We start from the raw sequence: 57,671 nt of genomic DNA, 5'->3' as shown, positions 1-57,671 counted from the left end.
GGTTCATCTGGTTCATTAACGTGTTCATCTGGGTAAATTGTGCCAGATAGCGGTCGTAAGACATTTGGTACTTACGTTCAAGATTGACTTGCTTGTCGTCGAGACGAGACAGGTTTTGCTGCAGATTATCTTTACGGTTATTAAACTGGCCGTTAGTGAAGTTAAGGAAGGGATCGATAACATCATCAATAGATTCGAGCAGTTGGCCCGCGCCATTAAACATGGCTTCGAGACCGGCACTATCATTAAGCTGAGCACTTTCAAATCGCTCGGTATCGAGTTCCATCTTGCCTTCACGATTTACACTTACCCCGACTTCAAACAGACTTTTACCGTTATATTGCTGTCGTAGCAGTCCGTTAAGCTGGCTTTCAATTGAACGTATCGTTGGGTCGCCAGCCAGAATACCGCGCTGATTTTCATCTGACCCGGTTTTGGTGTGGTCAGCGATGGTAGAAACCAGCGAATTGTAGGCATCAATTAATGTGTTGAGCTGTTCTTTGGTGGCTTCGCTGTCGGCACCGATAGTCAGGTTGATTGGCTGCTCGGCAGCGGCTTGTGCTTTCGTCACCGTAAGGTCAACACCGGTGATCACATCAGAAAAGGTATTTGAACTGCTGGTGAGTGCCAGCCCTGTGCCTTGCGGGCCAAGCCAGATTTTGGCGTCTTGCGGGGTACTGATGTCGGTCAGGTTAGTAAAGGCATCTTCAAACCAGACTTGCCCTGTTCCTGACGCACTGACGTTGATGGTGTTGGCAACCCCCGTTTCGGTGCTGGAAAGCATGAAGTGGGTTTCGCCGTTAGAGCGTACTAACGTCGCATTGACGCCAGGATTAGTACTGTCGTTATTGATTGCGTTTGCTAATTCCGCAAGCGTATTTTTGCCGTCGCCATTACTGTCGACAGTCGATAAATCAAGCGACATGGTTTCACCATTAATGGTGAAATCCAGGGTGCCCGTAGCGGGTACTTCGGTATCGGCGGTAGTACCTCCGGGCATACCGGCAGAAACCTGATGCGCAGTCGCCACCTGCTCAACAAAAACCTGATAGCTGCCACTCAGGGCATTGGCATCGACGTTAGCCGTTAGATTGCCATCCTGCGAAAAAGTAGCGCTGTTTTTAATGATGCTGGCTGTCATGCTGTTCATTTTATCGACAACCGTTCTGAATTCACGCAGTGCCGCTTCAACTTTTCCCAGCGCGGTTAATTGACTTTGGTATTTATCGGCTTGTAGCTGGTATCGATGTTGAAAGGGCTGCACATCATAAGTGGCCAATTGAGTAGCCATCGTAATCGGGTCCATTGAACTCATTGCATAACTCCTTATTTATTTTCTTATATAGGCAAATTACGTGCCAGTTTGAAAGTGCTTGTTACTTATTAAAATTAATCGGTTCAGCATGCTTTACACCTGGGCTGCGGAAGGGTTACTTCCTCTTTTGCTTCCGTACGGTGCTTCCGCCATTCCTATGGGTCCGCGGCGGATACCGGATAGACAATGGAGACTAGTTACATAAGGCGACGGAAAACGGGGGAAATTAATAGCTGGCGGGATAATTGATAGTGGAGCGGAGAAATGAAAAAGCCTCCGTGAAGGAGGCTTTCTGGAGTGGAAGGCTGTACGTTGCTTAGCGAAGCAGTGACATCGCCATACCAGGTAGCTGGTTAGTTTGCGACAGTACCGTTGTACCGGCCTGCATCAGCATTTGGTTCTTGGTCATGTTTGAAGATTCAACCGCAAAATCAGCATCCATCATACGGCCCTTCGCCGCCGAGGTATTTTCTACCATGTTACCAAGGTTGGTGATGGTGTGGTCAAGACGGTTGATTGTTGCACCCAGGCCGGCACGTGCGGCACCAACTTCATTAATCGCTGTTTCTAGCCCGGTCATTGCAGCCGTTGCACCAGCAGCAGTGCCGATATTAAAGGCTGGAACTGTCGTTGATAGCGCAGTATGTGCCGCAATGACATCGGTATCAACGGTCGTCGCTAGGCTTAGAACTTCTGCAGCAGAAGCGCCGATTTGTAGATTCAGGCCACCTGTTTTAATACCAGCACCAGTGATCAGCGCATCGCCTGCATACTTAGTGTTGGTGACAATGTTATTAAGTTCTGCACCAAGTTCGCTAAATTCTTTTTGCATTGCGGTTTGGTCTGCAAGAGTGTTAGTGCCGTTTGCAGACTGAGTCGCCAGATCGTTCATACGGTAAAGGATGTTGGTTGCTTCATCGAATGCACCTTCAGCCGTTTGCAGCATTGAGATACCATCTTGCGAGTTACGCATCGCTACCGACATGCCGCGAGTTTGAGTTTCAAGGCGGTTTGCAATTTGAAGGCCGGCAGCATCGTCAGCAGCCGAATTAATACGGTAACCCGTACTCAGACGTTCCATTGCCGTATTAAGCAGGTTTGAGTTCTTGTTCAGACTATTTTGGGTGACCAGAGACGCGTAATTCGTGTGCATAGATAGAGCCATGGTAGTTCTCCTGATTTATCCATCGGTGTATTGTTAATCTGTGCACTGATTAAAGGCGGACGTAATTAGGAGAACATTAATTTAATTTTTAAAACTTTTATGTTTAATTTTATGTGTCTGAAATTAAATGGATTATTTTTTTGAATGTCGACGTTGGAATATCACTGATATAGCCAAAGTAATAGGTGGCACCCAGTAGTTTAAAATGCATCAACTCATTTTTACTCGCAATTCTTCCCGCTATAAATTGAATATTATGTTTTCGGATAAATTTAATAACAGGGAGCAAGCCGGATTTATTTTCTTTTTCCTGAAGTTTTTGAGAAATTTTAATGGCATCAGGTCGGCATTGTTCAAGAAATGGCAAATATTCAGTTGGGGTATGAATATCAATCCACAGGCTCGGGGCCTTCTTTTGCAATGAGGCTAGGTTGTTCGAGAGGATGCCCTGATCCAGGTTTGCCGTATGCAACTGCAGACAAGGAATGATATGCCGCATCGCTTTCTGGTGGTGGCGGTAAAGTTGCTCAATGAAGGTGTGACCTTGCGGCCAGTGTAAGGTTTCAGCTTGAATGGGCACCACCAGATCGTTAATGACGTCAGGGTGAAAGGTGTCGAGCTGAAAGGTAATGTGTTTGACCGCCAGGTAAAGGCTGTAGATATCGAGGCACAAGGCCATGTCTTCTGACAATGTAAAATTGTAAACGCTCTGCTCGCAGTTACCGCCGAACCGGAGTGTCAGGTGCTGGTACTCTACCTCATTGGTATGGATATTTCGAATTGCCTGACAAACATGGCGTATATCATTGAGTCGAAATGCCTCAATGATAATGCCATCGTCTTGGGTGTCCACCGCCGTGGGGATAAGCTCCGCCACATAATCATATAGCGCTTGATTGCTTGATAAATTAGCCAAGGTTTCCTACCACATTGATCTGTTTATTTTCAGGTACTTCATTATACGAGAGCACCGCTAAACCTTGCGCAAAAGTGCGTGCATAGCGAGACAGTAATGGCCTCAATTGCGGCATTACCAATAGGATAGGTGCCATGCTTTGCTCTTTCATCTGCTGTTTTACCAGCGGTAAATTTTGCTGGAACTGGCTCAGAATATTTGGCTCGATAGGGAAGCTATCGAGAACGATCTGCCCGCTGGCCTGTGCCTGCTGCAGTGACTTCATCAGCATCTGTTCCAGTTCATCAGAAAGGGTATAGACATTCAGGTCTTTACGATCGCCATTGATCAGATTAACCAGGGTGCGGCGCAGGCTGCATCTGATGTCAGCGGCAATCAAGATCGGATCTTTGGTGTTTTCAGCACTTTCCAGCATGGTATTGGCGATCGTTCGGATATCTTTCAGCGGAACCTGATCAACCAGTAATTGGCGGTAGACTTTTAATTGCTGGCTTGGATTTAACGATGTACTCAGGGCTTCTGCCAGTTTGGGAGCCTGCTGTGCCAGGCGGTTATTGATTAAGTCCACATCATCATGGGTGAATAACTCTGCCAGATGGTTTTTCATGATTTTACTGATATGGGTGGCAATAACCGTCGCATCATCCACGACTTGATAGCCCATATTAAGCGCCTTGGCTTTATCATCGTGGCTTATCCACACTGCGGGCAGTTGATAGGCTGGATCTTTACCCAGAATACCGTCAACTTGGCCATAAGTATCACCCACGGCAATGGCCATTAAACGCTCAGATTCAATTTCCCCGCGTTCAATCACTTCGCCTTGTACCGAGATGGTGTAATGGTTCGGCTTCAGGCTCAGATTGTCACGAATACTGACTTCAGGAAGGAGGTATCCCACTTGCTCAGACAGGTTTTTCCGTACCCCGCGGATCCGCTGGGGAAGTGGTGCCCCTTGCTCTTTGTTGACCAGGTGAACCAGGCGAAAACCGAGTGCCAGTGACAGGCTATGAACATGAGGAATGTCATCCCAGGTGAGGAGTTGGTCACTCTCGTGCTGCATGGCAGAGCTGATCGCCTGAATTTCATCGAGTTTATCAGCCTGGATGGGGGCTTTCAGCTGTCGCCAACCTGCAAAGGCGAGTACTGCGGCAAAAGAGAAGAAAGCCAGATGCGGCATGCCTGGTACCAGGCCAATGATCAGCATTACACCCGCGACAGTAAACAACGTTGCCGGAGACGCCAGCAGTTGGTTGTGCATGGTTTGTGCCATGTCGTGGTCGCTGTCATTGATACGCGTCACGATAATAGCCGCAGAGGTTGCCAGTAATAGCGATGGGATCTGAGCAACCAAGCCATCACCAATGGTGAGCAGGGCATAGGTTTTGAACGCCTCAGATATTGCTAAGCCATGTTCAAATACCCCGATGCTGATACCACCAATGATGTTAATAAACAGAATGAGCAAACCTGCAATCGCATCACCACGAACAAATTTCGAAGCACCGTCCATTGAGCCGTAGAAATCAGCTTCATTGGCGACATCTCTGCGGCGTTGTTTGGCTGTGTTCTGATCGATTAATCCGGCATTCAAGTCAGCATCAATGGCCATCTGTTTGCCTGGCATGGCATCAAGGGTAAAACGGGCGGCCACTTCTGAAATACGTTCGCCGCCTTTGGTGATAACCACAAAGTTGATGATCATCAGGATGACAAAGACCACCATGCCGACCACATAGTTACCGCCGATAACAACTTCACCGAAAGCCTGAATGACCTTACCGGCAGCATCGCCACCATTTTGACCTTCTAGTAACACAACGCGGGTGGAAGCCACGTTCAGGGTCAAACGCATTAAGGTGGCAACCAGCAGGATAGTCGGGAAGACAGAGAAGTCGAGCGGACGTTTTGCCGTTGTGCTCACTAACAACACCAGAATTGCCAGCACGATGTTAAAGGTGAATAAGGCATCAAGCAGAATAGGAGGCAGCGGCAGAATCACCATTGCCAGAATCATCAATAAGGCAGCGGAGATTCCCACATTACCGCGATTGAAATTTTTTATAGTGTGTAACCAGTTGAACATGCTTGGTCCTTATTGATACTGCTTTAGTGCTGTAAATGGCGTGGAATAGCAAATTTTGGCAGTGACTGAGGTTTGTCTCCCTGACCTTTGCGGAAGGTTTTCAGCTGTAAGACATAGGTCAGTATATGCGCAACGGCGATATACAATTGGTTTGGTACTGCTTGTTCCAATTGTGTCGTGTGGTAGATAGCACGGGTTAATGGCGGCGAGTTTAACACCTCAACCTGATTTTCACGGGCGATACGCTGAATATGCAAAGCCGTTTCATCGGTACCTTTAGCTACCACAAAAGGGGCATCCGATAGTGCGGGATCATATTTAATCGCGACGGCATAATGGGTCGGATTGGTGATCACGACATCGGCTAGGGGAACGGTTTTCTCAATTTTACGTCGGGCAAACTGTTGCTGGATCTGCCGGATACGCTGTTTAACCTCCGGGCGGCCTTCGTTGTTTTTGTATTCTTCTTTCATTTCATGTTTGGTCATTTTTAGCTGTTTCAGGTGTTCCCAACGTTGATAAGGAATATCCAGCAGGCCAAAAATAAGCAGAGCGATCCCCATGCGTAAGACGCCATCGAACAGGACGGTCAAGATCATGATCACACCTTGCTGCAGCGGCAGGCTCTGCATTGCCAGTAACTGGGCCAGGTTACTTTCAAGATAGTGGTAAAGCAGACTGAAAATCACCGCAACCTTGAGCGACGATTTCAGTAGCTCAACCAGCGAGCGGGTCGAGAATATCCGCTTGATACCGGAAAGCGGATTAATTTTAGACAGCTTTGGCAGAACGCTCGCGGGATGAAACAGCCACCCGCCAACAATCAGGCTACTACCGATTGTGGCGACCAAGATCACCACAAATAGTGGCAGTAACAGTTCGATGAGGATCCCAAGGCTATTTCCCAGGTGTTCAATCGCTTGCCACGGGTTATCTAAATCGGCTCGGGAAAGGCTCATATTAAAGCGAAACACGCCGGAAATGCTTTGCCAGATTGTCTGAAACTGAGTCTGGAAAAATAGGCAGACAATCAAGAATATGACCGCCGTCGTTAATTCTTTGCCGCGGGCGATTTGGCCTTCATTACGGGCTTTCTGAATTTTCTGTTGGGACGGCTTTTCTGTTTTGTCCTGGGCACTGTCGTCGCTCATGCTCCCCCCATCATGAAAAGGCGCAGTTGTTGCAGGCTGACATGAACCAGTTCAGTGTAGCGGGTCGGTACCCCACTGATTGACAGTAATATGCTAAATAGCCCTAGTAACATCGTCATCGGAAAGCCTAAAGCATAAACATTCAGGCTCGGGGCGGCGCGATTCATCACCCCGAAACTGATGTTAGCCAGCAGCATTGAAACAATGGCGGGCAGTGCCAACGCCAGTGCTGAGGCAAACATCCAGCCAAACATATTGATAACGAGCTCCAATGACGGCCCTGTCAAGCCGGAACCAACAGGCCAGACCCGAAAACTTTCGACCAGAATATCGATAATCAATAGGTGACCTTCTAAAGCCAGAAATAGCAACGTGCAAAAAATCAGGAACATGCGGCCAAGAATAGCGACAGACAGACCATTAACCGGATCATTCATCACTGCCATGCCAAGGCCCATTTGTAGTGAAATAATTTGGCCTAGCGTGGTCATGACTGAAAACAGTAAATGGACGATAAAACCGAAGAACAGCCCCCACACGGCTTGTTCAAATGCGAGAATAATGGCTTTCAGTGACAGGGGATCAATGGCTGGCATGGCAGGCATCAGCGGAGCAGTAATCACCACCAAAGACAGCACCAGCAACGCTCTGATCCAAACGGGAATGATAGCATCACCAAAAAATGGCATAGCCAGCAGGGCGGCGCCCATCCGAAAGAAGGGCCACCATAATTGACCTAACCAGGCGGTGATGTCGGCAAAGCTCAGTTGCAGCATTAGCCTATCATCCCGGGAATGTTGTGAAACAGGTAATCAAATAAATCGAGAATTTTACGCAACATCCAGTGACCTGCAAAAATTACCATCAGCAGAGTAACCAGCAGTCGCGGCAGAAAGCTTAAGGTCTGTTCATTGATTTGGGTTGCGGCCTGAAAGACGGCGATCAGTAGGCCGACACATAGACCTGGTACTATCAGCACCATTACTATCATGATGATCTGCCAGACAGCATTGGAGAACAGGGTAACGGCTAGCTCGGGCGTCATGAATCTCTCCTAGCCGAAGCTGGCTGACAAGGTGCCAACCGTCATTGCCCAGCCATCAGCGAGGACAAATACTATCAGCTTGAATGGCAGCGAAATAATCAGTGGTGATAACATCATCATCCCCATAGCCATCAAGACACTGGCAACGACCAGATCAATAATCAGAAAAGGGATAAACAACATAAACCCAATCTGGAATGCGGTTTTCAGCTCACTGATGACAAAGGCGGGCAATATCACGGCAAAGGAAATATCATCGACCTGCTGATCCAGCGGTTCATTGGCAATGCGCAGCATCTGCTCCAATGAGCTTTGCTGGGTTTGGTGCAACATAAACGCCCGCACGGGTTTTTCCGCGACAGAAAAGGCTTGCATCAGAGTGATATCGCCATTGTCATATGGGAGAAAAGCATTGTCGTAGACGTCGGTCCAGACCGGACGCATAATCAATATAGTCAGTGCCAGAGTGATCCCGACCAGTACCCGGTTAGGTGGACTTTGCTGCAACCCAAGCGCTTGGCGTAAAATGGCTAACACAATAATAATTCGTGTGAAACTGGTTGCCATTAGCAGAAAGGCCGGAAGAAAGCTGAGAGCAGTCATCAGCAGCAGGATCTGCAATTTAACACTGTATTCCTGCTCAGTTTGACCATCGGTAACGGTCAGGAATGCCAGGCCATTCGGCTCTGCTGCGAATGACTGGAAACTGACTAAACCCAGTAGCAGAATTAAAAGTGGAAGCCAACGCTTAGGCATAGATCAGCTATCCATCGAGCTAAGCGGTGAGTCAACAATATCGATCAACCGCAGGCCATACTTCTCATTAACGACAACAACTTCAGCATGGCCCATGAGTGAACCGTTAACTTTGACATCTAAGGGTTCGCCATTGAGCTTATCGAGTTCAATGATGCTGCCTTCACCGGCTTTCATTAAGTCGCCAAGCGGAATTTCTGTACTGGACACTTCAAGAGTGACCGTGACCGGAATTTTCTTAAAGAAACTGATATCGCGAGTGGGTATTGTTTTTGCCGGGGTGAAAATAAAGTCAGAGCTGTCTTCGGCATCAGAATCCAGCTGTTCCAGTTGCAGATCATCAAAGTTGAGATCGTCGGTATCGAATGTAGGTTGATCTTTCATGTTGTCCATTGAGTTAATCCTTTACATTGTTCAAAATCAGAACGAGTTGACCATTCTGTTCAGCGACTCGCGCACTAAACAGCTGTTCCTGACCAACACTGACCGGTACGTTACTAAGTAAATCAATGTCGATGATGTCATTAGGTTGCAGATTGAGAACCTGATCTAAGGGCATGGTTTTCTGGCAAAGTCTGGCATTCACTCTGACCGGTGTGTGTTCAAGAGCACGTTTAAAGGCTTTATCAATTGGTTTTGCAGGCTCCTGATCCAATTCATTAATCAGAGTCTGGACCAGGGTGGCATCAAAATAAGCCGTTAGTTCAGCACTTGAATCTTGGAAGGTGATATTAAAGCGAGCACTCAATCCAACCCCTTCACTGATAGCGGAGTCAACAGGCTCCCACATTTCTTCTGGCGCAACATGTTGAGCGATTATCTGCCCAATACGTTGCTGTAAACGCATGTCACTGCTTGTAATCTTTGATTTTTCGACATCAGAGTTACGCGCAATATCAGCACTATAAAAACTGTCTGCCATGGTCAGCAACAGCTGCTCAGAGAGATGGGAATTCAGCAAGCCACCAAGTTGATGTTGAAAGACAGCTGCTGGATGACTAAATGTTTCGCTATTAGCTCTATTCAGTTCAATATCAATCAAACTGACAGAGAGTGCGTTATTTTTAATCCATCGTTGTAACTCATGAGTAAGCGACGAAGATGCTTGTAAAAGGATCTGCTTCAGTTCTTCTCTTACGATATGAATCGGTCGTCCCAAAAGTTCAACATTTAAAGCTGGATATTGTTGGGTATTTTCAAGCTCAATTAATTTTATTTTTGGCATGAGATACATAATTCATATGAAATTGGTTTAAATATGATTTTGTTTTTAAATTATATTTAAACAATGGTTTGATACTTTATAAGACTCAGTTTAGCCTGATGTATTTGTTATACTTTAGCTTTTGTTTTCTATTTTGTGACTTTCGTCCATATGTTGTTTATAAGTTTGTGTTTATGGTTTTATTAGTTTTATTAATAACTGACACTATATAAGCTAGGCGTATGTCGGAGATACTTAGAACGGCGAGGTTTGTTTTTAAGTTGTTGTTTTTGTTTAAATTTATACTGATTGATTGTTTTTCGCTCTTTGCGTTTGATTTTAAACCTAAGCGTCAGGCAAATGTCATGTGAATGTCAAAAATAAGTCTTATCATGAATTTCGAACGATAATAAAATACGTTGAGTGCACTTTGTCCGATGCATGTTTAGGCCGTGTTCTGGTCATAAACAAGCTACCGTCAAGGTCCGGTTAATAAATTAAATTAATAACTTTCGAGATGATTCAGCGAGGGTATGCTCGTGCGTATTATGTTTGACAAAAAAATTGGACTGTTACTACTTTTGTTAAAAATTAGTGCGGTTAGTGCACAAAATATATCAATACCCATGGATTTAGTTAAATGGGAATATAAAGGCGACCAGTTTCAGTGTTTATTAAATCAAAATGTAAATAAATTTAGGCAATTAACGTTTATAGCTGAGCCGAATGACAAATTGACGTTGAAAGTTGAGAACAGCCAGATTCTGAAGCACATTGATAGTGCCAGTTTATATATCTCGGACGCGCCATGGGCTGTTGAAAATAAACCGGTTCTGATTGGTACCGGGCAGGTGGCGGCACCCCATGTATTAACGTTTGACCAGTCTGTTGGTGAGTTATTACGCGCCATGTCTAATGGGAAATGGGGTCAGTATGTTATCTCCTATCGTTCGCAGTCCGAGCCGGTATCGGTTGAGTTACCCAGTATCCGGATCACCGAACCACTGAATCAGTTTAATCGCTGCCGCTCTTCGTTACCCGCTATGTCTTACAAGCAAGCGAGAGATATGGTGTTAAGTTTTGAACTAGGGCAGCGAGTTGTCGATAAGCGGCAGAAACACTCACTAGTACAGCTGGCAGACTATGTCAAAGCGGATAAAAAAGTTCGTAACATCTTGATTGACGGGCATACCGACAATGTGGGTCCCTCTCTGGCTAACTTGCAGATTTCAAAAGTGCGCGCCGATGATGTCGCCAGCATACTGGAAGAGGCGGGTGTTAAACCTTCCCTGCTTGAAGTACGTTCTCATGGTTCGCGTTATCCGGTTGCGGGAAATACAACTGATGAAGGCAAGGCGTTGAATCGCAGAGTCACTGTGAGAGTTATCCGAAGTGCACCAAACGAAGAAAGTAAGGTCCACTGATGCGAAATAAAACCGTTCAGCTGATTGAGCCGAACCTTAAAGTCGCCGCTCAAATAACGAGTGTCTTAGAACAAGCTGGCTATCAGGTCAACCATACTCCTGACGGACGATTGGTACCGAATGCCCGGATTACATTGGTCAGCTCAACGCTGCCTGATATGAGCCTGACAGAGTGGATACGATTGAGTCAAGCTAAGACGGGGAATGGGCGACCGATAGCGATAGCAATTGTCGAGCAAAATGAAGGCTTGCTTGCTGCCGAGGCGATGAAAGCAGGAGCAACGGATTATTTACTCAAACCGTTTGAGGCAAACCAGCTTACAAGCTTGCTTCGGCGGGTTGAAGCGCTGGATAAGCCGATGGCGGATATTGTTGCCGAGTCGTGGCGCAGTAAGCAGATCCTGCAATTAGCGCACCGTGCCGCATGTACCAATGCCAGTGTGTTGATCACTGGTGAATCCGGTACCGGCAAAGAAGTGCTGGCGCGATACGTCCATAATCAGTCAGATCGTTGTGATAAGCCTTTTGTGGCGGTGAACTGTGCCGCGATCCCTGAATCAATGCTCGAGGCGGTCTTATTCGGTCATATGAAAGGTGCATTTACGGGGGCAACGCAAAACCAGACCGGTAAATTTGAAGAGGCCAATGGCGGTACTATCCTGCTGGATGAGATTGCAGAAATGTCACCAGCGCTGCAGGCCAAACTACTGCGTGTATTACAGGAACGCGAGGTTGAACGTGTTGGTAGCCATAAAACGATTAAGCTCGATATCCGAGTTATTGCTGCAACCAATAAAGATCTGCGTGTTGCGGTCAAAGAGGGGGTGTTCCGCGAAGATTTGTACTACCGCCTTGACGTTCTGCCACTTCACTGGCCGCCACTTCGCGAGCGTTCAGATGACATTTTACCGCTTGCTCAATTCTTCATAAACAAATACCAGGCCAACAGTGTTTGCTGTCTGTCTGATGATGCCAGCATGGCTCTTAGACATTACCACTGGCCCGGTAATATTCGTGAGCTGGAAAATGTGATTCAGCGTGCGCTGGTTATGCGTCACGGTGACTTTATTACCGATCACGATCTGATGTTACCGATTGAACAGAATACCGTTCATACGCTGAACAGAGCGCTTCCAAATAACGGCCATATTGAAGCGAAGAAAATGGCGGAATTTCAATATATTATCGACATACTAAAAGAATTTAGCGGTAATCGAACCCAATCAGCCAAAGCCCTTGGTGTAACGACTCGGGCTCTGCGTTATAAGTTAGCGGCAATGCGTGAACAAGGCATTGATCTTCAAGCTGAATTGGGCTCTGCCGCATAATAAGGAGATACAATGGCTACTAATATGATTCAGTTGGCAACATCCGAGCAATTAATGCTAGAAAAAATGCAGCAACTGCAGAGCCGGGCCCAGCCGGAGTTTGTGGTGTCTGCTAACCCGCAGGATCAACTGTTATCGCAAACTCAGCTATCGCCGCCGATTTCATTTGCTGGTGCCATGCATCAGGTGCTGGGGGTGGTGAATAATCATCAGGCGATTGCTAGTGCCAAAATGACGGCAGTAGAAACCGGTAAAAGTGATGATCTGGTTGGCGCAATGGTTGCCAGTCAGAAGGCCAGCCTGTCATTTTCTGCATTGATGCAGGTGCGAAATAAAGTTGTATCTTCTTTTGAAGATGTTATGAAAATGCCGGTGTAAGTTATGAACAATGTAATTTCTCAAACCATACCGCAAGTATCGTCAGGCAGTACGATGACCCAACATGTCGATCGGATAAAAAACTTTTGGCATAGCAGTCAGCGTAACTTAGTGTTATCAGCGGTACTTGCGGCAATAGTTGCAGCCATTATTGTGGTTGCGCTATGGAGTTCCAGCCAGAATTATCGCCCGCTTTATAGCCAGCAGGAACAATTCGATACCGGAGAAATCATTTCGGTATTGGAAACGGAAGGTATTCCGTATCGCTTACAAGAGAAAAACGGCCAGGTGTTGGTTGCTGAAGGGGAAGTGTCACGGATCCGTATGCTACTGGCGGCAAAAGGGATCAAAGCTAAATTACCGACGGGTCTTGATTCGCTGAAAGATGACTCCTCGCTCGGTACCAGCCAGTTCATGGAAACCGCCCGGTATCGTCACGGTCTGGAAGGTGAGTTGGTCCGTACTATTATTGCTTTGAATGCTATCTCAAATGCCCGCGTTCATCTGGCTATTCCTCGTAAGACACTCTTTGTGCGTCATAATAGCGAAGCGCCCTCAGCGTCAGTCATGGTGGAATTGAAACCAGGCGAAGACCTGAAAACCAGTCAGGTTGAAGCGATCATTAATCTGGTGACCGGCAGTGTGACCGGAATGAAACCGGAAAATGTGTCGGTCGTCGATCAGTTTGGTCGTCTACTGAGTGCTGACGTCGGATCTGTCGAAACGGGTAAAGTGAACGCGAAATATCTCGATTACCAGAAGAATTTTGAGAAACAGGTTATCTTGCGTGCGGCCGACATGCTGACACCGATTGTGGGTGCAAGTAATTTCCGGGTTCAGGTTGCTGCGGATCTTGACTTCAGCAGCACTGAAGAAACCAAGGAAATTATCGATACCAGTCCAGTGGTGCGTAACGAACACAGTATTCAGAATAGCTCTATTGATAAGATCGCTCTTGGTATACCGGGCTCACTAAGTAACAAGCCTCCAGTGGTTGAAGACCCATCGGCCGAAGACAGTAAAAATACCAATGAAAGAACGGAAATTAACCGTGAATATGCCGTTGGTAGCAGTGTGCGTCATACCAAATACCAACAAGGGCAGATCAATAAACTAACGGTTTCTGTATTGCTCAATTCGGCTGTTGCACCAAACGGTACCGCTTGGACAGACGAAGAGAAGAGGCAGATCAGCATGATGGTTTCTGATGCCGTCGGTATTTCTGCCCAGCGTGGTGACAATATCAGTCTGATGAGTTTCAACTTCACTCCGATTGAAATTCAGACCACGCCGGAAATCCCTTGGTGGCAAGATCCGACCATACAGCAGCCGATCCGTTATCTGATAGGCGGTATTCTTGGCTTGTCGATGATCTTCTTTGTACTTCGTCCTTTGATCACTCATTTAACTGGCATTGATAAGGTTAAAGATGAACTTGAATTTGCATCACCAGAAAGTGATAAGAACGATGAAGGGCTGGTGCAAACCCGTGCTGAAAGAGAACATGAGAACGCATTGAATCAACGGTTATCAGATCGGGGTATTGAAGCGACAAGTTCAGCGCTGGACGCTAATTATGACATGTTACCGCCACCAGGATCGCCGTTGGAAATTCAGCTGAAACATTTACAGCTGATTGCCAACGAGGAGCCGTCCCGCGTTGCTGAAGTATTAAAACAATGGGTGAATGTGAATGAACAAAGCACACACAATAAAGCCGTCTAAACCACATCAGTTAAATAATGTTGAGAAAACAGCATTAGTGCTGCTGGGGATGGGAGAAGATGCAGCGGCTCAGGTTCTGCGGCATTTTTCTCGCGATGAAGTGCAGCGTGTGACCCGTTCAATGGCAAAACTGAGCGGTATCAAAAGTGAAAACGCTAAGAAGATCATCCAGCACTTTTTTGATGATTTTAGAGAGCATAGCGGTATTCGTGGGGCATCTAAAGAGTACCTGTCGAATACTTTACGCAAAGCGTTAGGGAATGATCTGGCAAAAGGGCTGCTCAATACTATTTATGGTGATGAGTTGCGCAATAACATGCAGCGTCTGCAGTGGGTAGACGCTGAGCTTTTGGCGAAGTTCATCAGTCAGGAACACCCGCAGATGCAGGCTATTTTTCTGGCCTACTTACCGGCTGACAGTTCATCGAATGTGTTATCGAAGATGCCGAGTGACTATCATGATGAGATCATTTATCGGATTGCCCGCTTACAAGAAATTGACCATGAAGTGGCGCAGGACCTGAATGACCTAATAGAACGTTGTATCGAACAGATCTCTGTTAATCACAGTGCGCCTATTTCGGGTGCCAAGCAGGCTGCTGATATTATCAACCGTTTTGACGGCGATCGAAGCCAGTTGATGGAGTTGCTCAAACTTCATGATGAGCAGGTGGTTAGCGACATTGAAGAGAATATGTTTGATTTCGTTATTCTGGCCCGTCAGCGAGAAGCCACGATGGATCGTCTGGTACAGGAAGTAACGGTAGAGTTGTGGTCACTCGCACTTAAAGGTGCTGAAATTAAACTGCAGCAAGCGATTAAACGTTCGATGCCCCAACGAATGGTCAAAACACTGGAAGATGAAATGGCTGTGCGCGGGGCTGTAGCTATCAGCCAAGTAGAAAAGGCCCGCCAGGACATTATGCAACTAGTTCGGGAACTGGCTGCGAACGGTGAAATCGACTTGTTGCTATACCAAGAAGCGACGGTGGAGTAGGTCATGAAAACAGCAAAGGTTATGCGCTTAAACCCGGGCCAGTATCGTTTGCACCGTTTCCCGCCAGTGGCTGAACCAAGACGGGAACCCGATTCTAATAATTTCGACGGTGGCGAGGACAGCTGGCAGGATAACCAATTTGACTTACAGCAACGACTCGAAGAAGGCTTCCAGCAAGGGTTGCAGCAGGGGCATGATGAAGGCCTGCAACAAGGAATAAAACAAGGCCGGCAACAGGGCTTAGTTGATGGACAGAATGAAGGTTTTCAGCAAGGCTTTGTTAAAGGAGAGCAGCTAGGGCGTGAAGGCTTTACGGCTGCAATTCAGCCAGTCAATGAGTTGTACAACAAACTAGCGTTGTGGCATACAGACAAAGAGCGAGAACAGCGCCAACAGATTTGTGATCTGGTACAAAAGGTCGCTCAGCAAGTTATTCGGGCCGAGTTAACGTTAATGCCTCAGCAGATCTTAGCATTGGTAGATGAAACGCTGGAAGCTCTGCCGGGTAAAACGGATCGGGTGGTTGTTCATCTTAATCCGCAAGATCTTGAACGGATCAATAATATCAGTACTGAGCTGCCAAAATCATGGAATTTGGTGGCGAATAAAGATCTTACTATTGGCAGTTGTCAGTTGGTAACTGATCATGCGGAAGCTGATGCCAGTTGCGATGCCCGGCTAGAAACCTGCATGGAAAATGTACGCGAGCATTTGCTGGATGATGAAGTAATAAAATCGGTGATTTCACAGGAGGTCGCAAGTGAATAACGACGTGCTGGCTGATCGTCTGAGTGATGCGATAGCATCTTTGGAGTCGATACCGGTTGCTCGTGTTACCGGGCGGCTGGTCAGAGTCAGCGGTTTGATGCTGCAAGCTGTCGGGTGTCGTTTCAAGCTCGAGCAGCGGTGTCTGGTTGAAGCCGATGATGGCGAAATGATCGAAGCACAGGTTGTTGGTTTCGATCATACAATGACCTATCTGATGCCTGTGCGCCAGCTTGGCGGATTGTATGCGGGCGCGAAGGTTATCCCTCTTGATGGTGACAGCATGGTCAATATTGGTGCTCATTGGCTGGGCCGAGTCGTCAATGGCCTGGGTGATCCATTTGATGAGGGGGGGCCATTGAAAGGGGGGGAACGGGTATCTTTAGAGGCTCGTTCTATTAATCCGTTGAAACGTCGTCCGGTCGATACCCCGCTTGATGTTGGCATTCGTTCCATCAATGCGCTGCTGACCGTTGGTAAAGGACAACGTATCGGCTTAATGGCGGGTAGTGGAGTGGGTAAAAGTGTTCTGCTTGGCATGATCACTAAAAATACTACAGCAGACGTGGTGGTGGTCGGCCTGATTGGTGAGCGCGGCCGAGAAGTCCGTGAATTTATTGAACGCAACCTTGGCCCTGAAGGGTTAAAAAGGGCGATCATCATTGCCGCTCCAGCCGATGAGTCTCCCTTGATGCGACTTCGAGCCACCAAGCTTTGCCATCGGGTTGCTGAATACTTTCGTGATCAGGGCAAAGACGTCTTACTATTAATGGATTCACTGACACGTTATGCCATGGCGCAACGTGAAATTGCACTGTCATTGGGCGAGCCGCCAGTCTCCAGAGGCTATCCGCCCTCGGTCTTCAGCTTATTACCACAGCTGTTAGAGCGGGCGGGGAATAGTGAAAATCAAGATGGCAGCTTAACCGCTATTTATACCGTACTCGCCGAAGGTGATGATCAGCAAGATCCTGTCGTCGATTCAGCCCGGGCTATCTTAGATGGTCACGTGGTGCTGTCGCGTACGCTGGCAGAGCAGGGACATTATCCGGCGATTGATATTAATGCTTCAATCAGTCGCTGTATGAGCAATTGCACCGATAGCTCTCATGTTATGGTCAGCAATCGGTTTCGGCAGTTTAACGCCAATTATCAACAGGTGAAGGAGCTTTTGCCGCTTGGTGGTTATCTCCCCGGCCAGGATCCCGAACTGGATCAGGCGGTAATGATCCAGCCTAAGCTTAAAGCCTTTTTAGTCCAGCAAGTCGATGAAGTAACCGATTATCCAGCCAGTTTAGCCCAGTTAGCCCTGCTGTTTAGTGATCAGCCTGATCCGCAGGCGGCAATATGAATAACATGGTGAAAGCGGTGGGCAAACTGCAGCAATTAGCTGAGAAGGATAGGGAACGGCAGGGAAAGTCTTATAAACTGCATCAGCAGCAAATCGGCTACTTTCAACAACAACTTGATGAATTAAGCCTGCTCAAGTCTGGCAGTAGCGAAGGCTATACAAGCATAGCCAATGGTATAACTCTACAGAATAATACCCGTGTTCAGGTGATGTTGAGCAGAATGATTGATCACCAGCTGCATGAAATGGCAGTTATGGACGCTGAGTGCCAGCGGGCTAAATCCCAGTTGGAAGCAAGCCATGCCAGAGTGAAGGGGCTGGAAACCGTACTTGACCGTTGGAAAGCTAAACAGCAGTATGAGCAGGCTAAAAAAGAGCAGAAACAGATCGAAGATCTTATTAGTGCCCGTTATAAGCGAAAAAGAGTGTAGCTTCGTTCAAATCGGGCGGTTAGCTGTTGCGCTAATGAAGACCGCCCTATTGGTATTACAGCGATAAAAAGAACAACATCAGTACGGGAACCAGCAAGCTCAGGATAAAACCGCTGACTATTGCAATAGGAACACAGCGAATGCCGCCGCAGTTCTGAATGACCGGCAGGGTAAAGTCCATCGCAGTGGCACCGGCATAGCCGATAGCCGTATTGGGATAACGCTGTATAATGATTGGGATCAGGCTGAGGGCAATAAGCTCTCTGAGTAATTCATTTAAGAAGGCGGCACCACCATAAACTGGCCCCAGTCCGTCGCCCATTAATATGCCAGCCAACGAGTACCAGCCAAAACCCGACGCCATCGCTAAACCGTGGTTAAATGGAATATCCAGGATAAAAGCAGCAACCAGGCCACCGGTCAAGGAGGTGGCGATGATCACGAGGGCAATAATAATGCCTTTCTTATTCAATAAAATTTGGCGTAAAGTCATGCCGCTATTTCTAAGTTGAATGCCAATCAGAAAGAGCAAAATGAGCAGGATTGTTTCGCTGGCTTGGTCAACCCATGAAAGATCGAAACCCACGGTGATCCCCACCAACAGCCCACCGGCGACGACTAAAACCAAACGAACTGATTCCATGACCATTTTACGAAGGGGGAGTTGACGATGATCGTGACTGGTATCCGTTGGCCATAGCCGATCTAAGAAAGGCAGTGCCGCCAAATTACATAAGCTAATCGAGATAAAAAACGTCAGGGTATAGGTAAGAATTTGGTTCAGATTCTGCCCTAAATTATCCAATCCTGCCAGGCTTAACCCCATCAATGCAAGAATCACCAACACAAGGCGGCTGGTCTGGGTATTAATGAATTCTAATACCGAACTTTTGCTCACCGGTATTAAATAGCCAATTATCAATGGCAGGAAAATGTAGAGCATCCCTGAGAACATGAGCATCCTTACGTATTGTCTAAATATCAATATTTGATATGTATTTTAATAGCTTATCAATAGGGCTTAGCCATGGTCAATTGAAACAACGCGGTATATTGTACCGCATTGGGAAAGGAGGGGGTTACATACCGGAGTCTTTCATGATATTTCGTATTTGGCTTTCGAAATCGGCATCAGGCATGTTGGTGAGTTCATACATGACTTCGGCACCAGCTAAATCAAGTTCAACATGGTGTTCGTTGATGGCCTCATCATTACTTTTAAACATCAACAAGTGGTTGGCCATTCTCGCGATATCCAGATAACTGGTATTATTATACTGTTCCTGATAGGGCATCGCTTTATTTGAAGAGACTTCCAGATAATCATCATCAAATCCCCAGTGCTTGAGCACCATGGGCGTCGCTTTACCACAGCAGTGCTGGAAAACATAGATCGCGATGTCGAGATCCAGGTAATTACCATTATCCAAGTAAGACTGGTACTCATTAATTAAACCAAATACGCCGATATCGGCTAATAAACCCGTCAGTAAGGCTTTTTCGGGTTCAAGTCTCAATGGCTTATTACTATGCTTAGTTACCCCCTGACAGATTAATGCCATGGTACCGGCTAGCTGGCGAGAACGAAGAGCACTTTGCGACAATAATAAATTACATTCATGACTAAAATGATTTTTATTTTTCAGCTCTTCAATTGCTTGTGCTGTGACAATATCCCGGACTCTGAGAATACCTAAGCGTGATACTGCGGTTTGAATATCATGACAAATAATATTACGCCTATTGAACATAATAGTATTCGAAGTGCGAACAATCGATGCTGCCAAGCTGGGATCATCGAGCAAAAGGTCAGCAATATCACGAACCGTCGTATCGTCAGCGTTACAGAGCGTATGTAGCTGAGCTAACACCTCCGGTATCGGTGGAAGTGATAGACGATTTTTCCTGACTGCGTCCTTTACAAGAGAGCAAAATTCAGACTCCAGCCCTTTGATGATTTTTTCATTTTCGGGTTTTAGCCAAAAAAAAGATAAATGTGTCATTACTTATTGTAGTTAATGATAGATAAAAAGATTCTAACGCGAGCGGAGAGTGATGGACAGAGGCATGGAACAAAAAAGAGAAAGAAGTTAAAAGTTAAAAATTCAAATTACATCGCACTACTCTCGTCATTATATTCAGTATTTAGCAATCTCAGCAGAAATCGAATGGTTAACTTTGGACTTTCCTGGGTAATGAGCAATTGTTTATATCGAACCTCAAGAGGCAGGATCTCAATCCACCTCTGACAGATCCAACTAAGATCATGGTATTTTGGGGCGGGATATAATGCACCGATATCAGGCATGGTGGAGTAAAACAGTTTTAGCTTATCACTTAAACATTGCGTCTTACTCGTAATCGGCAGCGAATGCCACTGAACATAAGGCTTATATTCTCCGATCAGAAGCCCGTCATTTTCAATCTGAATATCGAGCAGACGGATTTTTTTCCTTCCCTCAACCGTCACTCCCAGCAGCCCCCCGTCAAGCGCGTTAAAATCGACAATGTTGACCAGAGTTGCAATCGCAGGAATTTTTTTTATCTCCTGGTTTTCATCGGCCTCATTGACCATGCACATAGTAAAGCCAGAATTTGATGCTAGCGCTTCTTTTACCATACGAATGTATCTTATCTCAGCAATTGTAATTTCGACTCTTCCGCCGGGTAAAACATGATCTGATGATGGAAGCAGTGCCGTACGTGCCATTTTATACCCTCAACTTATTACTATTAACCATAGACCTCAGTGATAAGAATAACGATAAGGCATAGGCATATTATTCGATGTTTCTGAGATATTACTCGACGAAAAATATGGTCACTTTTTGTCACTTTTCGCTTATTTCGCGATAAATAATATGCCTCAAATCTCAAAATCAAGTGTTCATTGTTTCATATGTGGCAATTATAATTCTCGTGTGTCATTGTCAATTTATTGGCGATTTTGTTGGCTGGAGGATATACAGTGACTTCGTTCAAGGAAGAGTTTTTTAACTATCTGAGCGGCTTCGGATGCCATGAGAAACGCTCAATGTTCGGCGGAACAGGTGTTTTCATCAATGGCGCAATGTATGCGATTTTAACGGATACTTCATTTTTTCTCCGTGGAGGAGGAGATCTCGATAAAAAACTTGTAGCATCAGGCTGTGTGAAATTTAAACATATCAAAAGAAGTACAACCGCTGTAGTTAATTATTATGATATTACTCAATTGTTTTTGCGAGATGCGAAAAAATGCAGCGCACTCGTCAATGAGTCTATCGACATATCGCGAAAAGAGAAGGCTTTTAAAACATCGGAGCAGAGTAAGCGATTGCGAGACTTACCGAATATGCGTTTGACCTTAGAGCGCATGGTTAAAAAGGCGGGCATTCCGGATGTCAGTAGTTTTGTTACATTAGGCGCTGCGGAAGTGTATCGCAAAGTAAGAAGTACACATGGCAATGATGTTGACGTGAAATTGCTCTGGATGTTTGCGGGGGCAATTGATGGTTGCCATTGGACGTTATTAAAAGAAGAGCAGAAACAAAGCTTACTAAGCGCTATTAAATAAAACTCTCTCTCCTTATCGTCTGGCCACCTCTTCTGGGTGGCTTTTTATTTGGTACAATGTGACCAAATAAATATGCCCCATTTGGGACTCTATGCAATTACCTAAACTTACGGGATCTGTGCTGTCTGGCCTGCACTGCTTTCTTATTGCCGCAGATCAGATGAGCTTTACTCGCGCGGCAGAAATTCTTTGCCTTACTCAAAGTGCAGTTAGCCATAAAATAAAGAACCTGGAAGGCAGCCTGGGAGTGCAGTTATTTATTCGACAGCCACGTAAGCTGTTATTGACGGAAGAAGGTAAGCGTCTAAAAGCCGTTGTTGCTCATAATTTTGGAGATATAGTCCATGAAATTAGGGATTTAAAAACATTAGAGCTGAGTGGAGATCTGAATGTTTCAGTACCGCCGACTTTCGCTCAAACCTGGCTGCTACCTCGTCTTAAAAACTTCATCGATAAATACCCGGCATTGCGTTTTCATCTTCGTACCCGCAATGATCTGGTTGACTTCCAGACTGAATCATTTGATTGCGCGATCTACTTTGGCCATGGGAAATATGCTGGTCTGCATTCAGAGAAGTTAATGGATGAAACGATGCTGCCTGTTTGTAGCCATGAATATGCCACGGCACATAATCTTTATGAGCAGCCTGAAAATCTGATTTCATGTATGTTGTTGCATGATGCAGCACCATGGGCCAGGGCTGGTCGTAACGATGAATGGCAATACTGGGCGCAGCGGCAAGGGGTTGCTTTACCGGAGAGTGGCTGCACCTTTGATCGAGCTGATTTGGCCTTACAAGCCGCTGAAAGAGGGCTGGGTGTTGCAATGGGGCGGACGTCATTTATCGCAGAGCAATTGTCGACCAATCGTTTAGTAACACCGATTAACCGGCCTGTTCGTTCCCCGCTCAGTTACTACGTGGTGTGTCGTCAGGAAGTCGTTTCCTCACCACGGATTAAGGCATTTCAGCAGTGGTTAACCAGTGAAATCTCTGACTGAACGCCAAGTTAGCCACGATAAAAAGCCCCTGGCGGGGCTTTATTCTTTAGTATTTGAAGCGAGTGGTCAGCATGATATGGTCGCTGTAAGTGTCGTTGAAACGACCTTCTGCACCAATAGAAAATAACTCCGTCGCATGGAATCGCGCGTATATTGCACCGATAGTGCTCTCGTCATCATCGATGCTGGTATGGCCAATCAGACCGCCAACTTCAAGTTGCGGGCCAAGCCACTGGCGAATACCAACGTTCACTTCCATGCCGAATTCTCCGCTCGAACTTGTGTGCTTATCACTTTTTTCGTTACGAAGCTTAAGCTGACCCGTGATATCGGCCCAGTTGTTAACCGGGGCGTGGAAACCAACCCCCAAGGCCAGATTCCAGTCGTCTTCGAACTCTGTATCAATATTACCGGTAATATGCGCATTCGGGTGTATGGATTTACTGAAACCTGCGCCGTACGTTAGCGGGCTAATACCAATACGCGCTTCAGCGTAATCGTAACTGAAGTTACTCATCGTTGTTGATGACTCAGCATGGACTGCTGAAACAGATGCTAGCACAAGGCCTGTAGCACAAAAAAATTTACGCATGATAATTAGTCCAAGGAGCAAAAATAATCCGCTCATTTTAATAGACAAATAAATTCAATAATAGATTTATGGTCTATTTAGTTGAGAAATTGATGTGTGTGTGGCTAAAAGTGCAGCAAAAATCACAGAAAAGCGTGATCTGGCACTCGGTTATCATTATGAGCTAATGAGATTAAGAGCATATAAGTGTTTAAAAAATAGGCATATAAAAGCCGATGTAACGAATAACCTAAATTTAGAGTGGATTCTCGCGGACTTAACCTTACAGGAAGCAATAAAATGTTCCCTGTAAGGGGGGTAATGTAGACCAGGCAGTGCAACGAATAGGCTTGGTATTACTGAATCAATTCATTGCCCGATGCCGTACCGGCTTCGAAATGGCGAATGTTATTTAATGTCGCATCCGCAATATTCCCCAGCGCCTCTTCTGTCAGAAAGGCCTGATGGCCGGTAAATAAGACGTTGTGGCACGAAGATAGGCGGCGGAAGACGTCATCCTGAATGACGTCATTTGATTTATCCTCGAAGAACAGATCTTTTTCATTCTCATAAACATCGATGCCCAGCGAGCCAATCTTACCGGTTTTAAGTGCTTCGATAGCATCTTTAGAATTTAGCAGCTCACCACGGCTGGTATTGATGATCATCACGCCGTCACGCATTTTGTTAAACGCGTCCGCATTCAGCATGTGGTAGTTTTCCTTTGTCATCGGGCAGTGCAATGTGATCACATCCGCTTGGTGGTAAATCTCATCAAGGGTGCTGTAGGTTACACCTAACTCAATGGCTGTCGGATTTTCGTAGGGATCATAGGCCAGAATATTCATGCCCAAGCCTTTCAAGATCTTGATCGTGGCGATGCCAATTTTGCCGGTACCAATAACACCGACAGTTCTACCGTGAAAGTTAAACCCGGTTAATCCCTCTAATGAAAAGTTCGCATCGCGGGTACGCTGGTAGGCGCGGTGAATTTTCCGGTTGAGGCTTAGCATTAGCCCTAAGGCATGCTCGGCGATAGCTTCCGGAGAATAGGCTGGAACACGAACAACCTGGATGTTTAATGCTTTTGCGGCGTTAAGATCGACCTTGTCGAAGCCGGCGCAGCGCATTGCAATCAGGCGGACACCATTGCTGGCCAGTTCTTGTAGAACGGGTTTGCTTAAATCATCGTTAACAAATGCACACACAGCGTCAAACCCGTGAGCCATACGGGCGGTTTGTCTGGTCAGACGGAAATCAAAGTAAACCAGTTCGTGCTGGTAGCTATCATTAACCAGCTCAAAAGAGGCCTGATCGTACTTTTTGGTGCTGAAGACTGCAATTTTCATATGTCACCTTTCCGGAGAACGATTATGTGATCAACATAACATTTATGGATTCTCGCGGGAAGGTTTGTATGATAATTATATATCTGACAGAGATAAGCGATTATCGCTAAGTGCTTGCATGATTCTGGCAGTATCCAGCACGCGTGCCCATGGCATTAAATCTTTTTCATTATCAATTATATAGGTGGTCAGTTGGTCAGTGGCAACATCTTTTAGCTGATCGCCGTTCCAAGGTTTTGCAATAAAATAGTCGAGACTGGCGTTATTGACGGCCTGGACGGTTTCCTCTAATCCGGCCTGGCCTGTCAGCAATACTTTTCGTGCCTTGGTGGTTTCTGACTGCTGCTTCAGTTCGATGAGAAAATCGATTCCGGTTTCTCCCGGCATGATGTGATCGCATAAAATCAATGCCAATGGGATATGATCCGCAATGGCTTCTGCCAGCACTTCCTTTGCTTCATCTACCGATTCCGCCGCCTCAATAATAAAGTGTTCTTCAAGTGTCTTGAGATCATGCAAAACGCTGTCCAGCACTTCTCTTTCGTCATCGACACATAAGATAAGGTATTTGTTCATACGGTCTCCTTCCGCTGCATTTACTTGACCGGCAGCGTGACTATCATTCGAGTAAATTGACCGGGTTCTGATTCCACCCGAATCTGTCCATGGTGTTGGTTGATGAGCTGCTGGCAAACCGATAACCCGATACCTAAACCGAAATCGCCTTCGCGTTTGGTCGTGTAATTCAATGCGAAGATTTTCTGCTGATCATCTTCGGGGATCCCCTTGCCATTGTCTTCAATAATAATATCAATTTGTTGCTGGTTACTCTCTGGAGTATAACGAGTTGTGATATGGATCTCTCCAGGCTCTTCAATGGCATCCAGCGCATTGGCAATAAGATTAGTCCAAACTTGCTGTAAGGCGATAGGCTGACAGGTGATCGGGGGAATGTCGGCATACTCTTTCGTGACGTGATGACGCTTTAAACGGTTTTCAAAGATGACTAAGGTGTCTTCCAGCCCTTCGTGTACATCAACCGTATGCAATGTTTCGTCATCCTGACGGGCATAACTTTTTAAACTTTTCACCAAATCGGCGATGCGATGGGCGCAGACGTTAATTGAACGTAGAAAATTACCCATCTGGTAATAGTTATCCCACTCTGCCATGACTTGCTTTAACTGGTTTTTCTGCGGTAATAACCAGGAAGTCAGATGGTCATGATCATCAATGCCCATTTGTACTGCTTTACGGGCTAGCTGGCGATCACCAAGCAGCCCTTCTAATTGCTTAGCCCGCTGACGGGTTTCTGAGGTTGATAATGGCCTCGATTGCATGGCCTGTTGCAGAATAGAGTTACCACGTGTTTGGTTGTCATGGCTAAGCTGAGACTCTGTGAGCTTACTGATCGTCTCTTTTAGGGTTTCACTGCCGCGTAAAATAGCAGAGACCGGGTTATTGAGTTCATGGGCAACCCCTGCAACCAACTGCCCCAGGATGGCCATTTTTTCTTTCTCAACCAGTTGGTGATAGGCCTCATCCAATGACTTCAATGTCTGCTGCAGTCGCAATTCAGTTTTAATGCTGCCTTGTAAACGGCGGTTGAAGTTACGTAGCAGTAAGTTAGTAAATAGCGGCAATAGCTCGTTGCGTGAGTTCATGACCTTGGTAAATAGCTGGCGGTCGAGCTTGATAACATCAGTTTTACTGAGGGTGATACCGGTTGAGAACGACGGTTCACCGGTAACAAATGACATCCCGCCCACTAAATGTCCGGGACCGACCCTGACCACTTCATGTTTGCAGCCGTCATTATCTTTCTTATAAAGCGCGACTTCCCCCTGAGTGATGAGCCAGAGCAAACTGTTGGGTTCCCCCTCGGTGGTGAGCAAATGGCCTTCACTGTAGGTACGGCAGGCCCGGCTTTCATCATTACCATCAAAAAATTCATGCAGTGCATCAGCGACTTGTTTTGCTAAGCTTTCATCATCCAGGCTGTTGGTATTTTGAATGAAACCGGAACGAAAACTCGACATCTGACGGTCGATATGTGCTTTTAGAATACGGCGATGATCAAGTGTCTGGCTGTATTTCAGCCAGTCTTCTTCCGGGTGTTTGAGGATGTAGGTGGTGAGCTCTTTAACCAAAACCCGATGGAGTTCGTCTTTATTCCAGGGCTTGGTCAGGCAGTAATTTAAGCGCCCTTCATTGACGGCTTGCATGATGGTGTCAAGCTGCGGCCGGTTATTGAGAAGAACGGTACGTGCTTGCTCGGTAGCAGGATACTGATCAAGCCGGATCAAAAAATCTACGCCCTGATCGGTCCCTAATTCGTTATCACAAATTACCATGGCAGCCCGTTGGCCATTTTGCTCAATAAAGTGAAGGGTTTCATTGGCTTCTTTAATGCTGTCGGCACCAACAATATCGAACAATTTTGCAAAAGGTGCTAAATCCCGGCTTAATCGTTCAACCACTTCATGGTCATTATCGAGGCATAAGATGACAAAACTGTTCACCCACATATCCTTATAAAAAGATCCTTGTCCAGAGTGTATGATAATTCACCAAAAAGGACTGAGACGCTGATTACAAACCTGTAAAGAAGAGTTTCATTAGTGATTGATCAATAGAGGAATATTCTAAGTTGTAATAGACTATACCCAAGCTTACTCAAGATGCTGAATCTTGCATCTTGTGGATATACATTCACTTGAATTTTTAAATCAGGATACGACATGCTGAAGAAAGTAGCTGCGGCTGGTGGTGCTGTTGTTATTGCACTCTGCTGGCCATTTGCGACAGGTCAGGTAGGAGAGCGGATATATCTCGATACTGTTGGAAAATATGATAGCCCTTACGTGAGCATTACCAATGCCAATTATGATCGTGGTTACTTATCTTCTGATGCTGTCTCTCGGATAGAGATAAAAGATGCCTTTAAGGCGATTTTTGAAGATGAGGGGTTGCCAACCGTCTGGTACCTTGAACATAAGGTAAAACATGGCCTGTTTGGGGTAAGCTCTGTCAGCTCTCTGGTGTTGGATGAAGCGTTTCAGCCGATTGCCAACGATCTATGGGGGGACGGCGTCTCCCCGATCACTTTTACCACATCGACGGCATTGACCCGCACAACAGACTTTAACATTACGATTAATCCGGTTTCTTACACGGAAGAAAGCGGAGCCAAAGCCGACATCAAGGCTTTTGTAATGGAAGGTACGGTTGATGCCAAAGGGGCAAGTGAATTCCGGTATCGTTTACCTGAAGCCAAGATTATCACCCTGGCAGATGAAGCGATGGTGATGAGAGAACTTGCTGGGGGAGGGAAAGGCGTATTAGCTGATCAGTTCTGGATTGGCAGTCAGAATGTCAGCCTTAACAGCGTGAGCTTTATTGATCAGAACAATGATAAGAGTGTCGAGGTTGAGGATGTAAAGCTGGCAATGAGCAATACCCTGACCCAGCCCGATCCGGCATCTGATACTGCAGAACAACAGCTTACCAATCTGAACACGGTGACAATTGCTAAAATAACATCGCTCGATGGCGAAGAGTTCAGCAATTTTAACTTTAAAATGGCATTCGCAGATCTGAACTATCGTGCCATTAGCCGCTTGGGTGACATGGCTGATGAGCTTGACGATCAAATGACAGCCGAGCAGGCTGAGGAAGCCTCGTTAGCCCTTGATCTGCTGGTGGCGAAAGGGCTGACGTTTAATCTTGAAGATTTAAGTGTAACGACCCCGCAAGGCCATGTGAAAAGTAATATCAATGTGGTGATTGCCCCGGGGATTGCCCGTGCGTCGGAAAATCTCGCGCAAATCACTGAGAAGTTATCCGGACAGATTAACCTGATCCTGCCACAGGCAATTGTCGATGAAGATCCTGTTTTGTCTGAAAAAGCGGCGATGATGGAGCAAGGCGGTGTGGTTGTGAAAGAAAATGGTCAGTACAAAATGCAATTGCAGATTGAGGGTGACCAGATCATTTTAGCATCGGGTGATCAGCTACCGCTGGCCATGTTGTTAATGCTGCTTATGTAGCATTGTTATCGTGGTTTATGTTTGGTGAGCTTTAATCAGTTATATCTATTGATAAAATTGGTTATTTCGATTTAGTAATTTTAAAGAAATAGACGACACTTAATTTAACGGGGCAGGTATCTTGACATCAAAAAAGCTCGTAGCCTGTTTATCCGGCATTAACAATAGGTTCTGGGGGATACATGGAATCGTTAAAAGTAAAAGATTATATGAAGCTGCAGCCAGTAACATTCGATCCGAAAATGTCGTTATCTGTCGCATTGGATAAGCTATTATCATCAAAACAAATCGGTGGTCCGGTTGTTGATGAGCAAAAGAAAGTCGTGGGTTTTTTGTCGGAACAAGACATGATCCACAAGTTACTGAAAGTGGGGTACTACTGTCAGGACACCGACAATGTGCGAGATTGTATGCGTTCTGATGTGCTGACCGTGTCTCCTGAAGACTCAATCATCGAGCTGGCAGAAATCATGTCGGCTCAGAAGCCCAAAATTTATCCGGTCGTCGATCCGAAGAATGGAAAATTGGTCGGTGTGATCACCCGACGTGATGTGTTAACGGCTATCAGTACTCAGATTGGGGCGTGCTTTAAACACCCGGTATAATTTTACATCAACGTATTAAAGAAAGGCGCATCGGCGCCTTTTTTTGTTGAATATAATTCATATTTAAATTTATTGTGAGTGAAGTCGCGATTTGACTTATTTGGTAATAACTATCTGTCTTATGGTCGTTTAAGAATGAGAGACCTAGATCAAAAGCCTTTCATATTTCACAAAATTATTGATCTGAGAGGGTGAAATCAAGCGGATTAAGAAGCAGAATGATTAACGCGAAAGGTTTATACCCAAACCACCCCGATATACGGTGTTAATACACCTTGAAGTGGTTTGGGTATATATCATTCGCACGCCGATGAACGTAGGTTCGCACGGGTGCAGAATCACTGCTGATTATTCTAAAGCATAAGCAAAAAAAGCAATGAACGCAGTGGTTATGAGTGATGTTTGTACATTTTGTTTTAAGGGAATAACACCATTATGCGTCAATACATCAGGTATATCGTACCTATTCTGATCCCGCTTTTGATTCTTTTGTTGCCGGCGACCGCATTTCCTGTCGAGGGGCTGACAATTGTCCAGCAACGGGTCATTGCAATCTTCTTGCTGGCGGCTTTGTGCTGGGTTCTTGAGCCTATTCCCATTTATGCGACTTCTGTGGTTATCATTGTTCTAGAGTTATTGTTGCTGTCAGATAAAGGACTTTATCTGTTCCGGCAAGCGGAAGGACAAGAACACTTTGGTGATTTGCTGGTTTACAGCGATATCATGGCTACGTTCGCCAGCCCAATCATCATGCTGTTCTTAGGTGGCTTTTTTCTGGCGATGGCAGCAACGAAATACCGTTTAGATGTTAACTTGGCCCGCGTACTGCTGAAGCCTTTCGGAACTCAGCCGAAGTATGTGATGTTTGGTTTAATGCTGATCACCGCAATTTTCTCAATGTTTATGTCGAACACGGCCACCACGGCGATGATGCTGTCTATTCTGGCGCCGGTTATTGCTCTGTTTGGCAGTAAAGATCCGGGCAAGATAGCGTTTGCTTTATGTGTACCCGTTGCCGCGAACATCGGTGGTATTGGTACACCGATCGGTACGCCGCCAAATGCGATTGCGCTGAAATACCTGAGCGAAGAGAACATGATCACTTTTGGTGAATGGATGTTCTTTGGGGTGCCGTTTGTCGCAATCATGCTGGTATTTGCGTGGGTACTGATAAACTTTTTGTACCCGGCCACGCAGGAAAAAATTGAACTGACCATTAAAGGAAAGTTTCTGAAAACACCTCAAGCGATCACTGTGTATATCACCTTTGGTTTGACCATTTTGTTGTGGCTGATGGGCTCGTCCCATGGCATGAATTCATACACTGTCGCATTGATCCCAGTTGCAGTTTTTTCACTGACCGGCATTATCAACAAAGAAGACTTAAAGAAAATTTCATGGGATGTTCTGTGGCTGGTGTCGGGTGGTATTGCACTGGGTCTGGCCCTCGATCGAACCGGTCTTGCTCGCTTGATGGTACACAGCATTCCGTTTGATAGCTTCTCACCTTACGTGGTGCTGGGGGGGGCAGCGTTACTGTGTTTATTGATGGCGAATTTCATGTCCCATACCGCAACAGCAAACTTACTGATGCCAATTATGGCGGCTTTAGGCACATCGATGACCTCATTGGTGCCATTGGGTGGCGAAATCACCCTGATCCTGGTTGTGACTTTTGCCGCTTCACTGGGGATGTCGTTACCCATCAGTACTCCGCCCAATGCGCTGGCACATGCCACTGGCCATGTCGAGAGTAGCCAGATGGCACGTATTGGAGTCGTTGTTGGAGTCGTCGGTGTGACCTTAAGCTTTGCGATGATTTGGTTACTGCATTTAATTGATCATATCTAAGGAAAGGCGAGGTTCGAGTAACTAGTATCTGAAATCACATTCTTGGCTCCTCAAATTTAAGGAACTAAAAGGCGTATTCATGCATCAACCGAAAGCATTACAGCGCATTGTCGACGTCTATTTTCAGGATCGTACGCGCACAATATCGGTCAGTGCAAACACTCAGGTGTTAAAGCAGGATGGCTTTAACGACAGGTTGTACTGGGTTAAGAAAGGTGAATTGTCGGGCTATCTGCACAATGAAAATAGTGGCTTAACGGCGAAGGTATTTCGGGTTGAACAAGGGATGTATTTTGGCGTACACAGTTATTTTGCTAAGACGCTGGTGGCCTCAACCACGGTGATTGCGGAAAAAGACAGTGAGATCGCCTGGATTGATTTAAATACCCAGGCGGTCGAGCCAGAGAAGTATGGTTCACTGATCGAGCAGTTTATGCCGGTGATGGTCCACGAGCTGGCACAACGGCAAATGCTGACAGGCATGCAAGCACTGGAAAAAGAAAAAGCGTTACAAAAACTGTATGCGGCTGAGCAAATGACGACATTAGGTCAGCTGGCTGCGGGTATTGCTCATGAATTGAATAATGCCGTTGGCGTATTGAGCAGTAAAACGGAAGGGATCCAAAACTCAATTTGCCGTTTTCTTGAAGAAAACAGACCGGAAGTTTCACCGTTTTTAGAGCGTGGGATCTGTGACGGTCAGTCATCCACTTCCGCTGAGGTGAGAAAACGGGCAAAAGAGTTGCAGGAAAAGTATTGCCTCAATCGCGATCAGGCTCGCCAGTTAGCTCGGGCCTTGCCGCAAGGTGATGTACCTGATACCTGGTTGGCTGCTATTGATGATGCATTGCAGTATTGGGACATAGGTCGGGATCTGCATGATATGCGGCTTGCTGGTAAGCATGCCGCCAGTATCGTGCGTTCGGTGAAACAGCTCGGTGGCAGTGATCAGACTCGCCAGTCGGATATCGACGTCAACGATACGATTCACAAATCACTGGCATTGCTGCAGAGCAACTTGCGTCGCGTCAATGTGATATTGCGTCCGGCGGTATTACCCACGATTACTGCAAGTGCGACCGAGTTGGTGCAGGTGTGGGTTAATATCATTAAAAATGCCTGTGATGCGATGGAGCAAACGCCTGAGGCGCAGATTGAAATTATCACCCGTTATTCTAAAAATCGGTTGCTGATCACTATTAGCAATAATGGTCCGATGATTGATGAAGCAACCCGGAGAAAAATTTTTCAGCCAAACTTCACCACCAAGAAAGGGGGCTTGTCGTTTGGCTTAGGGCTGGGTTTGTCGATCGTGCAGCGTATTGTAAACAGTTACGGCGGTACGGTTGCACTGAAAAGTGACCCAGAAAAAACCAAATTTCGAATTAAACTGCCTATTGCGTAAGGGACGGTTATGGAAAAGCTAAACATCATCTGTGTTGATGACCAAAGGGAAGTGCTAAGTGCCGTACTTAAAGACTTAGCGCCGCTGAATGACTACTTTCATGTGGAAGATTGTGAGTCGGCGGATGAAGCATTAGAGCTGATGGATGAGCTTGATGCTGAAGGTGAGTATGTGGCTCTGGTGATATCCGACCATGTGATGCCGGGTAAAACCGGGGTTGAATTGTTAACGGAAATATCACAAGACTCACGTTTCAGGTTCACCAAAAAAGTACTGTTAACCGGCCAGGCGACTCACCAAGATACCATTGCTGCGATTAACCGGGCTCGGATTGAAAGCTATTTTGAAAAACCCTGGAAAGCAGAAGTATTACTTACTTCAGCCCGTAACCTGATCACTGAGTATGTGTTTGACATGGGCTTCGATTATCAGCCGTGGATCGAGATTCTCGATAACAGCGTCATTTTCAGGCGAGTTAGATAGTGATAGCTGATTATCATCTTCTCGTTTGCCATTAATTAAAAGCCAAAACAATTTGTTTTGGCTTTTTTTTTGTTGACCTTAGACATTACTCAAAGGTTTATAATTATCACATTGATAAGACCTATTATTGTGTAATAACAGCGAGCAAGGAGAATCACAATGTGTGCTCAATGTAATAAGAAGAAACCTCATATTCATACCGTAAAACCAACCGCAGCTAAATCAAGTTCGGTACAGGTTGTCGCCGCCATGGCAACAGAGTGTTGCAGTATGGGCAGCACCTATGTTGCGTCGAGCGATGAAACCGGTGATGAATCAGGCCCAGACGATCCTGCTTCCGGCCATAAGTTGACTGTTCCACCCTTTGGAGGGGTAATTAAGTCTAAGTCAGGGACGTTGTCGTTGTCATCTGCGGCTGTTTTCACCCCCATACCTGATCACTCAGAATCACTTCCGTCAATGGAAAAGTGTTGCAGTACAACCAATGGTTGCTCTGATCAGTCTCTCTCTTTAGAAGACCATCAACATCCAGAAGCGCAATTAATTCAATCAAATTTAGGTCACAGCCAGAGTTGGAAAATCCTTGGTATGGATTGCCCTAGCTGTGCCAGTAAACTGGAAAAAGCGCTGCTCACTATTATTGGTGTTGAGCAGGCAAAGGTTATGTTTGCGACAGAAAAGCTGGTGGTAAATTGCCAATCGGCATCACTGGCCGCAGAGGTTGAAGCCAAGGCATTAGAAACGGGTTTTAAATTAGTGACAGGTAGAAAGATCCAGGAGCAGGAAAAGCCCGGTTTCATCAAGCAGTACCTGCCGGTGATTATCATTGCCCTGATGATGCTGGCTTCATTCTTAATTAGCCGCAGTTCAGAACTCTATGGTCAGCTTGCCTTCACGCTAACGACCGTTTTGGGGCTGCTCCCCATCGTAAAAAAAGCCGTTAATTTGACAAAGTCGGGGACACCTTTCTCGATTGAAACCCTGATGAGTATTGCGGCTATTGGTGCGTTGTATTTAGGCGAAACTGCAGAAGCCGCCATGGTATTGCTGCTTTTCTTGATCGGCGAACAACTTGAAGGGTATGCATCATCACGTGCACGCAGCGGGGTAAAAGCCCTGATGGATTTGGTACCTGAAGAAGCGACCGTGCTCTACCCTGACGGGACGAAAGAAAGAGTCGCAGCGGAAGATCTTAATAAGGGGGATGTGATTGAGGTTGCGCCGGGAGCACGCTTACCGGCTGATGCCCAACTGCTCGATATTACCGCGAGTTTTGATGAAAGTGCCTTAACGGGCGAATCGGTACCGGTCGAGCACCTGCCGGGTGAGAAAGTGATGGCGGGTTCACTGGTGGCTGATAAGGTTGTGCGCCTGAGCATTATTTCAGAGCAGGGTGATAATGCGATTGATCGCATTCTTCACTTAATTGAAGATGCCGAATCCCGTAAAGCGCCGTTAGAGCGATTTTTAGATCGTTTCAGTCGATGGTACACCCCGGCAATGATTGTGCTTGCGGCACTGGTTATTGTGATCCCACCGGTGCTGTTTGCTCAATCGTGGCATGAGTGGATATATCGCGGTTTAACCTTATTGCTGATTGCCTGTCCTTGTGCATTAGTGATTTCTACACCGGCAGCGATTACATCAGGCTTGGCCGCTGCCGCTCGCCGTGGTGCCTTGATTAAGGGCGGGGCCGCATTAGAGCAGCTCGGGCATATTGGCACGATTGCGTTCGATAAGACGGGAACCTTAACCCAGGGTAAACCTGTGATGACCGATCTAATCTGTTGGGATGGTAACGAAGAGAAATTACTTCGCCAGTCAGCAGCCGTCGAAGCAGGATCATTGCACCCGTTGGCCATTGCGGTAGTTAAGGCTGCGCAAGATCGTGGAATGAGAGTAACTGAAGCCGCTGAGCGTGAAGCACTGCCCGGGCGTGGGATTCAAGGTGTGATTGACGGTGAGACTCTGCTGCTTTGTGCGGCTGATCGTTTACCTCGGTCTGTGGCATTAACAGCTGAACAACACGCGCAAGTGATGTCACTGGAAACCGAAGGTAAAACCCTGGTTGTTGCATTGCGTGATTGCATTGCTGTGGGGGTGATCGCATGGCGAGATAACCTGCGGGATGATGCTGCCAATACCATTAAAGAGCTTGAGCTGATGGGGATCGGGTCAGTGATGTTAACCGGAGATAACCCCCGGGCTGCCGCGGCTATAGCCAAGGAGATAGGCATCGATTTTCGCGCCGGGTTATTACCTGCTGACAAGGTAAAAGAAGTACAAACCGCCAACGAAAATGCCAATGTAGCAATGGTAGGCGATGGTATTAATGATGCCCCGGCAATGAAAACAGCGTCGATCGGTATCGCCATGGGTGGCGGTACCGATGTCGCGCTGGAAACGGCAGATGCGGCGCTCACTCATAACCGTCTGTCGGAGCTTCCGATGATGATTGAACTGTCTCGTGCCACGCTCAGAAATATCCGTCAGAATATTGTTCTGGCGTTAGGATTGAAAGGCATCTTTCTGGTAACGACTTTGCTGGGGATCACCGGGCTGTGGGTTGCGGTACTGGCCGATAGCGGTGCAACGGCGCTGGTGACATTGAATGCATTGCGTTTGTTGCGCTTTAACCCCAAAAGCCGTTTGGCTGAATAACCGGGTATAATACGCAGAATTATTACGACAAAAAATCGGTATCACCTATTCTTATATCTCTCGTTGATGGATAAAGGTGATGCCGTTTTTTTAATTTAATTTGTGAGAAAGGACAACAGCAAACGGTTAGGTGTGACGAGCATCACATTTGCGTGTAACTAGTAAAGCGTTTCATTTTTCTATATGTGACTTTCGTCACTTAAAGTTGTGATTCTATCCGTTATCGTTAACTGGTGTTTTGAGAGTATTTATCTTTTTATAATATAGGATGAATACTGCCTAAACATTAAAATTAGTTTAAAGCCACGACCTCTGACTTCCCTATACAGAGTGGCAAACAATAAAAGGATATGACTATGTCTGAGACTACAGTTTTTCATTTAGGTGTGACAAAAGCGGATCTTAATGGTGCGGAACTCGCAATTATTCCAGGAGATCCGGCACGTGTTGAAAAGATCGCAAATCTGATGGATAACCCTGAGTTTCTAGCAAGCTCACGTGAATATACGCTTTACCGCGCCGTTTTAGATGGTAAGACTGTGATTGTTTGCTCTACGGGTATTGGCGGTCCGTCAACGTCAATCGCGGTTGAAGAGTTGGCGCAATTAGGTATCCGTACATTCCTGCGTGTTGGTACAACAGGCGCGATTCAGCCACATATCAATGTGGGTGATATGATCGTATCAACAGGTTCTGTACGCCTTGACGGTGCGAGCCTGCATTTTGCTCCAATGGAATTCCCAGCCGTTGCCGATTTTGATGTTGCGACAGCGATGAAAGCTGCAGTTGAAGCAGAAGGTGCAACAGTACACACAGGTGTAACGGCATCGAGTGATACTTTCTACCCTGGTCAGGAGCGTTACGACACGTTCTCAGGTCGTGTTGTTCGTCGTTTCCAGGGCTCAATGAAAGAGTGGCAGGAGATGGGCGTTCTGAACTATGAAATGGAATCAGCAACACTGTTAACGATGTGTGCTAGTTCTGGTCTGCGTGCCGGTTGTGTTGCGGGCGTTATCATCAACCGTACTCAGAAAGAGATCCCCGATCATGCGACGCTGAAAGAGACGGAAGCACGCTCTATCAAAGTGGTCGTTGAAGCTGCTCGTCGCATGCTAGCAGAGTAATTCTTATTACTTGTTTTTTGCCCTGATCTCTTTATCGGAAGTCCTCATTTATAGTTATAAACTCAGGGCTTCTTCTTCGACCTCAGGACAACTAACGGCGTACTAAGAACCACTTCAGGATATGTGCTGGAAGCGCAAAAATCCTATGAGTGATCTCACCATTCAAGATGAAAACCGGTACTAATGTACCGGTTTTTTTGTACATATAGAAAGAGTAAAGAAAGTACAAAAAAGGTCGTAATTTCGACCTTTTTAAATGAACCGTTGCTAGTTTACGCAATATTATGTGACTGACCACCGGCATCTTTCAGCCAGTTGTGAAGGTGGGTTTGCAGATCACCGAGTTGATCCGGACCAATGATAGCGAGGCCTAAATCCTGGGCGCGGACTAAATCATGATGACGCAGTGGACGGAAGCTCACCAGCATTGCACGAGCTTGCAGACCGCCTAATAAATCACGCAGTGATTCCAGCTTGTAGAGCGTGTCGTCACCATCATCACGCATACCTTTAGTTTTACACTCAATAATGTGCAGCTTATTATTTACAACAGTTGCGACATCCAGCTCATTACGGACTTCACGGTCTCCGATCTTACGGTAAACCTGAACGCCTACTGAGTGATCCTGAATGGTTGGCAGTTCATTTTGAATTGCACGAACTGTGCTGTGCACCAGATTTTCCAGCCATTCGCCATTCGCGAAACGACGTGCGTCTTCATGCTTGAAAATCAAAATGCCTTTTTCGTAGGTTGCCAGTCCGGTATCCTGCAGATCGGCAATTAACATGCCCAATTCTCTATAGCCTTGTTGCTTTTCACTCAGGGTAACATCAAGCTTCTGCTCTTTACGGCAGGTGGTTGCCAGGTAGTTCAGCGTTGCTAATCCGGGCCCCAGTTCCAGTGCCGATCTTGCCCAGCGTTGTCCCAGCTCCCAAAGCTGATTGTTGAGTGAATCCGGTACTGTGGTTGCTGGCAACTCACTTCTTGCACCAAAAATAGTGAGGTAGTCAGCCAGTTGAATTCGATCTTCAACTTGTTGTTGTTTACGATCTGACGGGTAGAGCCAGCACATTTCGTCACTAAAAGGTTCGATGACATAAATAGGCCAATGAAAAGAGCGGAAAACCTCATACGCAGAAAGCAGGCGGTGACGTAAACCACAGCTCGCGTTAAACCAGACTTCAGTCTGGGTTTGTCTGAGTTTATCTGCTAACTCGTTGAGTCGTTGACGAAGGCTAATGATACTGATGGAATCAGGGATCGGGAAAAATTCAACCTCAATATCTCTGGGTGTCAGTATTGATGCCAGGCGCTCGTACTGCTCTTTCTGGCTTGCCGTGCCGATAAAAATCATTTTATCGGCCGGAATTGCGTGATCTAATAACGGGGTAATAAGTCTTACGGGGTCTTGGTCTATAACGCCAACATGAGTAATCATAAAAATCCTTAATGCCTTCCCCGAATGAACAGGGTTTGATAGTTCTTGTGGGCACTAAAAGGCAAAAAGAATAAAGGATGCCAACACAAGATTATTAAATCTATTTATTTAGACTAAGATATGGGTATTGAAAAACAGTATTTCAATGCAATATCCATAATCATCTTCAAATAATTGCACAAAATCCAATATATCTGAAATATCTCTCTTTTTTGTTTGCTGTGTGTCAGTTTTATGTGGGTTAAAGTCATTTTTTGCTTGTAGTTATTTTAACCAGAGTTGTTACTAAATATCTGCAATCGTGGTGATTATGTAACTATTTAATTAAGACTCCTTTTAGGTGTCTTATGGGTATAAACTCAGCGTATTCGTGGTGAAATCACGTTCATCTAAAGGTTTTTTGATGTTAGGAAGGAAATTGATTGAAATATTATTGCTGAGAGTGACAATAAAGACGTTTATCTTAGCCTGAACTTATTTATGACTAAAAAGCTCACCATTCTGGATATTGCTAAATTAGCCGGGGTTGGAAAATCCACGGTTTCTCGCGTGTTGACCAATGATCCTAAAGTCAAAGCGGCCACCCGTGAAAAGGTTGAGCAAGTGATCAGAGATTCTGGCTTTGTGCCGTCAAAGTCAGCACAGACGATGCGAGGAGGCAGCACCAAAGTGGTCGGAATTATTCTGTCTCGTCTCGACTCACCGTCTGAGAACAGAGCGGTTAGCGGCATTTTGGATGTTATTTATGCTGCTGGTTATGATGCGGTGATCATGGAAAGTCAGTTTAGTGCCGAGAAAACCAATGAACATTTAGCGGTTTTACAGAAGCGTAATGTCGATGGTGTGATCGTGTTTGGTTTTACCGGCTGTGATTTAACGGCGGTAGAAATGTTACAGCATAAAGCTGTTGTTATCGCCGTTGATACTGACACGATTTCATCGGTCGGGTATGACAACCACGGTGTCATTGAGCTGGCGATGACGCATTTACAGCAACAAGGTAAACGCGAGATCAGTTTTGTGGGAGTCGATCCAAGTGATAAGACGACCGGGCAGATGCGCCTGAATGCCTACCTGACCTATTGCAAAGCGGCTGATATTACTCCGAACTATCAGACCGGTCAGCTCAGCCATGAAAGTGCCTACGCGCTGACTGATAGTGTATTGACCCCGAAAACAGAAGCCATCGTCTGTGCCAGTGATACCCTTGCGCTGGGTGTTGCAAAGCGCCTGCAGGAATTAAACCGCAGCGATGTGGTGGTGTCGGGGGTCGGGGCAACCGATTTGCTCTCATTTATTTTCCCCAATACTTTCAGTATCGACCCCGGATATTTTGAGGCGGGTAGAGCCTCGGCAAACTTGCTGATCAGGCAGCTGTCCGGTCTGTGTGCGATAACTCATCTGACGCAGCAAGCGACTCTGTCTTATTAACCCTTAAATTAAAACGCGATCAGCTAAAAGTCATCGTTACCTTCTATTCTGATAACGTGTCGGGAGGTTTTTTTGCCCGCACGGTGTGAACTCTTTCACGGTTTGGGAATGTTCCCATTTTGTTTCTGTCACTCTTTTGCCATTATCATGACTACGAGTGGGAACATTCCCGCTAGGCGGGAACACTAAACAACGATAAGTACCTTTCACAACATGAGATGGACAACGGTATGAGTAAGATAAATCGGCAGCACATCGAACGCTTGGTTGAATGCATCGGCGGTGCTGACAATATTGCCAGCGTAAGTCATTGTCTTACCCGACTACGCTTTGTACTAAACGATACGGATCTGGCAAAGGTTAAAGACATTGAAGCCATTCCGATGGTGAAGGGCTGCTTTACCAATGCGGGTCAGTTTCAGGTGGTGATTGGTACTGAGGTTGATGACGTTTATAAGATCCTATCAGGCATGACAGGCAATGCAGCTGCATCGAAAGATGAGGCAAAAGTTGCTGCCCGCCAGAATATGAGCCTGCTTGAGCGTAGCATTTCCCATCTGGCCGAAATTTTTGTTCCTCTGTTACCTGCGATAATTACCGGTGGTTTGATTCTGGGCTTTCGCAACGTCATAGGCGACATTCGGATGTTCGATGGTAAGACGTTGGTTGAAATCAGCCAGTTCTGGTCGACAGTGCATTCTTTCCTGTGGCTGATTGGTGAGGCGATCTTCTTCTTCCTGCCGGTCGGGGTCTGTTGGTCCACGGTGAAAAAGCTCGGCGGTACACCGATCCTGGGTATCGTTCTCGGTGTCACCCTTGTTTCACCACAATTGATGAATGCCTACCTGATCGGCAAACAAGTGCCCGAAGTCTGGGACTTTGGCTGGTTTGTGATTGAGAAAGTGGGGTATCAGGCTCAGGTTATTCCTGCCATGCTGGCGGGTATCGCCCTGGCAATGATTGAGACGAATCTGAAGCGGATCATTCCTGCCTACCTGTATTTAGTCATCGTACCATTTATTTCGCTCATTCTGGCTGTGATTCTGGCGCATGCCTTTATTGGTCCGTTTGGCCGGGTGATTGGTAATGGGGTGGCCTATGCGGCGAAAATTGCAATGACCGGTGACTTTGCCGTGCTTGGCTCGATGATCTTTGGCTTCTTGTATGCGCCATTGGTCATTACGGGGATTCACCATACGACCAATGCCGTCGATTTGCAGCTAATGCAGGATATGGGCGGTACACCGATCTGGCCTTTGATTGCATTGTCTAATATCGCCCAGGCTTCTGCCGTTGTCGGTATTATCTGGATCAGCAAAAAACACAATGAGCGTGAAATATCAGTCCCTGCAGCAATTTCGGCCTTCCTTGGAGTAACAGAGCCTGCAATGTACGGGATCAACCTGAAATACAAATTCCCGATGTTAACTGCGATGATTGGCTCTGCCATGGCCGCTGCGATTTGTGGTAGTGCCGGCGTGATGGCCAACGGCATAGGTGTCGGCGGTCTGCCGGGCATTCTGTCTATTCAACCACAGTACTGGATGGTGTACCTCGTTGCCATGCTGGTCGCGATTATCGTCCCTATTGCCTTAACGCTGGTACTTTATAAGCGCGCACAGGCCAAGGGACAGATTGAGGATTGTGAGCAAACACCGCAAACCATTTAAAGCTTCAGAATGGGATAGACCAAGCGGCTGGGCTATCCCCGTTTTATATAAGCAAATTTTCTTTTGAATCAATTTTCTGTGAGTAACAAGCATGATGACAGAACAACAGGAATGGTGGCGTACTGCGACTATTTATCAAATTTATCCTAAAAGCTTTTGTGACAGCGGAAGTCAGGGTACTGGCGATATTCAAGGGATCATTTCTAAGCTCGATTACCTTAAAACGCTGGGTGTCGATGCCATCTGGTTAACCCCAATCTACTGTTCGCCAATGGTCGATAACGGCTACGATATTTCTGACTATTACAATATCAATCCGGATTTTGGCACCATGGCTGATTTCGACCAGCTACTGGCCGAGGCGCATGAACAAGGTATCCGCATTGTGATGGATATCGTGGTAAACCATACCTCAACCGAGCATGCGTGGTTTAAGTCGGCGCTGGGTGATAAGCAAAGCCCGTATCGTGATTATTACATCTGGAAAAATCCGGTTAACGGTCAGGCCCCAACAAACTGGGAGTCTAAATTCGGCGGCAATGCCTGGGAGCTGGATGAAGCAACCGGTCAGTACTACCTGCATTTGTTTGCTAAAGAACAAGCCGATTTGAATTGGGAAAATCCAAATGTTCGGGCCGACGTGAAAGAGGTGATCAGTTTCTGGGCGGAGAAGGGCGTAGACGGTTTCCGCCTGGATGTGATCAACCTGATTTCCAAGCAACAAGACTTTCAGAATGACGATATTGGTGATGGTCGCCGCTTTTATACTGATGGCCCGCGTGTTCATCAATATCTGCAGGAGATCAGCAAAGCGGTATTCCAGCAATACGGATCGGTAACGGTCGGTGAAATGTCATCAACCACGCTTGAACATTGCCAGCAGTATTCGTCGCCTGACGGTAAAGAGCTGTCGATGGTATTCAACTTCCACCACCTGAAAGCCGATTATCTTGATGGCGACAAATGGACTAAAGCGCCGTTTGACTTTCTTCAGCTTAAGCAAATATTCAGCCACTGGCAGCAGGGGCTGCACAACAAAGGCTGGGGGGCGTTGTTCTGGTGTAACCATGATCAGCCACGGGTGGTCAGCCGCTTAGGTGATGATCAGCAATACCGTGTCGAATCGGCGAAAATGCTGGCGACCTCGGTGCATATGATGCAGGGCACACCATACGTTTATCAAGGCGAAGAGATTGGTATGACCAATCCGGGGTATACCTCAATTGCGCAGTACCGTGATGTGGAAAGTACCAATATGTACGACATCATGGTGAACCAGCAAGGTGTGAGCGAAGCCGAGATGCTGGCTATTTTAGCGCAAAAATCCCGTGATAACTCACGGACGCCAATGCAGTGGAATGGCCAAGAGCATGCCGGGTTTACCCAAGGTCAGCCATGGCTGGAAGTGGCGGCGAATTATCCTGAAATCAACGCCGAAAAAGCGGTGGCGGATGACGGTTCCGTATTCCACTATTATCGTCAGCTGATTAAATTACGTAAAGAGTTAGCCGTGATCACAACCGGTGATTACACGGATCTAATGCCCGAGCATTCGCAGCTGTTTTGCTATCGCCGTCAGTCTGATAAGCAAACCTTAGTTTGTATCAATAATTACTATGGTCAGGAAACCGAATGCCAGTTGCCAGAAACGCTTAATGTTAAACAAGGGCGGTATATTCTGGGCAACTATGCAGATTATCGCCAGCAAGACCCCAGCCATCACCTGGTACTGAAACCTTATGAATGCCGTGTCTTGTTGATTGAACATAATTGATATCAACCGGTATATCCAAGTGACTCAAAGGTGCTCGCTGAGCACCTTTGAGTCATCATTAAAGAAATCAAGCCTCACCAATGAATATGGATACATATTCCAATTCCAAGCGACGACAGAACCTTCGATATTTATTCATAATTGATCGTCGAAGTCGATTTTTTCGATATCTCTGTTGAAACTTGGATACCTAAAAGAATAATGACGGCTCCGACGACTGTGAGTAAATCCGGAAGTTCAAAGAAAAACAAATATCCCCATGCGGTTGAAAAAATAAGGCCAGTAAATAAGCCAATGGAAACGCTGCCTATGTCTCCACTTTCAAGTGAGCGGTTGTTAAACCAATGCCCCAGCACGTAACACAAGGCAATCAGCATACAGATAACGGTTACAGCCAAACTGGGTGAGGTCCATACCGGTATGGTTAACATTGCGATCATGGGCAGAGTAATAATGTAGTGGTTATAGAGCACATCTCCAGGCGAATCTGTATCAAGTAGCTTCTTCACAAACAACCAAGAACCAGCATTAAATACTGAATAGCACAACATCGCTATCACACCTATCGTCAGTGGCATATAGCTTGGGCGCAAAATGATTAGCACACCGATAACGCTTAATAAGCAGGCCGATGCCTTAGCTATCGTCATTTTTTCTTTAAAGAAATAAACAGCAAGCAATAACATCAGGATCGGACTAATAAAGCTGATGGCAACGGCATTAGCGAGAGGGAGTAACGTCACACCATAAAAAATGGTGATTCCTGCGGCTAAATCAATCACAGAACGGCTGATATAGATTTTTGGCTGACCTAACTTCAGTCGCCGGCTCTGTTTCCCCCGGCTTAAAAGCAAGAAAAACAACCCAAACAGATAGTTCAAAAAGAGGATCTGTAAGGGGGGGATTTCCCCGCCGGCGTGTCGAATGAATGCCCCTCCCAGAGTGAAAAAGCATTGAGAAATAAGTACATAAAGCAACCATGAGGGTAAAGCTAACTTATTTAGCACAATTACACCGCTTGATATTCACAGTGAACAATGTGCTCTTTTGCAATTGTTCGCTTGGTTGGGAAACTCTGCTTACAAGCCACTGTCACATTATTACAACGAGGGTGAAACGGACAGCCAGAGGGAGGATTAATCGGATTAGGGACTTCACCTGACACTGGGGTTCTGGCACGATTAATTTGGCTGATATCCGGGATTGAATCCATCAACATCGTGGTATATCGATGCTGAGGATGGTCGAAAATACGGTCAACCGGGCCAGATTCGACTAAATTCCCCAAATACATCACGCCAACGCGATCAGAAAAATGTGAAATAACAGACATGTCATGACTTATAAACAGATAGGTTAAGTCAAATTCGTCCTGCAAATCCTTCATCAGATTGATAATTTGAGCTTGAACTGAAACATCGAGTGCTGATGTTGGTTCATCACACACCAAGAACTCTGGCTTTCCTGCCAAGGCACGGGCAATGGAGATGCGTTGCCGTTGACCGCCTGAAAACTCATGGGGGTACTTCGCCATATCGCTAGCCCCCAAGCCAACATAACCCAGCATTTTGGCGACTTTCTTTCTGGCTTCACTGGCCGTATTAACGAGGCCAAAGGCGTGTAGCGGTTCGGCGACAATACGTTCCACCGTCCAACGCGGGTTCAAACTAGCAAAGGGATCTTGGAAAATCATTTGTGATTTTCTGCGGATCATGTCTCGTTCCGCTTTGGTTGCCATGGCCAGATCGATGCCGTCATAGATGATCCGACCACTGGTCGGTTTATATAACCCGACCAGTAACCGGGCGATAGTCGATTTACCGCAACCAGATTCGCCTACAATACTGAAGCTTTCACCTCGGTTGATCTCAAAAGAAACATTTTTTACCGCTTTCAAATACGACTTGGGTTCATTCGAAAGAAGTCGGTTTAAAAACCGTTTTGACACATCAAATTCGATACTTAAATCTTCAACTTTAACTAATGGCTCGGTCATTTTATCTGTTCCTTAATCAATACAGATGGCAAGCGATTTCAGCACCATCAACTACCTTGGTTTGCGGCACGGTTTGTTTACATTCGGCTGTTGCGCGTTCACAACGAGGGTGAAATGAACAGCCATCAGGAATTGCATTTAACCGTGGCATTGAGCCATCAATTTGATATAAGCGTTCTTTTCTGTGACCAATTTTTGGAATAGCTGCCATTAAACCAAGCGTGTATGGATGGCTTGGCTGTTGGAGCACTGTTTGTACCGGACCACATTCAACAACACGGCCGGCATACATGACGGCTACGCGATCACAGATTTCAGCAATCACCCCCATATCATGAGTGATGATCATCACTGACGCACGGTGTTCTGCACAGAGCTTTTTTAGAAGCTGCAAGACTTGTGCCTGTACGGATACATCCAGTGCTGTCGTGGGCTCATCGGCAATGATCACTTTGGGTTCAACACAGAGCGCAAGGGCAATAACCACTCGCTGGCGCATTCCGCCGGAGAACTGATGTGGGTAATGATCTATCCGCGTTTCTGGTGCGGGGATCCCAACTTCTTGCATCAACGAAATCGCTTTTTCTCTCGCTTGCTCTTTCGATAATGGTAAGTGAGTTCGGATCGTTTCTATCAGCTGCGCTCCGATCGTCAGTACCGGGTTTAAGCTCGTCAGTGGGTCCTGGAAAATTACACCGATCTCTTTGCCACGAAGTCGATGACGTGATTCTTGATCCAAAGTATCAATACGCTTTCCTTCCAGATAAACGCTACCGCCGACAATTTCCCCGGGACTTTCTAGCAAACCGGTGATAGCTGAACCGGTGAGGGATTTTCCCGCACCTGATTCTCCGACAACACCTAAAATCTCACCGGGGAAAATACGCATATTAACATCTCTCAGTGCCGCTAAATCGCCCCTTCTGTTGACGAAGTTAACCGATAAGTTATTGACTTCCAGAGTCGGTTTCTTATTTTCTTGTGTCATAATATGTTACCAAATCAGTTTAGTTTCGGGTTCAGAGCATCGCGTAACCAGTCGCCAACAATGTTGACCGACAGAGCGAGCAAGACGAGCATTAATGATGGGAAGAACACAACCCACCATTGGCCAGAGAACAGGTAGGAATTACCTTCGTTAATCAAAGTGCCCAATGATGGCTGATGAGGAGGCATTCCCACGCCGAGAAAAGACAACGTGGCTTCGGTAAGTATCGCCAGCGCCAAATGCAGTGTTGCCAGCACCAGTAAGGGGCTTAGAGTATTGGGTAAGATATGAGTAAACATGATCTTAAACGGTGCAACGCCCATCACTTTCGCCGCTTGCACATATTCTTTATTTTTTTCCAGAAAGACGGAGCTGCGTACAGTCCGGGCATACTGCATCCAACCGGTTAAGGTAATCGAAAATACGATGATATAGAGCATCATGTCATCATGATAAGCCTGAGGCAGAATCCCTCGTGCGACCCCGCTCACCAACAGCGCAAACATGATGGTGGGGAAACTCAACATGGCATCAGAAAAACGCATGATAAAGGCATCAAGCGCACCGCCCACATAGCCGCTGAGGATCCCCAGCGAAACGCCTAATACAGCTGACATGGCAACACTCATAAAACCGACGATGAGCGAAATTTTTAAGCCGTACAGCATTAAGGAGTAAACATCGCGCCCTTGAATATCTGTTCCCAGGAAAAAACGCCCGTCTCCATCTTCGATAAAGGAAGGTGGCAACTCTGAATCCATTAAATTAAAAGATGCGGTATCAAACGGATCATGAGGGGAAATCCATACTGAAAATATCCCAGAAAAAATTAGGATGGTTGCGATGGTAAACGCAAACACGGTTATCTTTGATTGTCTAAATTTATAGACGAAATCAGTATCCCATAACGCATGGGCTTTTTGAGCGAAAGCAGTCATTAATAATCCTTTAATAATGGTTTAAGCGTGAGATTTCATTCGTGGGTCGATAATGAAATACAACATATCAACTAATGTGTTTAAGCAAATAAAAATAAATGAAATGAAAACCAAATACGACGAGATAACTGGAATGTCGACATAGTTAATCGCCTGAATAAATAACATCCCCATGCCCGGCCACTGGAAAACGGTCTCGGTTACAATTGCAAACGCAATAAGACCACCAATTTGTAACCCCATGACGGTTACAACAGGCAACAATGAGTTTCGCAGCGCGTGAACATAGTTAATACTGCTCTGCTTAATACCTCGAGCTTTAGCAAATTTAATATAATCTGTGCGCAGAACTTCCTGCATTTCTGAGCTGATCAGGCGCATAATTAACGTTACTTTGAACAAGCACAGTGAGAGTGCTGGTAAAATAATCGAATGCCACCCAGATGTTGTTAACAAGCCGGTTGTCCAGCCGCCGAGGTCGACCACTTCGCCACGGCCATGTGATGGGAATATCCCAAGCCAAACCGAGAACACAATGATCAGCAGTATTCCGGTGACAAAGCTGGGCAGAGAGACACCAACCAAAGACCCAACCTGTACAGTACTCGTCAACCATTTGTTTTTACTTAGTGAAATCCAAATTCCTAACGGGAAACCAATAAGAATAGAAAGCACAACCGCCACAAAAACAAGTTCTAAAGTTGCGGGGATCCTTTCCATAATTAATTTGAATACATCTTCTTGATTATAATATGAAATGCCAAAGTTACCTGTGGCCATATTCTGAACAAAACGAATGTATTGCGTGATAACGGAGTCATTAAGTCCCAGTGACTCTCTTAATGCATCTCGCTCAAATTGTGTGGCACTTTCAGCCAGCATGCCATCAACCGGATCACCGACAAATTGAAACATTACAAAGGCAATCAAGGCAACAGACAACATTAATATACTGGCTTGTATTAGCCGGCGAAATAAGAAGGCAATCATATATTCACACCAAAAAATTAGGGGGAAATAAGGGTCATGACAACCCTTTCCTTGAGTGGTTATTTAAAGTTTCCATACCATAAACGCGGTACATTATCTGGTGCTTGTGGCAGTTCAAAGTGTTTAGAAAGAACCCAAGCAACTGGCTCATGGTGCAGCGGAATATACGGCAGATCCAATTGGGACTGGTTTAATGCCGCGGCCATAAGCTGTACACGTTTACCGTGATCTAATTCGAGCGCAGATTCTTCAATCAAACGGTCAACTTTGGTATTTTTATATTGTGGAATATTGAAAGCACCATAGTTGTTATTATCCTTAGAGTGCAGTAGTTGCACATTGATACTGTGAGCATCAATCAGAGGAAGGTTTGCCCAGCCTATTACCGCAACATCCGTTTTATGATTATCGCGTACCTGGGAGTAGGTACTGCGAGGATGAATGTTGAAATCAGACTTGATCCCCACTTTCGACCAAAACGTTTGTACAGCCTGACACCATTGCTCGGCATTCAAGTAAGCACCTTGTACACAGTCGAACGCTAACTTAAAACCATCGGGATAACCGGCTTCCGCTAACAGTTTTTTCGCTTGCTGAGGATTATAACTGAGTGTGATCGCTGATTTTTCGTCGTAGCCAGCAATTGCAGGTGCAACATAATGGTTCGCCACTGTCGTCATATTTCGCATGATTTTCTTAACGATGGCATCACGGTTAATGGCCATAAACATCGCCTGGCGAACACGCAGATCTTGAAGTGGATTGGCCCCGTTTACGTTACCTGCAATTAACGTGTCAGACATATTTAGCGACAGATAGTCGACCCGTAAAGACGGGGTAACTAACACTTTTAGATCTGGATTTTTTTCAATACGAGGAAGATCTTGTAATGGAACATCACTAACCAAATCAAATTCACCTGCCATTAAGCCGGCAAGGCGGGTTGCAGGTGATTTGACTGGACTGAATATGATTTTGTCGATGTTGTGCTCAGCATTCGCGGTATTCCACCATTCGGTATTTTTTTCCAGTACCATTTCTGCGTCGCGGCGGCGGCTGACAAGTTTGAAGGGACCGGTACCGTTGGTGTTATTTGTTGCGTAGCCTTCTGTCCCTTGAGACATATTGGTTGGCTGTAGGGCGTTATGCTCTTTTAACCACTCTTCGTCCATCATTAACACACTGGTTAATTCATTCAGACTAATCGAGGATTTATTATTAAGAATAATCTCGACAGTGTATTCATCAATTTTTTTTGCTTCTTTAATGGTTGAAACATTTCCTCTTACCCCTGAATCTTGGTGGGTGACTCGAGCAATAGAGGCCACAACATCATCAGCATTGAAGCGATTGCCATTGTGGAACTTAACATCTTGTCTTAAAGATAAACGTAGTGTTGTGTCATTGATAAATTCCCAGTCTGTCGCCAGTACGCCTTCCATTTGAAGCTTGTCATTCCACTGGATCAATGCTTCGTAGATATTATTTTGAAAACTCAGTGCTGAGGTTGAAGCAAATGCATAAGGATCCAGTGTCGCAATATCAGTTTGTGCCGCCCAGCGAACCACATTCTCAGCTTGTGCGCTGTAAGCAAACGTTGCCCCTAACAGCAGGGTTAGTGCCTTCTTACTAAATTTCATTCTTCTTCCCTAAAGTCCGTTATATCACTCAGAAAAAATCAACCATGTAGGATACAACCTCAAGCAATAACGGAATTTTAACAACATTCCACCAACCGCTGCCATTCAGTATCTAATTGATATATATAGTAAAGTTAAAGGTAACCTTCAAGGCTTCAGCCCTTTTTGATCACAATGTCATAATATATTGTATACAATATATGTCAATACAGAATACAATATTGTTAGTTTATTGGTTACAAAGTGAAGATTTATAAAGTATTATTTGATGATGGTTGTTAAATTTATCCGTCGGTTTAACGTTTGAGTTATGCATTTTATTGGTAGGCGCTAACTATGAAATTCTCTCTTTCAAAACATGAAAATCCTGTTTCTGAAGTGTTGCGGCTTGCTATCCGTCAAAAGAAATTACTTCCAGGCTCTCGGCTTAAAGAAGCGGAGCTTGCCACAGCCTTTAACCTTAGCAGGACAAAAATACGAGAAGCGTTGCTGCAATTGGCTCAGCAAGGGCTGGTGCATATTGAACCTAATAAAGGCGCGGTGATCCCGGTATTTTCTGAATTTGAAATTCAAGATGTTTTCTGGTCGCGGCAGGTGGTTGAAAGGGCAATAGCTGAACGCTTGGTAAATACTTTCACCGTTGAGATAGCAGAGAAGATTCAACAACACATCATGCTGGAGCGTGAAGCCTATGATAAAGGGGATCGGCTTGAACTATTACAGCTCTCTGGCGATTTTCATATCTTGCTCGCAGAGCTTGCGAACGTCCCGCTATTAAAAAGCTTTCTTCGTCAGCTCATCGATAAAAACAGTTTAATCCTATCTCATTACGAAATAATGGAGGGTATTAACTGCAGTATTGTAGATCATCCAAAGATCTTAGCTGCCTTTAAAACACGACAATTAGAACAGGTACTTGCCATCACGGATGAGCACCTTTCGTTCATCAAAGATAGTATTTACGAACCGCTACGCAGTAATCAACAAGGGATTGCCGATGTACTATCCCAATACCTCAATCCATAGGAAGGAAAAAAAATGAATAATTTGCTGATCAAAAATGTTCGCCCTTTTGGTAAGGAAAGCTCGGATATTTTGATCCTTGACGGGAAAATAGAAAAAATCGCACCAAGCATAACGGCTGTAACGCCAGCCACTGTGGTTGATGGCGGAGGAAAATTGGCACTGCCCGGCTTTATTGATGGTCATGCCCATATCGATAAGTCGCTATGGGGAATGGATTGGTACGCGAATGATGTCCCCAGTGATCTGGAAGGTATCATTACTAATGAGCGGAATTTCAGAGCCGAAAATCCTTTCTCACCACAAGAGCAATCTGAACGTGTATGCCGCCAAGCAATCAGCAAGGGCACCACGCACATTCGTACCCATATTGATGTTGATACTGAAATCGGTCTGAAACATATTCAGGGTGTTCTTGAAACCAAAGAAAAATTGAAAAATCAGATTTTTATTGAAACAGTCGCGTTTCCACAAAGTGGGATGTTAGGACGTCCAGGAACCGTCAATTTAATGGAAGAATCCTTGATCATGGGGGCTGATTTAATCGGCGGGATTGATCCTTCCTCATTTGAGCGCAATCCGGTTGAACATATTAACACCCTATTTCTTCTTGCGGCGAAACATGGAAAAGGGGTAGATATTCACCTGCATGAACCGGGTACATTAGGGGCGTTTTCGGTTGAACTTATAATTGAAAAAACCAAGGAATATCAACTTAATGGCAACGTCACTATCAGCCATGCTTTTTGTTTAGGCGAGGTAGATGCTGACTATCAAGCACGGCTTGTCGATGGTTTAGCCACCCAGCAAATTCACATTGCCACCACGGCGCCAGCAAACAGAAACCTTCCGCCGTATGAAATGTTGAAAGCGGCAGGCGTAAAAGTGACCGTCGGTAATGATGGGATCCGTGATACGTGGAGTCCGTACGGCAACGCCGACATGCTACAGCGAGCAATGCTTATGGGGTTAAAATATCGTTGGCGTAAAGATCGTGATCTTGAACAAGCATTATACGCCATCACCCAAGGCGGTGCCGATGTGTTAGGGCTCACTAACTATGGCCTTAAAAAAGGAGTTGAGGCCGATCTCGTGCTGCTCGAAGGCCAAGTTGCTATCCAGCCGATCATTGACCAACCCGTTGATCGTACGGTGATCAAAGCTGGGATGGTTGTTGCGGAAAACGGTGTGTGTACTTTTTAACTTAAGAGGCAATAATGGCAATCACAAAGTTAAAAGGAAAATACGTTATCGGTTATGAGGACAGCAGCCACCAGATTTATGAAAATGGTGAAGTTGTCTTTGAGTCTGATTCGGTCATTTTTGTCGGTCATAACTACCCTTATCCGGTAGATCAAACCTATGACACCGGCAATAGTATTATTGGGCCTGGGTTTATTGACCTCGATGCACTCGCTGATCTTGATTCGACGGTGTTGGCATTTGATAACCAACCCGGTTGGAAGAAAGGCCGTATTCCTGCCAGCACATGGCAACGAAGAGAAACGTATACTAATGCAGAACTTGATTTTAGTAAAAAATACGCTTTTGCCCACCTGTTATTAAACGGAGTGACAACGGCATTGCCTATTACCTCTATTCTTTATCGGGAATGGGCAGAAACGTATTCGGAATTTATGCGGGCGGCGGATATCGCTGAGGATATCGGGATCCGCGCCTATTTAGGTCCTGCGTATATGTCGGGCCATGCGTGTGTTGAGCCTGATGGTTCGTTTAAGATGCGGTTTAACGAAGAAAAGGGGATGAGTGGATTGCATGATGCAGTGCGCTTTGTTGAACAAGTCAATCAGGGCTATAGCAGCCGCATACAAGGAATGTTTGCCCCAGATCGGATTGAAGGGTGTACTCAATTACTGTTGGCGACGACCGCAGAAGCCGTGCAAGATCTCGGGTGTCCGGTTCGGCTGCATGCATGCCAGGGACAGTTTGAGGTTGATATGGTTGAGCAACGCTTTCCTGGCCTGTCATCACTCGATCTGATCAGCCAAAGCGGTTTATTATCATCGCATTTACTGATGCCTCACGCACAATTCTTAGGTGGTAAGGAGCCTACTTCAGAAAGGGTTGACCAAGAATTGTCGATGTTTGCCGAAGCGGGTGCCAGTGCCGTAGTTTGTCCGTTAGTCGCGGGTCGGCATGGGAAATATATTGATAGTCTGACTAAGTTCAAAGCCAAGAAAATCAATATTGGCTTAGGTACCGACACCTTCCCGCCGGACTTTATTCAAAATATGCATATTGGCACAATCTTAAGCAGGGTAACGGAAGGTGACATCGCCGCTGCCAGTGCTGCTGATTATTACAATATGGCTACTATTGGTGGTGCCGATGCTATTGGCCGCCCGGATTTAGGTCGGTTGTGCAGAGGTGCCAAAGCTGACATTGTGATATTTGACTTAAATTCAATCCATACCGGGCAATGTTTTGACCCGATCACTACCTTAGTGATCAATGGCAACGGGCGCGATGTCAAAGGCGTGTTTGTCGACGGTGAAATGGTAGTTTGGGATCATCAACTTGTAAGGCTCAACCTCGATTTATCAGCGTTACATTATCAAGCCCAGCAACAATTTAATCGTTTTATGGATACCTTCCCTGAACGTAGCCATAAGCATCCACCTCGTGATGAAATATTTCCCCCCTCTTTTCCGTTACATCGACACGAACCTTTCCGCTAACCTGGAAAGTCTTCGCTTCTTCTCTACTCGAGTCACGGCTGCCGCTGGCTACGAAAACGAGTGGAGACAGGCGAGGCGGCTGTCTCGGATAATCACCAAGAACCACAAGTGTACTCATTTACAGGTCCATCCGTCTGCCAGGGAGTAACATTGCTCCCTGGCGGGCATATCGATTGTGTCGCAAATTCGTCGATGTTCAAGCGACTTTTCGTCTGTCAGTTAAAGCGCCGCCGCTCATGCTGCAAGCAAGGTAATGTGCTTTCCGTTAGTGTGTAAACTGACCATCGACAAGCACCTCTTCAGCGAGATACTGATCATTGACAATGGTTACAGATGCCCGATAGCCTGGTTTAAGTGATCCCAGCTGACTGTCCAGATTCAAGGCCTGGGCGGGATAGGTTGAAGCCATTCTAAATGCCTCAGACTCTTTAACTCCCCATTGGATAAGGTTGGCAACAGATTCATCCATCCCTATGTGGGCTCCGGCAAGGTTGCCCTGCGCGTTGACCAATTTCCCGTTTTGTACCGAGATGGTTTCATCGTTGAGCATAAAGCTACTATTTTCACTGCCGACGGATGCCATAGCATCTGTAATGACCAGCAATTTACCTGCAGGCTTGATTCGTTGGCTAAGCAGCACATTCTGTTTAGATACGTGAATGCCGTCGGTGATGATAGAGCACCAGGCTTTATCTAGTCTCAGCGCGGTTCCGACAACTCCGGGCTCCCGTCCTTCGAGAGGAGACATTGCATTAAACAGATGGGTAAAGCCGTCGATGTTAGCGGTAATGTCCGAGGTGAAATCGGCCGATGTTGCATTACTGTGTCCGCATGAAAGGAGTATGCCTCTTTCTTTGAGCCATGAGATCGCCTGGCTGCTGACTTCTTCTGGCGCCAAAGTAATTAAGGTCGTACCTGTTTTAAGCCACGGTAACTGTTCGAGAGCTTGCTCGGAGGGGGTATAAAAGTGCTTGGAATCATGAGCCCCTTTTTTAGCAATACTTAGCCAGGGACCTTCAAGGTGAACACCTAACACACCGGGTACGTCATTGGTTAATGCGGTTTGAGCCGCCTTTAGTGCTTGAGATATCTTTTCGGCAGTATCGCTGATAAGCGTTGGCAGCAGATAAGCGGTCCCATGTTTCCGGTGTGCACGGCAGATGGTATCAATGCCATCTGCTGTAGTGATTTGATTAAACATCACGCCACCGCCACCGTTTACTTGTATATCAATAAAACCTGGCACAACGGTTCCATCTGGATAGTCGGTGACTTCCGCTTCGATAGGTAGTGAAGCCGTAGGGATAATCGAGATAATTTTATTATCTCGCCACAATAGGGATGCGTCAGAATGAAAGCTTTCTCCATCGAAGATACGCTTGGCTGATAGTGCTCTGAGCGTCATTATTGCTCTCCCGGCATTTTATGTGAGTAAAGATAGGCGGCCCCTAGCAGGCAAGCGTCATGATTGCCATTCGCTGGTAACAACACAACTTGAAAAGGCAGGGGCTTAGATTGGATGTATTGGTTCACCCGGTCCAAATAACCGCGGGCCAAGCCGATGCCGCCACCCAGAACGATGACATCTAAATCGAGTGCGGCCTTTAAATTCGAACATAATGTGGCGACAGCCTTTGCGCTGTCTTGAATGATTGCTTCTGCGTCAGGATCGGCTGGAGCCAACTCGAATAACGTCTGATTACTGATTGATGGTGATAGTTTTTGTTGTACTTGCTTGTGGATCGCGGTGCCAGAGGCCATCGCTTCGACACAGCCTGTCTGGCCGCAGCCACATTCGATGCCGTTATGATCTATGACCATATGGCCAACGTGACCTGCAAAATTTGTCTTCCCTGTATGCAGTTTTCCATCGATTACCAAGCCTCCGCCAATTCCTGTTGAAACGGTAATATAGGCCATGTTGTGGTAATCGCCTTCAAGGCATTGATACTCGTACCATGCGGCTGCCTGAGCATCGTTGAGCATGGCAACAGGTAAACCGCTTAGCTCTTGCAATGCGGTATGAAGTGGAAAAGGCGTAGGGAAGGCCAGTGTATCTGGATTGATGGCGGTAATGCCAGCGTCTGTGACGAGCCCTGTGGTTGAAACACCAATGCTATCGACTTTATCTAGCCAGGGCTGGCACTCAGCAAGTAATTGCTGGGCAAAGGCTATTGCAGATCCCACTGAAGGTGTTGGAATTTGTTTACGCTCTGTCATTTTTCCTTGCAGCACCAAGCCAAGCGCTATTTTTGTACCGCCAATATCGAGGGCTAAAACATTCATGAATGTGCCCCTGCTGTCTGTGTTGCTTGGTTAAACCAACCGGTGACGACTTCCAAGCGAGTCAATGCTGAACCCACGGTTACCGCAACGGCACCACATTCGATTGCTTTGGCCGCCAGCTCCGGAGTATTAAACCGACCTTCCGCCATAGTAAAGAATCCGGCCGAGGAAAACTGTTTTACCAGTTCAAAATCAGGGTCTGTTGGTGGTTCATCACCCACGTAGCCGGACAATGTTGAGCCTATGATGTCGATACCATGATCATGAGCCCACTGGCCATCTTCATAGCAGGAGCAGTCAGCCATTGCAAAACACTCGGATCGGATAATGGCATCGGCAATTGTTTCGCGTGTTTCAGGACGGACGCGTTCGGTTGCATCAAAAGCGATAATACTCGCGCCGGCTTGCTCCAGAGCTTGAACATCTTGGGTAAATGGTGTGATCCGTACGGGGCTGTTTTCTAAATCACGTTTCACAATACCGATAATGGGTATATTAACCTGCATGGCAACGGCTTTAACATTTTCGACACCTTCGATACGTAATGCACGTGCGCCTGCTTGCTCTGCGGCCATTGCCATCGCGACGATAAACTCGGTCTTTTCTAGCGGGCTTCCTGCTACGGGTTGAATGGAAACAATAGTCTGTCCATATAAAACCCCCTTTAAATCGCTGATAGTTATTGAATTATCTCTCATGGCTGGCCTCATGTAGTCGGTTTTATCACGGAGGAGGGATCGTCTTAACTGACACTTATATTCATCTAACGGCTAACTTAATTGATAGTGTTGTGAATTATTGTCCGCGATCACATTTTGTGCAAAATGATTTGAAAATAATCTTCACCGCAATGATAATTCATAACGAAGATTTTTTTCAAACAAAAAAAATATTTTTTCCAAACGGTGTGATCAGGTTTATAACTACAAAAGGGAATAATATGAAAGCCATCAATAAAATCACTTTAGCCATGCTGTCGCTTGGATTTGCGATATCTGCGCAAGCTGCTACGACATTAAAAATGGGTATGCAGGCATCTGTCGGTTCTGTTGAATATAAGTCAGCCAAATTGCTGGCCGATACCATTGACGAGATGAGTGAAGGTGAAATTAAGCTATCACTTTACCCAAGCGCACAGTTGGGTGACGACCGTGCAATGTTGCAACAACTTACATACGGTGACTTGGATATTACCTATGCCGAGTTCGGACGTATGGGGTTGTGGATACCCAGAGCTGAAGCCGTTACCCTGCCTTATGTTGCGACCAGCTATGAACACCTGCGCCGCATGTTTGAATCCGATTTTGGCCAAGGTGTTCGTGATGAAATGCTAGCGAAGTTTAACTGGCGGGCATTGGACACTTGGTACAACGGCACGCGTCAGACGACATCTAACCGCGCTCTTGAATCCATTTCTGACTTTAAAGGTCTAAAACTTCGAGTGCCAAACGCGAAACCAAATCTTAACTACGCAAAACTTTCTGGCGCATCACCAACCCCAATGGCATTTGCTGAAGTCTATCTGGCTCTGCAAACGAATGCGGTTGATGGGCAGGAAAACCCGCTGCCAACCATCAAAACGATGAAGTTCTATGAAGTTCAAAAGAACTTAGCCCTGACAAACCATATCGTGAATGATCAAATGGTAATCATCTCTGACCCGACTTGGCAGAAGTTATCTGACGCAGAAAAAGACATTGTGACTAAAGCCGTTGCTGAAGTGGGTGCCGTACACACTGCTTCCGTTAAAAAGCAAGAAGCAGAATTGGTTTCTTTCTTTGAGTCGCAGGGTGTCAACGTAACTCGACCTGAACTCACTCCGTTCCGCGAAGCTATGCAGCCGCTATACGCTGAATTTGAGAAGAAGATTGGCGAACCATTAGTTAAGAAACTGGCAAACATGTAACTCTACGCATGGCTGGCTATTGATAGCCAGCCTGATAGCCAGCCTTGGAGCTAGAAATGCTACGTAAAATTTTAAATAACATTGAAGAGATCATCACCGTGCCATTGATGGCAATGTTGCTGGTGGTATTAACTTGGCAGATAGGTACGCGTTGGTTACTCAATGACCCTTCTCTTTGGAGTGAAGAGCTTGCGCGGGTT

Annotated in this window: 50 protein-coding genes and 1 pseudogene (2 of these 51 only partly in view); 25 read left to right on the top strand and 26 right to left on the bottom strand. The window is 46.0% G+C overall.

Annotation, left to right across the window (positions count from 1 at the left end; genetic code table 11):
* The 10 genes from fliD to AC2204_RS01925 form a co-directional block, all read right to left on the bottom strand.
* Positions 1–1,315, bottom strand: the 5' portion of a protein-coding gene (fliD, locus tag AC2204_RS01970; protein WP_318923680.1) for a flagellar filament capping protein FliD. Its footprint begins 23 nt before the window's first position; only the first 1,315 of its 1,338 coding nucleotides appear in the window; the start codon lies at positions 1,313–1,315; its stop codon lies off the left edge, out of view.
* 316 nt (positions 1,316–1,631) lie between these two features.
* Complete coding sequence (gene lafA / locus AC2204_RS01965; protein WP_318923679.1) at positions 1,632–2,480, bottom strand: lateral flagellin LafA; 849 nt, start codon at positions 2,478–2,480, stop codon at positions 1,632–1,634.
* Between the two features lie 109 nt (positions 2,481–2,589).
* Positions 2,590–3,396: a hypothetical protein gene (locus AC2204_RS01960; RefSeq protein ID WP_318923678.1), complete on the bottom strand. Its 807-nt coding sequence runs from the start codon at positions 3,394–3,396 to the stop codon at positions 2,590–2,592.
* On the bottom strand, positions 3,389–5,482 hold the full coding sequence (flhA, locus tag AC2204_RS01955; protein ID WP_318923676.1) for a flagellar biosynthesis protein FlhA: 2,094 nt from the start codon (positions 5,480–5,482) through the stop codon (positions 3,389–3,391). Before flhA ends, AC2204_RS01960 begins: the two co-directional genes overlap by 8 nt.
* 23 nt (positions 5,483–5,505) lie before the next feature.
* Positions 5,506–6,633 carry a flagellar biosynthesis protein FlhB gene (gene flhB, locus AC2204_RS01950; protein ID WP_318923675.1) on the bottom strand — a complete coding sequence of 376 codons (1,128 nt, stop codon included), beginning with the start codon at positions 6,631–6,633 and terminating at the stop codon, positions 5,506–5,508.
* Positions 6,630–7,409: a flagellar biosynthetic protein FliR gene (gene fliR / locus AC2204_RS01945; RefSeq protein ID WP_413466649.1), complete on the bottom strand. Its 780-nt coding sequence runs from the start codon at positions 7,407–7,409 to the stop codon at positions 6,630–6,632. The genes flhB and fliR overlap by 4 nt, the downstream gene beginning before the upstream one ends.
* The gene (fliQ, locus tag AC2204_RS01940) at positions 7,409–7,678 is read right to left on the bottom strand and encodes a flagellar biosynthesis protein FliQ (RefSeq protein ID WP_318923673.1); all 270 of its coding nucleotides are present in this window, start codon (positions 7,676–7,678) and stop codon (positions 7,409–7,411) included. The genes fliR and fliQ overlap by 1 nt, the downstream gene beginning before the upstream one ends.
* Before the next feature lie 9 nt (positions 7,679–7,687).
* The gene (gene fliP / locus AC2204_RS01935; protein WP_318923672.1) at positions 7,688–8,434 is read right to left on the bottom strand and encodes a flagellar type III secretion system pore protein FliP; all 747 of its coding nucleotides are present in this window, start codon (positions 8,432–8,434) and stop codon (positions 7,688–7,690) included.
* 3 nt (positions 8,435–8,437) lie between these two features.
* Positions 8,438–8,827, bottom strand: a complete 390-nt coding sequence (gene fliN / locus AC2204_RS01930) for a flagellar motor switch protein FliN (RefSeq protein WP_318923671.1) — start codon at positions 8,825–8,827, stop codon at positions 8,438–8,440.
* A gap of 4 nt (positions 8,828–8,831) precedes the next feature.
* Positions 8,832–9,659, bottom strand: a complete 828-nt coding sequence (locus AC2204_RS01925) for a FliM/FliN family flagellar motor C-terminal domain-containing protein (protein ID WP_318923669.1) — start codon at positions 9,657–9,659, stop codon at positions 8,832–8,834.
* A 512-nt stretch (positions 9,660–10,171) separates the two neighbouring features.
* Here AC2204_RS01925 and AC2204_RS01920 point away from each other — a divergent pair.
* Genes AC2204_RS01920 through fliJ form a run of 8 tightly spaced genes read left to right on the top strand, consistent with a single transcriptional unit; the run spans position 10,172 to position 18,037 of the window.
* Positions 10,172–11,062: a MotY family protein gene (locus AC2204_RS01920; RefSeq protein ID WP_318923668.1), complete on the top strand. Its 891-nt coding sequence runs from the start codon at positions 10,172–10,174 to the stop codon at positions 11,060–11,062.
* Positions 11,062–12,390 carry a sigma-54-dependent transcriptional regulator gene (locus AC2204_RS01915; RefSeq protein ID WP_318923667.1) on the top strand — a complete coding sequence of 443 codons (1,329 nt, stop codon included), beginning with the start codon at positions 11,062–11,064 and terminating at the stop codon, positions 12,388–12,390. Before AC2204_RS01920 ends, AC2204_RS01915 begins: the two co-directional genes overlap by 1 nt.
* 12 nt (positions 12,391–12,402) lie before the next feature.
* A complete protein-coding gene (gene fliE / locus AC2204_RS01910; RefSeq protein ID WP_318923666.1) occupies positions 12,403–12,768 on the top strand; it encodes a flagellar hook-basal body complex protein FliE in 366 nt (121 codons plus the stop codon).
* 54 nt (positions 12,769–12,822) lie between these two features.
* Positions 12,823–14,493 carry a flagellar basal-body MS-ring/collar protein FliF gene (fliF, locus tag AC2204_RS01905; protein ID WP_318923931.1) on the top strand — a complete coding sequence of 557 codons (1,671 nt, stop codon included), beginning with the start codon at positions 12,823–12,825 and terminating at the stop codon, positions 14,491–14,493.
* Positions 14,462–15,490 carry a flagellar motor switch protein FliG gene (locus AC2204_RS01900; protein WP_318923665.1) on the top strand — a complete coding sequence of 343 codons (1,029 nt, stop codon included), beginning with the start codon at positions 14,462–14,464 and terminating at the stop codon, positions 15,488–15,490. The genes fliF and AC2204_RS01900 overlap by 32 nt, the downstream gene beginning before the upstream one ends.
* Positions 15,491–15,493: 3 nt before the next feature.
* Positions 15,494–16,258 carry a flagellar assembly protein FliH gene (gene fliH, locus AC2204_RS01895; protein WP_318923663.1) on the top strand — a complete coding sequence of 255 codons (765 nt, stop codon included), beginning with the start codon at positions 15,494–15,496 and terminating at the stop codon, positions 16,256–16,258.
* Positions 16,251–17,606 carry a flagellar protein export ATPase FliI gene (gene fliI / locus AC2204_RS01890; RefSeq protein ID WP_318923662.1) on the top strand — a complete coding sequence of 452 codons (1,356 nt, stop codon included), beginning with the start codon at positions 16,251–16,253 and terminating at the stop codon, positions 17,604–17,606. Before fliH ends, fliI begins: the two co-directional genes overlap by 8 nt.
* Entirely contained in the window at positions 17,603–18,037 is a 435-nt protein-coding gene (fliJ, locus tag AC2204_RS01885; protein ID WP_318923661.1) for a flagellar export protein FliJ, read from the top strand. Before fliI ends, fliJ begins: the two co-directional genes overlap by 4 nt.
* 55 nt (positions 18,038–18,092) lie before the next feature.
* Here fliJ and AC2204_RS01880 read toward each other — a convergent pair whose 3' ends face one another.
* From AC2204_RS01880 to AC2204_RS01870, 3 genes are all read right to left on the bottom strand, one after another.
* A complete protein-coding gene (locus AC2204_RS01880; RefSeq protein WP_318923659.1) occupies positions 18,093–18,992 on the bottom strand; it encodes a LysO family transporter in 900 nt (299 codons plus the stop codon).
* A 124-nt stretch (positions 18,993–19,116) separates the two neighbouring features.
* Positions 19,117–20,040 (bottom strand): HDOD domain-containing protein, encoded by a 924-nt coding sequence (locus AC2204_RS01875; protein WP_318923657.1) that lies wholly within the window; start codon positions 20,038–20,040, stop codon positions 19,117–19,119.
* Positions 20,041–20,147: 107 nt separating this feature from the next.
* Positions 20,148–20,747, bottom strand: a complete 600-nt coding sequence (locus tag AC2204_RS01870) for an LON peptidase substrate-binding domain-containing protein (RefSeq protein ID WP_318923656.1) — start codon at positions 20,745–20,747, stop codon at positions 20,148–20,150.
* Positions 20,748–21,005: 258 nt separating this feature from the next.
* Here AC2204_RS01870 and AC2204_RS01865 point away from each other — a divergent pair, with 258 nt between their 5' ends.
* Together AC2204_RS01865 and dsdC are read left to right on the top strand one after the other, a co-directional pair.
* The gene (locus AC2204_RS01865) at positions 21,006–21,593 is read left to right on the top strand and encodes a TfoX/Sxy family DNA transformation protein (protein WP_318923654.1); all 588 of its coding nucleotides are present in this window, start codon (positions 21,006–21,008) and stop codon (positions 21,591–21,593) included.
* 91 nt (positions 21,594–21,684) lie between these two features.
* On the top strand, positions 21,685–22,593 hold the full coding sequence (gene dsdC / locus AC2204_RS01860) for a DNA-binding transcriptional regulator DsdC (RefSeq protein ID WP_318923653.1): 909 nt from the start codon (positions 21,685–21,687) through the stop codon (positions 22,591–22,593).
* Between the two features lie 46 nt (positions 22,594–22,639).
* On the opposite strand, the gene AC2204_RS01855 is transcribed toward dsdC, so the two are convergent.
* The 4 genes from AC2204_RS01855 to AC2204_RS01840 all read right to left on the bottom strand — a co-directional run bounded on the left by AC2204_RS01855 (position 22,640) and on the right by AC2204_RS01840 (position 27,035).
* Positions 22,640–23,185: a hypothetical protein gene (locus AC2204_RS01855; RefSeq protein ID WP_318923652.1), complete on the bottom strand. Its 546-nt coding sequence runs from the start codon at positions 23,183–23,185 to the stop codon at positions 22,640–22,642.
* Positions 23,186–23,520: 335 nt separating this feature from the next.
* Positions 23,521–24,513, bottom strand: a complete 993-nt coding sequence (locus tag AC2204_RS01850) for a 2-hydroxyacid dehydrogenase (RefSeq protein ID WP_318923651.1) — start codon at positions 24,511–24,513, stop codon at positions 23,521–23,523.
* Positions 24,514–24,588: 75 nt separating this feature from the next.
* Entirely contained in the window at positions 24,589–25,089 is a 501-nt protein-coding gene (locus AC2204_RS01845; protein ID WP_318923650.1) for a response regulator, read from the bottom strand.
* A 20-nt stretch (positions 25,090–25,109) separates the two neighbouring features.
* The gene (locus AC2204_RS01840) at positions 25,110–27,035 is read right to left on the bottom strand and encodes an ATP-binding protein (protein ID WP_318923649.1); all 1,926 of its coding nucleotides are present in this window, start codon (positions 27,033–27,035) and stop codon (positions 25,110–25,112) included.
* A gap of 219 nt (positions 27,036–27,254) precedes the next feature.
* Between AC2204_RS01840 and AC2204_RS01835 the strand changes: the two genes are divergently transcribed.
* From AC2204_RS01835 to udp, 7 genes are all read left to right on the top strand, one after another.
* Positions 27,255–28,562, top strand: a complete 1,308-nt coding sequence (locus AC2204_RS01835; RefSeq protein WP_318923648.1) for a DUF945 family protein — start codon at positions 27,255–27,257, stop codon at positions 28,560–28,562.
* Between the two features lie 182 nt (positions 28,563–28,744).
* Positions 28,745–29,167: a CBS domain-containing protein gene (locus tag AC2204_RS01830; protein ID WP_318923647.1), complete on the top strand. Its 423-nt coding sequence runs from the start codon at positions 28,745–28,747 to the stop codon at positions 29,165–29,167.
* 435 nt (positions 29,168–29,602) lie between these two features.
* A complete protein-coding gene (locus tag AC2204_RS01825; RefSeq protein WP_318923646.1) occupies positions 29,603–31,018 on the top strand; it encodes an SLC13 family permease in 1,416 nt (471 codons plus the stop codon).
* Between the two features lie 79 nt (positions 31,019–31,097).
* The gene (locus AC2204_RS01820) at positions 31,098–32,423 is read left to right on the top strand and encodes an ATP-binding protein (RefSeq protein ID WP_318923645.1); all 1,326 of its coding nucleotides are present in this window, start codon (positions 31,098–31,100) and stop codon (positions 32,421–32,423) included.
* 9 nt (positions 32,424–32,432) lie between these two features.
* Positions 32,433–32,906 carry a response regulator gene (locus AC2204_RS01815; RefSeq protein WP_318923644.1) on the top strand — a complete coding sequence of 158 codons (474 nt, stop codon included), beginning with the start codon at positions 32,433–32,435 and terminating at the stop codon, positions 32,904–32,906.
* Positions 32,907–33,065: 159 nt separating this feature from the next.
* A complete protein-coding gene (locus AC2204_RS01810) occupies positions 33,066–35,567 on the top strand; it encodes a zinc/cadmium/mercury/lead-transporting ATPase (RefSeq protein ID WP_318923643.1) in 2,502 nt (833 codons plus the stop codon).
* A 356-nt stretch (positions 35,568–35,923) separates the two neighbouring features.
* Positions 35,924–36,691, top strand: coding sequence for a uridine phosphorylase (gene udp / locus AC2204_RS01805; protein WP_318923642.1), 768 nt, complete (start codon positions 35,924–35,926; stop codon positions 36,689–36,691).
* Between the two features lie 272 nt (positions 36,692–36,963).
* On the opposite strand, the gene AC2204_RS01800 is transcribed toward udp, so the two are convergent.
* The gene (locus AC2204_RS01800; RefSeq protein ID WP_318923641.1) at positions 36,964–38,130 is read right to left on the bottom strand and encodes a Card1-like endonuclease domain-containing protein; all 1,167 of its coding nucleotides are present in this window, start codon (positions 38,128–38,130) and stop codon (positions 36,964–36,966) included.
* A 480-nt stretch (positions 38,131–38,610) separates the two neighbouring features.
* Here AC2204_RS01800 and treR point away from each other — a divergent pair, with 480 nt between their 5' ends.
* From treR to treC, 3 genes are all read left to right on the top strand, one after another.
* Positions 38,611–39,561 carry a trehalose operon repressor TreR gene (gene treR, locus AC2204_RS01795; protein WP_318923640.1) on the top strand — a complete coding sequence of 317 codons (951 nt, stop codon included), beginning with the start codon at positions 38,611–38,613 and terminating at the stop codon, positions 39,559–39,561.
* Between the two features lie 230 nt (positions 39,562–39,791).
* Positions 39,792–41,231, top strand: coding sequence for a PTS trehalose transporter subunit IIBC (gene treB / locus AC2204_RS01790; protein WP_318923639.1), 1,440 nt, complete (start codon positions 39,792–39,794; stop codon positions 41,229–41,231).
* 91 nt (positions 41,232–41,322) lie between these two features.
* Positions 41,323–43,005, top strand: coding sequence for an alpha,alpha-phosphotrehalase (gene treC / locus AC2204_RS01785; RefSeq protein WP_318923638.1), 1,683 nt, complete (start codon positions 41,323–41,325; stop codon positions 43,003–43,005).
* A gap of 131 nt (positions 43,006–43,136) precedes the next feature.
* Here treC and AC2204_RS01780 read toward each other — a convergent pair whose 3' ends face one another.
* From AC2204_RS01780 to AC2204_RS01760, 5 genes and pseudogenes are all read right to left on the bottom strand, one after another.
* Entirely contained in the window at positions 43,137–44,012 is an 876-nt protein-coding gene (locus AC2204_RS01780) for a DMT family transporter (RefSeq protein ID WP_318923637.1), read from the bottom strand.
* A gap of 2 nt (positions 44,013–44,014) precedes the next feature.
* Positions 44,015–45,989, bottom strand: a pseudogene (locus tag AC2204_RS01775) (dipeptide ABC transporter ATP-binding protein).
* Between the two features lie 14 nt (positions 45,990–46,003).
* Positions 46,004–46,927: an ABC transporter permease gene (locus AC2204_RS01770; protein ID WP_318923634.1), complete on the bottom strand. Its 924-nt coding sequence runs from the start codon at positions 46,925–46,927 to the stop codon at positions 46,004–46,006.
* Positions 46,928–46,948: 21 nt separating this feature from the next.
* Complete coding sequence (locus AC2204_RS01765) at positions 46,949–47,917, bottom strand: ABC transporter permease (RefSeq protein ID WP_318923633.1); 969 nt, start codon at positions 47,915–47,917, stop codon at positions 46,949–46,951.
* Between the two features lie 59 nt (positions 47,918–47,976).
* The gene (locus AC2204_RS01760) at positions 47,977–49,557 is read right to left on the bottom strand and encodes an ABC transporter substrate-binding protein (RefSeq protein ID WP_318923632.1); all 1,581 of its coding nucleotides are present in this window, start codon (positions 49,555–49,557) and stop codon (positions 47,977–47,979) included.
* Positions 49,558–49,893: 336 nt separating this feature from the next.
* On the opposite strand from AC2204_RS01760, the gene AC2204_RS01755 reads away from it, so the two are divergent.
* The 3 genes from AC2204_RS01755 to AC2204_RS01745 are packed head-to-tail and all read left to right on the top strand — an operon-like array spanning position 49,894 to position 53,279.
* Positions 49,894–50,583, top strand: coding sequence for a GntR family transcriptional regulator (locus tag AC2204_RS01755; protein WP_318923631.1), 690 nt, complete (start codon positions 49,894–49,896; stop codon positions 50,581–50,583).
* Between the two features lie 12 nt (positions 50,584–50,595).
* The gene (locus AC2204_RS01750; RefSeq protein WP_318923630.1) at positions 50,596–51,783 is read left to right on the top strand and encodes an amidohydrolase family protein; all 1,188 of its coding nucleotides are present in this window, start codon (positions 50,596–50,598) and stop codon (positions 51,781–51,783) included.
* Positions 51,784–51,797: 14 nt separating this feature from the next.
* Complete coding sequence (locus tag AC2204_RS01745; RefSeq protein ID WP_318923629.1) at positions 51,798–53,279, top strand: chlorohydrolase family protein; 1,482 nt, start codon at positions 51,798–51,800, stop codon at positions 53,277–53,279.
* Between the two features lie 265 nt (positions 53,280–53,544).
* Here AC2204_RS01745 and nagA read toward each other — a convergent pair whose 3' ends face one another.
* Genes nagA through AC2204_RS01730 form a run of 3 tightly spaced genes read right to left on the bottom strand, consistent with a single transcriptional unit; the run spans position 53,545 to position 56,263 of the window.
* On the bottom strand, positions 53,545–54,684 hold the full coding sequence (gene nagA, locus AC2204_RS01740; RefSeq protein WP_318923628.1) for an N-acetylglucosamine-6-phosphate deacetylase: 1,140 nt from the start codon (positions 54,682–54,684) through the stop codon (positions 53,545–53,547).
* On the bottom strand, positions 54,684–55,565 hold the full coding sequence (locus AC2204_RS01735; RefSeq protein ID WP_318923627.1) for an N-acetylmannosamine kinase: 882 nt from the start codon (positions 55,563–55,565) through the stop codon (positions 54,684–54,686). Before AC2204_RS01735 ends, nagA begins: the two co-directional genes overlap by 1 nt.
* The gene (locus tag AC2204_RS01730) at positions 55,562–56,263 is read right to left on the bottom strand and encodes an N-acetylmannosamine-6-phosphate 2-epimerase (protein WP_318923626.1); all 702 of its coding nucleotides are present in this window, start codon (positions 56,261–56,263) and stop codon (positions 55,562–55,564) included. Before AC2204_RS01730 ends, AC2204_RS01735 begins: the two co-directional genes overlap by 4 nt.
* 242 nt (positions 56,264–56,505) lie before the next feature.
* Between AC2204_RS01730 and AC2204_RS01725 the strand changes: the two genes are divergently transcribed.
* Both AC2204_RS01725 and AC2204_RS01720 read left to right on the top strand, forming a co-directional pair.
* On the top strand, positions 56,506–57,471 hold the full coding sequence (locus AC2204_RS01725) for a sialic acid TRAP transporter substrate-binding protein SiaP (protein ID WP_318923625.1): 966 nt from the start codon (positions 56,506–56,508) through the stop codon (positions 57,469–57,471).
* Positions 57,472–57,527: 56 nt separating this feature from the next.
* Positions 57,528–57,671: the beginning of a TRAP transporter small permease gene (locus AC2204_RS01720; RefSeq protein ID WP_318923624.1), read on the top strand. The gene runs 372 nt beyond the window's last position; only the first 144 of its 516 coding nucleotides appear in the window; it begins with the start codon at positions 57,528–57,530; its stop codon lies off the right edge, out of view.

The organism is Photobacterium sp. (genome assembly GCF_057456235.1).
Note: the sequence above shows the minus strand (reverse complement) of the source record. Positions and strands in the feature narration are given on the sequence as shown.

Coding starts and splice junctions, on each gene's coding strand:
- lafA (WP_318923679.1), bottom strand. CDS start 2,480: ATGGCTCTATCTATGCACACGAATTACGCGTCTCTGGTCACCCAAAAT.
- flhA (WP_318923676.1), bottom strand. CDS start 5,482: ATGTTCAACTGGTTACACACTATAAAAAATTTCAATCGCGGTAATGTG.
- flhB (WP_318923675.1), bottom strand. CDS start 6,633: ATGAGCGACGACAGTGCCCAGGACAAAACAGAAAAGCCGTCCCAACAG.
- fliR (WP_413466649.1), bottom strand. CDS start 7,409: ATGCTGCAACTGAGCTTTGCCGACATCACCGCCTGGTTAGGTCAATTA.
- fliQ (WP_318923673.1), bottom strand. CDS start 7,678: ATGACGCCCGAGCTAGCCGTTACCCTGTTCTCCAATGCTGTCTGGCAG.
- fliP (WP_318923672.1), bottom strand. CDS start 8,434: ATGCCTAAGCGTTGGCTTCCACTTTTAATTCTGCTACTGGGTTTAGTC.
- fliN (WP_318923671.1), bottom strand. CDS start 8,827: ATGGACAACATGAAAGATCAACCTACATTCGATACCGACGATCTCAAC.
- AC2204_RS01925 (WP_318923669.1), bottom strand. CDS start 9,659: ATGCCAAAAATAAAATTAATTGAGCTTGAAAATACCCAACAATATCCA.
- AC2204_RS01920 (WP_318923668.1), top strand. CDS start 10,172: ATGCTCGTGCGTATTATGTTTGACAAAAAAATTGGACTGTTACTACTT.
- AC2204_RS01915 (WP_318923667.1), top strand. CDS start 11,062: ATGCGAAATAAAACCGTTCAGCTGATTGAGCCGAACCTTAAAGTCGCC.
- fliE (WP_318923666.1), top strand. CDS start 12,403: ATGGCTACTAATATGATTCAGTTGGCAACATCCGAGCAATTAATGCTA.
- fliF (WP_318923931.1), top strand. CDS start 12,823: ATGACCCAACATGTCGATCGGATAAAAAACTTTTGGCATAGCAGTCAG.
- AC2204_RS01900 (WP_318923665.1), top strand. CDS start 14,462: ATGAACAAAGCACACACAATAAAGCCGTCTAAACCACATCAGTTAAAT.
- fliH (WP_318923663.1), top strand. CDS start 15,494: ATGAAAACAGCAAAGGTTATGCGCTTAAACCCGGGCCAGTATCGTTTG.
- fliJ (WP_318923661.1), top strand. CDS start 17,603: ATGAATAACATGGTGAAAGCGGTGGGCAAACTGCAGCAATTAGCTGAG.
- AC2204_RS01880 (WP_318923659.1), bottom strand. CDS start 18,992: ATGTTCTCAGGGATGCTCTACATTTTCCTGCCATTGATAATTGGCTAT.
- AC2204_RS01875 (WP_318923657.1), bottom strand. CDS start 20,040: ATGACACATTTATCTTTTTTTTGGCTAAAACCCGAAAATGAAAAAATC.
- AC2204_RS01870 (WP_318923656.1), bottom strand. CDS start 20,747: ATGGCACGTACGGCACTGCTTCCATCATCAGATCATGTTTTACCCGGC.
- dsdC (WP_318923653.1), top strand. CDS start 21,685: ATGCAATTACCTAAACTTACGGGATCTGTGCTGTCTGGCCTGCACTGC.
- AC2204_RS01855 (WP_318923652.1), bottom strand. CDS start 23,185: ATGCGTAAATTTTTTTGTGCTACAGGCCTTGTGCTAGCATCTGTTTCA.
- AC2204_RS01850 (WP_318923651.1), bottom strand. CDS start 24,513: ATGAAAATTGCAGTCTTCAGCACCAAAAAGTACGATCAGGCCTCTTTT.
- AC2204_RS01845 (WP_318923650.1), bottom strand. CDS start 25,089: ATGAACAAATACCTTATCTTATGTGTCGATGACGAAAGAGAAGTGCTG.
- AC2204_RS01835 (WP_318923648.1), top strand. CDS start 27,255: ATGCTGAAGAAAGTAGCTGCGGCTGGTGGTGCTGTTGTTATTGCACTC.
- AC2204_RS01830 (WP_318923647.1), top strand. CDS start 28,745: ATGGAATCGTTAAAAGTAAAAGATTATATGAAGCTGCAGCCAGTAACA.
- AC2204_RS01825 (WP_318923646.1), top strand. CDS start 29,603: ATGCGTCAATACATCAGGTATATCGTACCTATTCTGATCCCGCTTTTG.
- AC2204_RS01820 (WP_318923645.1), top strand. CDS start 31,098: ATGCATCAACCGAAAGCATTACAGCGCATTGTCGACGTCTATTTTCAG.
- AC2204_RS01815 (WP_318923644.1), top strand. CDS start 32,433: ATGGAAAAGCTAAACATCATCTGTGTTGATGACCAAAGGGAAGTGCTA.
- AC2204_RS01810 (WP_318923643.1), top strand. CDS start 33,066: ATGTGTGCTCAATGTAATAAGAAGAAACCTCATATTCATACCGTAAAA.
- udp (WP_318923642.1), top strand. CDS start 35,924: ATGTCTGAGACTACAGTTTTTCATTTAGGTGTGACAAAAGCGGATCTT.
- AC2204_RS01800 (WP_318923641.1), bottom strand. CDS start 38,130: ATGATTACTCATGTTGGCGTTATAGACCAAGACCCCGTAAGACTTATT.
- treR (WP_318923640.1), top strand. CDS start 38,611: ATGACTAAAAAGCTCACCATTCTGGATATTGCTAAATTAGCCGGGGTT.
- treB (WP_318923639.1), top strand. CDS start 39,792: ATGAGTAAGATAAATCGGCAGCACATCGAACGCTTGGTTGAATGCATC.
- treC (WP_318923638.1), top strand. CDS start 41,323: ATGATGACAGAACAACAGGAATGGTGGCGTACTGCGACTATTTATCAA.
- AC2204_RS01770 (WP_318923634.1), bottom strand. CDS start 46,927: ATGACTGCTTTCGCTCAAAAAGCCCATGCGTTATGGGATACTGATTTC.
- AC2204_RS01765 (WP_318923633.1), bottom strand. CDS start 47,917: ATGATTGCCTTCTTATTTCGCCGGCTAATACAAGCCAGTATATTAATG.
- AC2204_RS01760 (WP_318923632.1), bottom strand. CDS start 49,557: ATGAAATTTAGTAAGAAGGCACTAACCCTGCTGTTAGGGGCAACGTTT.
- AC2204_RS01755 (WP_318923631.1), top strand. CDS start 49,894: ATGAAATTCTCTCTTTCAAAACATGAAAATCCTGTTTCTGAAGTGTTG.
- AC2204_RS01750 (WP_318923630.1), top strand. CDS start 50,596: ATGAATAATTTGCTGATCAAAAATGTTCGCCCTTTTGGTAAGGAAAGC.
- AC2204_RS01745 (WP_318923629.1), top strand. CDS start 51,798: ATGGCAATCACAAAGTTAAAAGGAAAATACGTTATCGGTTATGAGGAC.
- nagA (WP_318923628.1), bottom strand. CDS start 54,684: ATGACGCTCAGAGCACTATCAGCCAAGCGTATCTTCGATGGAGAAAGC.
- AC2204_RS01735 (WP_318923627.1), bottom strand. CDS start 55,565: ATGAATGTTTTAGCCCTCGATATTGGCGGTACAAAAATAGCGCTTGGC.
- AC2204_RS01730 (WP_318923626.1), bottom strand. CDS start 56,263: ATGAGAGATAATTCAATAACTATCAGCGATTTAAAGGGGGTTTTATAT.
- AC2204_RS01725 (WP_318923625.1), top strand. CDS start 56,506: ATGAAAGCCATCAATAAAATCACTTTAGCCATGCTGTCGCTTGGATTT.